The organism is Azospirillum baldaniorum (genome assembly GCF_003119195.2).
GTDB lineage: Bacteria > Pseudomonadota > Alphaproteobacteria > Azospirillales > Azospirillaceae > Azospirillum > Azospirillum baldaniorum.
On sequence record NZ_CP022254.1, the window covers coordinates 1732493 to 1776336 of the forward strand.

39 protein-coding genes and 4 pseudogenes are annotated in these 43844 nt (G+C 65.4%); 12 read left to right on the top strand and 31 right to left on the bottom strand.

Annotated elements, in window-relative coordinates; all coding sequences use genetic code 11:
* The first annotated feature begins 295 nt into the window (after positions 1–295).
* Positions 296–781, top strand: a complete 486-nt coding sequence (locus Sp245p_RS22160) for a DUF1810 domain-containing protein (RefSeq protein ID WP_014198474.1) — start codon at positions 296–298, stop codon at positions 779–781.
* Positions 782–1066: 285 nt separating this feature from the next.
* On the opposite strand, the gene Sp245p_RS22165 is transcribed toward Sp245p_RS22160, so the two are convergent.
* The 5 genes from Sp245p_RS22165 to Sp245p_RS22185 all read right to left on the bottom strand — a co-directional run bounded on the left by Sp245p_RS22165 (position 1067) and on the right by Sp245p_RS22185 (position 4747).
* Positions 1067–1597 carry a VOC family protein gene (locus Sp245p_RS22165; protein ID WP_014198475.1) on the bottom strand — a complete coding sequence of 177 codons (531 nt, stop codon included), beginning with the start codon at positions 1595–1597 and terminating at the stop codon, positions 1067–1069.
* Between the two features lie 101 nt (positions 1598–1698).
* On the bottom strand, positions 1699–2547 hold the full coding sequence (locus Sp245p_RS22170; RefSeq protein ID WP_014198476.1) for an alpha/beta fold hydrolase: 849 nt from the start codon (positions 2545–2547) through the stop codon (positions 1699–1701).
* A gap of 50 nt (positions 2548–2597) precedes the next feature.
* Complete coding sequence (locus Sp245p_RS22175) at positions 2598–3422, bottom strand: oxidoreductase (protein WP_014198477.1); 825 nt, start codon at positions 3420–3422, stop codon at positions 2598–2600.
* Positions 3419–4318, bottom strand: coding sequence for an NAD(P)-dependent oxidoreductase (locus Sp245p_RS22180; protein ID WP_014198478.1), 900 nt, complete (start codon positions 4316–4318; stop codon positions 3419–3421). Before Sp245p_RS22180 ends, Sp245p_RS22175 begins: the two co-directional genes overlap by 4 nt.
* A 129-nt stretch (positions 4319–4447) precedes the next feature.
* Positions 4448–4747: an EthD family reductase gene (locus Sp245p_RS22185; RefSeq protein ID WP_014198479.1), complete on the bottom strand. Its 300-nt coding sequence runs from the start codon at positions 4745–4747 to the stop codon at positions 4448–4450.
* Between the two features lie 266 nt (positions 4748–5013).
* Between Sp245p_RS22185 and Sp245p_RS22190 the strand changes: the two genes are divergently transcribed.
* Complete coding sequence (locus Sp245p_RS22190; protein WP_014198481.1) at positions 5014–5874, top strand: LysR family transcriptional regulator; 861 nt, start codon at positions 5014–5016, stop codon at positions 5872–5874.
* A gap of 169 nt (positions 5875–6043) precedes the next feature.
* Positions 6044–6496 (top strand): aminoglycoside 6'-N-acetyltransferase, encoded by a 453-nt coding sequence (gene aac(6') / locus Sp245p_RS22195; protein WP_014198482.1) that lies wholly within the window; start codon positions 6044–6046, stop codon positions 6494–6496.
* A 1098-nt stretch (positions 6497–7594) separates the two neighbouring features.
* Here aac(6') and Sp245p_RS35490 read toward each other — a convergent pair.
* A complete protein-coding gene (locus Sp245p_RS35490) occupies positions 7595–7840 on the bottom strand; it encodes a hypothetical protein (RefSeq protein ID WP_144019216.1) in 246 nt (81 codons plus the stop codon).
* Between the two features lie 99 nt (positions 7841–7939).
* On the bottom strand, positions 7940–8647 hold the full coding sequence (locus Sp245p_RS22200; protein ID WP_014198486.1) for a Crp/Fnr family transcriptional regulator: 708 nt from the start codon (positions 8645–8647) through the stop codon (positions 7940–7942).
* A 596-nt stretch (positions 8648–9243) separates the two neighbouring features.
* Here Sp245p_RS22200 and Sp245p_RS22205 point away from each other — a divergent pair.
* Complete coding sequence (locus tag Sp245p_RS22205) at positions 9244–9732, top strand: response regulator (RefSeq protein WP_014198488.1); 489 nt, start codon at positions 9244–9246, stop codon at positions 9730–9732.
* A gap of 184 nt (positions 9733–9916) precedes the next feature.
* Here Sp245p_RS22205 and Sp245p_RS22210 read toward each other — a convergent pair whose 3' ends face one another.
* The 5 genes from Sp245p_RS22210 to Sp245p_RS22230 form a co-directional block, all read right to left on the bottom strand.
* Positions 9917–12061 carry a hybrid sensor histidine kinase/response regulator gene (locus tag Sp245p_RS22210; RefSeq protein ID WP_014198489.1) on the bottom strand — a complete coding sequence of 715 codons (2145 nt, stop codon included), beginning with the start codon at positions 12059–12061 and terminating at the stop codon, positions 9917–9919.
* A 252-nt stretch (positions 12062–12313) separates the two neighbouring features.
* Positions 12314–12607 carry a hypothetical protein gene (locus Sp245p_RS22215; protein ID WP_014198491.1) on the bottom strand — a complete coding sequence of 98 codons (294 nt, stop codon included), beginning with the start codon at positions 12605–12607 and terminating at the stop codon, positions 12314–12316.
* 99 nt (positions 12608–12706) lie between these two features.
* Positions 12707–13390: a TlpA family protein disulfide reductase gene (locus Sp245p_RS35495; protein ID WP_144019219.1), complete on the bottom strand. Its 684-nt coding sequence runs from the start codon at positions 13388–13390 to the stop codon at positions 12707–12709.
* A 118-nt stretch (positions 13391–13508) separates the two neighbouring features.
* A complete protein-coding gene (locus Sp245p_RS22225) occupies positions 13509–13982 on the bottom strand; it encodes a lysozyme (RefSeq protein WP_014198493.1) in 474 nt (157 codons plus the stop codon).
* A gap of 76 nt (positions 13983–14058) precedes the next feature.
* Complete coding sequence (locus Sp245p_RS22230; protein WP_041812454.1) at positions 14059–14238, bottom strand: hypothetical protein; 180 nt, start codon at positions 14236–14238, stop codon at positions 14059–14061.
* Position 14239: 1 nt separating this feature from the next.
* On the opposite strand from Sp245p_RS22230, the gene Sp245p_RS35050 reads away from it, so the two are divergent.
* Both Sp245p_RS35050 and Sp245p_RS22235 read left to right on the top strand, forming a co-directional pair.
* Positions 14240–14377 (top strand): hypothetical protein, encoded by a 138-nt coding sequence (locus tag Sp245p_RS35050; protein WP_014198495.1) that lies wholly within the window; start codon positions 14240–14242, stop codon positions 14375–14377.
* Positions 14378–14774: 397 nt separating this feature from the next.
* Positions 14775–15580 (top strand): IS5 family transposase gene (locus tag Sp245p_RS22235; RefSeq protein WP_088123936.1). Its coding sequence is split into 2 segments (ribosomal slippage): positions 14775–15096 and positions 15096–15580, totalling 807 coding nucleotides; the frame shifts between segments, so codons are not numbered across the junction.
* A 514-nt stretch (positions 15581–16094) separates the two neighbouring features.
* Here Sp245p_RS22235 and Sp245p_RS22240 read toward each other — a convergent pair.
* The 13 genes from Sp245p_RS22240 to Sp245p_RS22305 all read right to left on the bottom strand — a co-directional run bounded on the left by Sp245p_RS22240 (position 16095) and on the right by Sp245p_RS22305 (position 33060).
* Positions 16095–17246 carry a potassium channel family protein gene (locus Sp245p_RS22240; protein ID WP_014198500.1) on the bottom strand — a complete coding sequence of 384 codons (1152 nt, stop codon included), beginning with the start codon at positions 17244–17246 and terminating at the stop codon, positions 16095–16097.
* Between the two features lie 35 nt (positions 17247–17281).
* On the bottom strand, positions 17282–18451 hold the full coding sequence (locus tag Sp245p_RS22245) for an L-dopachrome tautomerase-related protein (protein WP_014198501.1): 1170 nt from the start codon (positions 18449–18451) through the stop codon (positions 17282–17284).
* 107 nt (positions 18452–18558) lie between these two features.
* The gene (locus Sp245p_RS22250; protein ID WP_014198502.1) at positions 18559–19158 is read right to left on the bottom strand and encodes a hypothetical protein; all 600 of its coding nucleotides are present in this window, start codon (positions 19156–19158) and stop codon (positions 18559–18561) included.
* Between the two features lie 18 nt (positions 19159–19176).
* Positions 19177–20352 carry a zinc-dependent alcohol dehydrogenase gene (locus Sp245p_RS22255; RefSeq protein WP_014198503.1) on the bottom strand — a complete coding sequence of 392 codons (1176 nt, stop codon included), beginning with the start codon at positions 20350–20352 and terminating at the stop codon, positions 19177–19179.
* A 172-nt stretch (positions 20353–20524) separates the two neighbouring features.
* The gene (locus Sp245p_RS22260) at positions 20525–22762 is read right to left on the bottom strand and encodes a PAS domain S-box protein (protein ID WP_014198504.1); all 2238 of its coding nucleotides are present in this window, start codon (positions 22760–22762) and stop codon (positions 20525–20527) included.
* Positions 22763–24738: 1976 nt separating this feature from the next.
* Entirely contained in the window at positions 24739–25734 is a 996-nt protein-coding gene (locus Sp245p_RS22270) for an MDR family oxidoreductase (protein ID WP_014198507.1), read from the bottom strand.
* 76 nt (positions 25735–25810) lie between these two features.
* Positions 25811–27406 (bottom strand): AMP-binding protein, encoded by a 1596-nt coding sequence (locus Sp245p_RS22275; RefSeq protein ID WP_014198508.1) that lies wholly within the window; start codon positions 27404–27406, stop codon positions 25811–25813.
* Between the two features lie 125 nt (positions 27407–27531).
* Positions 27532–28788: an ABC transporter substrate-binding protein gene (locus tag Sp245p_RS22280; protein WP_014198509.1), complete on the bottom strand. Its 1257-nt coding sequence runs from the start codon at positions 28786–28788 to the stop codon at positions 27532–27534.
* A 54-nt stretch (positions 28789–28842) separates the two neighbouring features.
* The gene (locus Sp245p_RS22285) at positions 28843–29544 is read right to left on the bottom strand and encodes an ABC transporter ATP-binding protein (protein WP_014198510.1); all 702 of its coding nucleotides are present in this window, start codon (positions 29542–29544) and stop codon (positions 28843–28845) included.
* Positions 29531–30253 (bottom strand): ABC transporter ATP-binding protein, encoded by a 723-nt coding sequence (locus Sp245p_RS22290; RefSeq protein ID WP_014198511.1) that lies wholly within the window; start codon positions 30251–30253, stop codon positions 29531–29533. Before Sp245p_RS22290 ends, Sp245p_RS22285 begins: the two co-directional genes overlap by 14 nt.
* Positions 30246–31298, bottom strand: coding sequence for a branched-chain amino acid ABC transporter permease (locus Sp245p_RS22295; protein ID WP_014198512.1), 1053 nt, complete (start codon positions 31296–31298; stop codon positions 30246–30248). The genes Sp245p_RS22290 and Sp245p_RS22295 overlap by 8 nt, the downstream gene beginning before the upstream one ends.
* 3 nt (positions 31299–31301) lie before the next feature.
* A complete protein-coding gene (locus tag Sp245p_RS22300) occupies positions 31302–32186 on the bottom strand; it encodes a branched-chain amino acid ABC transporter permease (protein WP_014198513.1) in 885 nt (294 codons plus the stop codon).
* Positions 32187–32190: 4 nt separating this feature from the next.
* Complete coding sequence (locus Sp245p_RS22305) at positions 32191–33060, bottom strand: MaoC family dehydratase (RefSeq protein ID WP_014198514.1); 870 nt, start codon at positions 33058–33060, stop codon at positions 32191–32193.
* 212 nt (positions 33061–33272) lie between these two features.
* Here Sp245p_RS22305 and Sp245p_RS22310 point away from each other — a divergent pair, with 212 nt between their 5' ends.
* Positions 33273–33920 carry a TetR/AcrR family transcriptional regulator gene (locus tag Sp245p_RS22310; protein ID WP_041812457.1) on the top strand — a complete coding sequence of 216 codons (648 nt, stop codon included), beginning with the start codon at positions 33273–33275 and terminating at the stop codon, positions 33918–33920.
* 75 nt (positions 33921–33995) lie between these two features.
* Here Sp245p_RS22310 and Sp245p_RS22315 read toward each other — a convergent pair whose 3' ends face one another.
* Positions 33996–34925, bottom strand: coding sequence for a LysR family transcriptional regulator (locus Sp245p_RS22315; protein ID WP_014198516.1), 930 nt, complete (start codon positions 34923–34925; stop codon positions 33996–33998).
* A gap of 124 nt (positions 34926–35049) precedes the next feature.
* On the opposite strand from Sp245p_RS22315, the gene Sp245p_RS22320 reads away from it, so the two are divergent.
* Positions 35050–36240: a serine hydrolase domain-containing protein gene (locus Sp245p_RS22320; RefSeq protein WP_014198517.1), complete on the top strand. Its 1191-nt coding sequence runs from the start codon at positions 35050–35052 to the stop codon at positions 36238–36240.
* A 115-nt stretch (positions 36241–36355) separates the two neighbouring features.
* Entirely contained in the window at positions 36356–37567 is a 1212-nt protein-coding gene (locus Sp245p_RS22325) for an MFS transporter (protein ID WP_014198519.1), read from the top strand.
* A gap of 43 nt (positions 37568–37610) precedes the next feature.
* Here the strand turns inward: Sp245p_RS22325 and Sp245p_RS22330 are convergent, their stop codons facing one another.
* From Sp245p_RS22330 to Sp245p_RS22345, 4 genes and pseudogenes are all read right to left on the bottom strand, one after another.
* Positions 37611–39215 (bottom strand): gamma-glutamyltransferase family protein, encoded by a 1605-nt coding sequence (locus Sp245p_RS22330; protein ID WP_014198520.1) that lies wholly within the window; start codon positions 39213–39215, stop codon positions 37611–37613.
* A gap of 55 nt (positions 39216–39270) precedes the next feature.
* Positions 39271–40308: an ABC transporter substrate-binding protein gene (locus Sp245p_RS22335; RefSeq protein WP_014198521.1), complete on the bottom strand. Its 1038-nt coding sequence runs from the start codon at positions 40306–40308 to the stop codon at positions 39271–39273.
* 26 nt (positions 40309–40334) lie between these two features.
* Positions 40335–41107 (bottom strand): annotated as a pseudogene (locus tag Sp245p_RS22340) (ABC transporter permease).
* Between the two features lie 3 nt (positions 41108–41110).
* A pseudogene (locus Sp245p_RS22345) lies at positions 41111–41952 on the bottom strand (ABC transporter ATP-binding protein).
* A gap of 233 nt (positions 41953–42185) precedes the next feature.
* Between Sp245p_RS22345 and Sp245p_RS22350 the strand changes: the two are divergent.
* Together Sp245p_RS22350 and Sp245p_RS36550 are read left to right on the top strand one after the other, a co-directional pair.
* Positions 42186–42722 (top strand): GntR family transcriptional regulator, encoded by a 537-nt coding sequence (locus Sp245p_RS22350; RefSeq protein WP_425458901.1) that lies wholly within the window; start codon positions 42186–42188, stop codon positions 42720–42722.
* On the top strand, positions 42719–42886 hold the full coding sequence (locus Sp245p_RS36550; protein ID WP_425458902.1) for a hypothetical protein: 168 nt from the start codon (positions 42719–42721) through the stop codon (positions 42884–42886). Before Sp245p_RS22350 ends, Sp245p_RS36550 begins: the two co-directional genes overlap by 4 nt.
* Before the next feature lie 46 nt (positions 42887–42932).
* Here the strand turns inward: Sp245p_RS36550 and Sp245p_RS22355 are convergent.
* Positions 42933–43330, bottom strand: a pseudogene (locus Sp245p_RS22355) (nuclear transport factor 2 family protein).
* 79 nt (positions 43331–43409) lie between these two features.
* On the opposite strand from Sp245p_RS22355, the pseudogene Sp245p_RS22360 reads away from it, so the two are divergent.
* Positions 43410–43844, top strand: a pseudogene (locus Sp245p_RS22360) (amidohydrolase family protein); the annotation flags it as partial.

A 43844-nucleotide genomic window follows, 5' to 3' on the forward strand; every position in this document is an offset into this window, starting at 1 on the left:
CGGAGTTGACTGGAGTTTCCGTCATGCACCTCGTCCTGCATGACAAGATGCTGATTCTGATGCGAACGGTGCGCCGGCGCTGCTCAAGCTGTCGCCGGCGGTGATAAGCCACTATCGGGGCAAGCTTTGGGCGCATCTGGCCGGGCGGTCGATGCACGGCGGGTCGGGGCAGACGTGGTGTGCGCTGTACCGGCTCGGCCTGCTGCACACCGATGATAAATTGACTGAGCGCGGCCAGTATGAGGCTGCGGTGCGGGTGTTGTGAAAGGGCGGATCCTCAGTCGGGAGGGCTGGAATGCAACTGGACGATCCCTTCAATCTCCAACGGTTCGTGACCGCACAGGAGTCGGTGTTCGCGACGGTGTTCGACGAATTGCAGGACGGGCGTAAGCGGAGCCATTGGATGTGGTTCATTTTTCCACAACTGCGCGGCCTCGGCCGCTCGGCAACTGCCGATTTCTACGGCATCGCTTCCCTCGACGAGGCGCGCGCCTATCTGGAGCATCCGACGCTCGGCCCACGATTGGAAGCCGCGACGCGGGCCGTTCTGGCGATCCGGGGGCGATCGCTTCATGAGATCTTCGGCTCTCCGGACGACATGAAGTTCCATTCCTGCGTGACCCTGTTCGCCTTGGCTGCGAAGGAGTCCATTCCCCTTTACCGTGAGGCGCTTGCGCTCTGCTTCGATGGCCGAATGGACAAGGCGACGCTGACAGCACTGGAGATTCCCTGGGCGGTCGGACGGCCGCGCCCGCCGTTTGAGGGCGAGCGTAAATCCTGATGTGTCAGGATTTACGCTCGACAGCGTCAGTGGCTCCGCTCGCCGGTATGAGATCGACGGCCGTCGCGATCGACGGCGAGCGCTCCCGCAACGCCCGGACAAAGCGGCGGTTCTCGTCGGTCAACTTGTCGGGATCGCCAGCCAGGAGCCGAACCGCACGCCGGGGCGTCGGAGGTTCGGACTGCTTCGCCGACACCGAATTATCGGAGGTCCCCCTTGGTTCGGCGGGCGCATCCTGTCGCCGGCTAATCCCGCACGACGCTGTATTGTCCGATCGTGCCCTGCTCAGTCCTCGTCCTGCCACCTGCGCAGTTCAGTCTGGTCATGATAGGGCATACGGTCTGGCGTGGTGATGAATTCTATCGTCGTGCCCCAGGGCATGCGGCAGTAGCAGACCTTGTTTCCAGGGCCTTTCTCGGTGGCATAGGGAATAGCGCGCGGCGCGGTGAGGGGGGTGCCTCCAGCCTTCTCGAAGCGCTCGACCGATGCGTCGATGTCGTCGGTGTAGAGAGCGAAGTGCGTGATGCCGAAGTCGCTTGCCCGGATCGGCTGGGCTTGCTCGGGGCCGTGCATTTCGAAGAGTTCGATATCGGGTCCGGTTCCGATCTTGACCATCGCCTGCGCACGCACCACCGTTCCGGGGAAAGCACCGACGGCCCGCTCGAATTCCGGTCCCTGCCGCGGTGGGTCCTGCGGTCCGAAGGATTGGTAGATCACCTGGGCGCCAAAGGCTTCCACTAGGAACGATTTTGCCGCTTCGATGTCGGGCACCGTGATGCCGATATGATTGACGCCGCGAATGAGGGGTGCGGTCATGACAGTCTCCTTGATTTTGTCGATCCATCGCGACCGCTTCGGGCGCAATTCGCCCGCAGCGTCGCGATCCGCCCAGCCCGCGACGGCGCGGGCGCGGAGGTTCAGGTGGCCTCGAGGAAATCGATCAGGGCGGCCGCGACTTCCTTGGGCCGCTCATCCGCGACATAGTGGCTGCACCGCGCGATCGAGCCACCTGTCACATCACTGGCAAACTCTTTGAGCATCGGCACCATCTGCGCACCGAACCGCTGATCCCCACCAAGACCGAGCACCGGTATCCCGAGCGGGTGCTTCTTGTACTCGAGAGCCGCCGCATGATCGGCGGCGAGGGTGCGATACCATTCCATGCCGCCGCGCGTGCGGCCAGGAAGAGCCATCGCCTTCGCGTAGATCTCGATGTCTGCCGGATTGAAGGTGCTGTGATCGTAGAAACGCTCTGCCATGAAGGTCGAAACATAGTCATATTCACGGCCATGGATCAGGCGCTCGGGTAGATCCCGGTTCATATGGAAGCTGAAGTGCCAGAGCCCCGCGGTCGTCGCCTCCCATCCGGTCCAGCCGGGAAGCGGAACGTCGAGGACGGCCAAGTGGGTGACAGCCTCCCGGTGGATGGCGGCCTGCGACAAGGCGACCATTCCGCCGATGTCATGTCCGCACACGGCGTAGCGTTCATGTCCAAGGGCAATCATGACCTCGTGCGCGTCGCGCGCCATCGTTGCCTTGTCATAGCCGTCGAGCGGGCAGTCGGAAAAGCCCGCGCCGCGCAGATCGATGGCCACCACGCTGACATGCTCGGCCAGCAGCGGCATCACATTGTGCCATTCCCACCATGTTTCCGGCCAGCCGTGAAGCAGAAGGATCGGCGGGCCTGAGCCTCCCGTGACAGCGTTGATCTTGATGCCATTCACCGGCACCAGCTGCTGGGTAAACCCCTTCAACGTTGCGATCATGATCGCATTCCAGTCGATGTTGACGTTTAAACAAAGCTCGCGGCCAGCGCTCAGTGCTGATCGAAATCGGTGGCGATCGAGATGTCGCGCCAAGCGTCGATGTCGCTGCGGAACGCAGCCAGCTTCCGCTCGGCGATCGCGTGCGCGATGGGGCCGAGCGGCAGATGAAGCGGGGCGTCATCGGCGTCGACGGCCTGCAGGATCACCGTGATCGCCTTGTCGGGATCGCCCGCCTGATTGCCGTTGTTGGTTTCGCGATAGTGTTTGCGCGAGCTCGCGGCGTATTCCGGCATCTCGTTGGCCGCCATCCTGATCGAACGGCCAAGGAAATCGGTGCGAAACGGCCCAGGCTCGACGATCAGCACGCGGATGCCGAACGGCTCCAGCTCGCCGGCGAGTGCCTCGGAAATCCCTTCCACGGCGAACTTGGCGGCGTTGTAATACCCTCCGCCGCCGCTGCCCGCGATGCCGGCGCCGGACGACATGTTGACGATCGTTCCGCCCGAATGTCGCAGGACGGGCAGGGCGGCTCTGGTGGTTTCGATCAGACCGAAGACGTTCACCTCGAACATCGGCCGGTATTCTTCGGGTGTGCCTTCCTCGATCGCGCCGAACAGTCCGTAGCCGGCATTGTTCACGAGCACGTCAAACCCGCCGAATGTCTCGACCGCCTTTGCGACCGCTGCCTTGGCTGCCGCCGCATCCGTCACGTCCAGTGGCAAGGTGATCATGCGGCCGCCGAAAGGCTCGGCCATGTCTTCGATCGCTTCGACATCGCGGGCCGTCGCGATGACCCGATCGCCGCGTCGTGCCGCGGCGAGCGCGAGGCGCTGTCCGAAGCCGCTTGAGCAGCCGGTGATGAGCCAAGTCTTCATTGTTTCTTCTCCGATTTGGTTTCAGACAACGCCAGGCTGTCGCCGCCGCGAACCGCCATGTCGGCCATGATCGACCAATCCTTGTTCCCGAAGCCCGCCGAGACAGCTTTGCGGAGCCCCTCGCGGACAGCTTCGAGCATTGGGAGCGTGCGTCCGATCTCGTTGCTGGCCTCAGTCGCGAGACGCATGTCCTTGAGCGCGAGCTCGGCTTTGAAGCCCGGCTCGAATGACCGTTCCGTGATTTGCGCGCTGTAGCTCTCATAGGCGCGACCCGAGAACAGGGTGCCGAGGATGAGTTCGAAGAAATCCGCACGGTCGAGTCCGACGCTCTCGGTCAGCACGACACCCTCAGCCATCGCCTCGATGGCCATGGCGATCATCATATTGCAGGCGAGCTTCGCCGTATTCGCCCGAGCGGGGTTCTCCCCCAACTTCCAGACCTTTTTGCTGAGTGAAGCGAGCAGCGGCTCGACCGCGGCAACGGCATCGGCCTTCCCGGCCGCCAGGATGTTGAGCTGGCCACTCGCCGCTGCGTTCGGTCGCCCGAGGACCGGTGCGGACACATAGCCTAGGCCGGCCTCTTCGTGCAGCCGCTCCAGTTCCCGCGCGAAGGCGACCGAGATCGTCGATGTGACGACATGGGTCAGCCCTGGTCGCGCGCTTGCCAGCAGGCCGGCATCGAGGATCACCTCCCGAATGGCAGGGTCGTCGGACAGCATCGTGAAGACAGCGTCAGCCTGGAATGCATCCGCCGCGCGCCTGACCAACGTTACCCCGGGAACACTGTCCTGTGTGACCTTGCTGCGGTTCCAGGCCCGCACGTCATGGCCCGCCTTTACGAGGTTCAGGGCCATTGCCGAGCCCATATTGCCGAGACCGACAAACCCGATCTGCATGTTCTTTCTCCTGTCGTTCGGATGAGGGCTATGCGCATGGACGAGGGCACCGCCGATCGCTGCGACGCGCCGGGGCGCAGACCTGGAGAGATCAGCGGTCCCGGCAATCGACAGGCACCGCTGTGCCGCTCAGAGTGGCTTCACGATGCTGCGCTGCGGTTTGACGGCGGTGACGATGTCGACGTCAGCCATGACCTGGGCGGTCTCCGGCGCATTGAGCGCCGCTTCTATGGCGGCCTCGTCGCGGAAGTTGACGACCCCAACCGCGATCAGCCCGGCACCATCACCTTGCGGGAAGAACCCACCGGCGCTGACCAGCCCATAACGTCCCCAGCTTTCCCGCACGAGCGGGAAGTGCACGTTGATCCAATGGTCGCGGTTGAACGGCGTTTCCTCATCGCCCGCATAGGCCACCAGCGTCGTGATCATCGTCGAGGTCCTCATTTGCGAGTATCGAGGCGGGCCGCCGCGTTCCGCGACCCCTCAGGAAAATCCTCTCTGTTCCGTCCGGACGAGCTTTCCTTGAACCCCACAGCCAGGGTCACGATTCCTTCACCCAAGCGGCGGCCCGCATGGGTCAGGCGGATCCGCAGAAGGACGCATCTCCAGACGATGATGGCAATCTAGGCATTTAGATTTGTTCGATAAGTGACATAACTGTACTACCGGCGTTCAGTTTTGTGTGGGTGGTTGTGATGGAGTGGAGTGATGTCAGAGTCTTTCTCGCGATTGCGCGATCCGGCACGCTCGGTGCCGCCGCACGTTCTCTTCAGACAAGCCACCCGACCGTCGGCCGGCGCCTCCGCGCGCTTGAGCAGGCGATCGGTCACACGCTCTTCCAGCGCACCGCGGACGGTCTTGTTCTGACCGAAGAGGGCCATGGGATCATCGCGCTGGCGGAGCAGATGGAGGAAAGCGCGCTGGCGATGGAGCGCCGGCTTGCGGGGCAGGAGCAGAACCTCAAAGGCAGTCTGCGCATTTCATCCGCGGACTGGTTCGGGGCCTATGTCCTGCCTCCCATCCTGGCGGATTTCTCGAAAGCCTACCCCAATGTCGACGTCGAGATCCTGACCGGCACGCGCCTGTTCAATCTCGCCCAGCGGGAGGCCGACGTCGCTTTCCGTATCGTTCCGTTCGACACCGCTGACGTTGTTCAGCGACGGCTCTTCCGCCTTGAGTATGGCGTTTACATCGCGGAAGAGGCGCAGGAGCCGAAATATGGCGATGGGACCGGTTTCCGGCTGATCACCCACGACACGTCCACCGGCCATTTCCCTGACATCGCGTGGCTCATCGACAGTTTCCCCAACGCGAGACCGGTCCTGCGATCGAACAACCGGAACGTCCAGGGGCGCATGTGCAGGCAAGGCGTCGGCATCGCCGTCCTGCCCCGCGTGGTCGGCAATCAGATCCCGGGTATCCGCAGACTGGACCTGCCGACGCCGCCGCCGGCGCGGGACATCTGGATGGGATATCACCGGGACCTACGGCGTCTTCAGCGTCTTCGTGCGTTCATCTCGACCGTATCGGGCCATCTCGTGAATGCGACCGCATGATGTGCGGCCCGGAGATGATGCAAGGTTGCCCGAAAAACTCCAAGATCGCTGCAGTCGTCTCGGTTCACTTTCGTGTAGTGAACCCCTATAGACATTGTACGCCTTGAAGGCCGTATCATCGCTTCGCAAATCACCCGACTGGCTGATGGGCAGAGGAAGGGAGCGCCGGATGCGCATCGAGCGATGCACGCACGAAACGCTTGATGATTTGGTCGCGTTGCGGTGGGAACTCTGGCCGGAGGCGCCGATCGAGACCCACCGCACCGAAGCCGCCGATGACCTCAGTGTTCCGGATCGAGCGGTCGCTTTCATCGTTCGGGACGAGGGTGGGGTAGCTGTGGGCTTTGCAGAGGCCTCGTTGCGTCGGGACTATGTGAATGGATGCGAGACCTCACCGGTCGCGTTCCTGGAAGGGATCTACGTGCGGGCGGAACAGCGGAAACGCGGCATCGCCCGCCGGCTCATCCAGGCCGTCGAAAGTTGGGGAAAGGAGAAGGGCTGTTCGGAGTTCGCCTCCGACGCGGACATCGGAAATGACGTGTCCCAACGCATGCACGCCGCGCTCGGCTTTGAAGAGACGGAACGCGTCGTCTTTTTTCGCAAGCCACTGTGCCGAAGGTGATGCTTCCGGAAAAGCGGCAGTGCCCGGATGGTCTGAGCCAGGGCCACCAGGATGAACCCGGCGGCCCCGGCGAGGTCGGAGAGGTGGGGGACGATACGAGTTCCTCACTTCCGCAGCAGCTTGTCCTTCGCCGCAGCCCCGGCGCCGGAGCCGACCCAATGGGGATGAGCAGTGGCAGCATGGGGATGCCCCTCCTTCGGGCATGAAAAATGCCGCCTCGGCGGGGGCCGGGCGGCGGAATGGATTCAATCTTGCGACAGCTGGAACGGCGGCACACCGGGTAGGTTAAGTCTCTATGGACACACGCGTTTCCGCGGCCCGGTCTCAGCATCTCCTCCGTCTTCGAGAGGATGCATTCAAGCGGGCGCGGTCGTTACAGGAGCAGAGCCGTGTGTTGGTCGCGCGATCGGTGCAGGTGCGGCTTGAAGCGCAGGAACAATGCGCTCGAAGCATGATCAGCCGGCGCGACGAGATCTGGCGATCGCCGTGATCCAACTTAGTCTGCTGGAATGTCCGCTACCCCCTTTACCAACAATTATAGGAACCGCAACGGTCTGTTGATGTCTACACGACGCCTGCTCGCTGGAGATGACGACAATGGACAGCGCGAAAATTGAGCATCTTAGCCGTCTACATCAAGATCTCATGCACAAGGCACGCAACGCCGTTGAGGAAGCCGGACGACGACGTAACGAGATGCGGGTTTATTCTAAAAATGCATGCGTCCGCAGCAAGTACCTTCGAGGTCAAGCGACGGAAGCTGCTTCCCACGCTGAGGAAGTCAGGATTTGGACACAGGATGTCCAGGCTAGGACGATCGACTCAATTTCAGCTAGCCAAGCTGCGGCCTCTCGTCTCGATCGGCGTTGATTGGACAGTGCTCGTGCAGGGTCGGTTCGTCGTAATGCCGGCGGACCGGTTTCAGGAGCAAGCTCTGGGAAAGGAGAAGCCCGCCACGGAGATCCCGGCGGGCTATGGCGCGTTTGCGCAGGTGTGGCAGGTAAAGTAGGATACAGGCCTTCTGGAAAGCCTTCAGAGTTGATCAGCCCTGTTTGCGGCGGCATTTCAGTCAAGGCCAGGATGCACTGGATGGACGGTTCAGCGCCGACCGGAATGCGATGAGGCCAGGGGCTTTCCTGGGTCCTGCTCAAGCACATCTGTGGTGTGGCGGTCCTTATCGCCGATGGTAATGGACCGATCAAAGCACTTGGCCCAACTTTCGAGCCTGCTTCGATTCCATCGCCGAGCGGCGCGAATGCGTTGGGACTCTTCAACAAGATCACGTGCCCGCGCGATGGCGTCTTGGTTCCGGCGCAGCAGATATTCCAGTTTCGCGTGTTCCATCCATCGCTCCTGCAGAATGATGGTCAGTGACCATCAGGAAATGAGCGACACTGGAGGATGGAGCATTTCCTGTCTGTTCGCTTCCGTACCAGCATTCCGTCAGGGCAACAGGCCTTGGAATTGCCGTTTCACAATGCCGTAGCATTCGCACGAAGCGACCTCCAGCGCGGGCCGGTTCAGGATAGTGATGTCACCGCTCACGTAGTTGATGATGCCGGCCCGCTGCAGAGTGCCTGCGGCCACCGTCACACCCGCCCGGCGCACGCCCAGCATGGTGGACAGGAATTCCTGGGTGAGCGGCAGCCGGTCACCGTCGCAGCGGTCATGCGCCATCAGCAGCCAGCGGGCAAGTCGCTCGTCAATGCGGTGGGCACCGTTGCAGGCGGCTGTCTGGGCGACTTGGGCAAAAAACGCCGCTACGTAGCGGAGCAGCGATTTGCGCAGGGTTGGGCTTCGATCCGTGGCGTCTCGAAAGGCGCTCGTCCCGATGCGCCATCCCTTGCCGGGCATCTGCATCAGGCATTCCTGGGAGACGGCGTCGGTGCCCAGGAGGACGGGGACGCCGATCATGCCGTCCCACCCCATCATGCCGACTTCCAGAGAACCACCCCCCTCGAACAGGGCAAGAAAGGACCCGAGTCCGGAGTCCGGGAAATAGACGTGCTCGATCGGTTCGTCCGGAGCGATGAGCACCTGCTTGAACGGCAGATCGACCGCGTCCAGGTGCGGGCCCAACAGCCCAAAATCCTCGGGGCTCAGAGCCGAAAGCAGTCGATTGCGGACAGCGGATTGCGCGGGCTGTGCCATGTGCGTCCCCATCGGTTTGGCGGGAGCACACGCTACACTCTGTCGCCCGCAGCCAGGATCGTGGCGAGCAACAACACAGAGGTCGGGTGTCCCGCCGGGTCGTCAAGGGGTAGGAGTAGCGTGACCATCGATCAGTCTGCATGGTGCGATCCGTACTGCGCCAGCCTCGCCAACTGTTGGGCGCGCAGGTGAAAACTATGGGACACCCAAGGGAAGGAAGAATGCAATCGCGGCGCCGTGAAGGGGGCATAGGGCGCCGCGATTGCCGGAGTTTCAGGGAGGGTGTCATCGTCCAGGAGCAAGCACGTTCCGTGACGTGCGATCGATCAACACGCTGGCAACGTTTTGGTGCGCTGTTTCACAAGGTATATCGCGTTCGGGTAGTTGTGCGGTTGGCCGCAGGGATGTCCGGCAAGCGCGCGCGATCTGCTGTCACCTTCACCAGTTCGGCGACCGATGGCCGATGCAGGCCTGAACCTGCATCCCCCCGCCCTCCGCCCAGATTTCCTGCACAGCATCAAAGGATGCATCAACAGTCACATTTGGAGAGTGAGTGAATAATTTCGCGCCCGCGGTGTTCAACGACGAAATAACTGATGCGGGAGGTGCGAGTGACGACAAGTGCCCTGAAGCCCATCCTGGTGGTCGAGGACAACCCGCGGGACCTGGAACTGACGCTGGCGGCGCTGAGGAAATGCAAGCTCTCCAACGGTATCATTGTCGCCCGCGATGGTGAGGAGGCGCTACGGATGCTGTCACTTCGCGATCCGGAAACCGGATGGCCAACCCAGCTTCCCGCGGTCGTCCTGCTCGAACTCGATCTCCCGAAGATCGACGGGCTGGAAGTGCTGGAACGGGTGAAGAGCAACCCAGCCATCCGGCACGTTCCCATCGTCATGTTCACGGCGTCATGCGAGGACAACGACATCATACTCAGCTATGAGCTGGGCGCGAACGCGTTCGTTGTTAAGCCCATGGATTCCGAGGCTTTATCGGAGGCAATCCGTAGTTTGAGCGCGTTCTGGGCCAGCCTGAACCAGTCGCCAGCCAGTTGCTTCCAGGGGTTGGCGGCGCCGTTCCGATGAGCGCTTGCCGCCGACCGGAAAGGCATTGCCTCATCGTCCGAGGCGACCGGCGGGCCGGTTTCGGGCTGAGGATCTCGGTCTTGAAGGCTCCGGAAAAGGAAAAGAGGCCGGGCGGCTTGGAGTAAGGAAGGCCGCTCGGTTGTGAGCGTTACGAGCGCCCCCTGAGACCAACTCGACGTGATCCCTACAGCACCGCCGAGATATGTTCGATCAGGGCTGTCGGTGGGATAGGTTTGGACAGGATGCGAATCCCGGGTTCACGGCCGAGATCCTGGAGTGCCGCCTTCTCGGCATAGCCGGTGACGATCAGGATCGGCAGGTCGGGGCGATGGCGGCGGGCAAGACGAGCGAGGTCGGCGCCGGTCATGCCGGGCATGGCGAAGTCAGTGACCAGGATGCTCAGATTGTCGTCCGCCTCCAGCAGGGCCAGAGCCTCCTCCCCGGAACCGACCTCGGTCACCATCATGCCGGCCTCGTCCAGCACTGCGGCGTTGGCCATGCGAACCAGGGCGTCGTCCTCCACCAGCAGCACGTGAGACATCCCGAGCGGCGGTCCGTCCGAGGCGGCAGCGAGGGGAGCGGCAAGGGGAGGAGCAGCGGTGGCGGCGTCCGGAGTGTCGGTCCGGCTGTCGGCAGGGGCAAGAGGCAGATACAGCGTCACCGCGGTACCGAGGCCAAGGTGGCTTTCCAGGCGGATGCCGCCGCCCGATTGGGCGGTCAGACCGTGCACCATGCTCAGCCCCAGCCCGCTGCCCTGGCCGAACGGTTTGGTGGTGAAGAAGGGCTCGAAGGCACGGTCCAGCACATCCGGCGGCATTCCGGTCCCGCTGTCGCGTACCGTCACCGCGACGTAGTCACCCGGCGCCAAGGCGGGCGAGACGCCTATTTCCTTCTCCTCTCCCTCGCTTCTGCCCTTGCTGCCCTCGCCCACTGACAGACTGGCGATGGCGATCGTCAGGGTGCCTCCGCCGGGCATAGCGTCGCGGGCATTGATTGCAAGGTTCAGCAGAGCGATGTCGAACTGGTGGGGATCGACCAGGGCCGGCGGCACGTCGGCTTCCCGGTCGATGCGGATGCGGATGGTGCTGCCCAGAGTGCGTTCCAGCAGCGTAACCATCCCCGCCACCTGGGCGCCGAGGTCGACGGGCGCCGGAGCCAACCGTTGCCGGCGGGCGAAGGCCAGCAGATGCTGGGTCAGGGTAGCACCGCGCTCGACCGCTTGGCTTGCGACCTGCAACGCCCGGCGCCGCTCCGCCTCCACCAGCTCGCCGCTGCGCTCCAGCAGGTGCAGGCTGGAGCGCACCGCCTGCAGCAGGTTGTTGAAGTCGTGAGCCACTCCGCCCGTCAGCTGGCCCAGCGCCTCTATCTTCTGCAGTTGGCGGACATGCTCCTCCGCCACGTTGCGCGCTTCGACCGCCTGCTGCCGCTCTTGGAGCGCGCGGTTGGCGGTTTCATACGCGAGAAACTGGCGCGCCATCGCCCACAGCATCAGGACAAGAGCCACCGCGCTGAGCAGCCCGGCGGCGGCGATGACCAGCGCCTGGTCATTCCAGCGGGCCAGGATTTCCCCCCGTGTCCGGCTTACGCCGACGACCAGCGGGTAGTTGCGCAAGGATAGGAAGGACAGGATGCGGTCCTGACCGTCGACCGACTGTGGCGTCTCATGGATTCCGGCTTCATGGCTTGCGACCAGTTCGGCGACGCCGGGGCTGATGGCGATGGTCCCGACCTTGTCCGGCAACGCCGGGTAGCGCGCCAGCAGCATGCCGTCGCGCCACCACAGGCTGATGCCGCTGCCCGGCGTCACATGCAAGCTGCGGTAGAATCGCTCGAAATAGGACAGGCGGATGGCCCCCACGACCAGACCAGCCAGTCCACCATCGGGATCGTTCACGCGGCGGGCGAAGTAGAGCGTCCATTCCTGGGTGGCAACACTCTTCACCGGTCGGCTGACGTAAACGTGCCCGGGATCGGTGTGCTTGAGCGCCAGGAAATAGTCGCGCTTCGACAGGTCGTGTGGCGGAGCCGGGAACTGGCGGGTGAAGTTGACCAGCGTGCCGTCGGCGGCGATCAAGCTCAAAGCCTCCAGCTGCGGTAGGCTGGATGCCCTGGCTTTCAAGAATTCATGGGTTTCGTGGTCGCCTTCCAGCCGCTTGAAGGCGTCGGCGCTGCGCCGGTTGGCGGCGGGGATCTGTTCGACGACTCCGTTGACGGTCAGTTCGATGCCTTCGATGGCGCGCAGCGTCTGCTCGGCCAGCGAAGCGTTGAGCGTGCGCAGGCCGAGTGTCGCCTCGGCCACCGTCTCGTCATGCAGACGATCCATCATCATCGCGGTGCCGCTGCACAGGGCCGCCAGTACGATTCCACCGAGCGCACCAATGCGTCGGAGCGGACGGCTGGTTCTCAGAAGCCCCCGCAAGACCCTCGCCTCCGGTTCGCTCCCAGCACCGCATCCACTCCCATCGCCAGCCTTGCTCCCTGCGCCGCTTTCCTTGGCATCGCCATGGCAATCTTGTCCCTTCGTGCAGGTGAAGTGGCGTCGCCCACCGGAGGCACGAAGGCTTGCACTGAATTGGCTGGACTATACAGACGGCCGCCCACCGGACAAGCGGCCAGAGGTCATAGTAAACCGTTCCGGGTTTTTCTTCCTGAGTTCATTCGGCTTGGGGCACGCCGCCATGGCGACGCCCTCGGTTTGAGCATAGTCGCGGGCTTCAGCCTCGGCGGCAGGAATGTTGCCGATGTGTTCGTACAGGCGCAGGTGGTTGTCCGCGGTGATCTGATGTATGACATTGAAGCCGGAGCACCGGTGCTCGCGAGGGGTCTGCTCGCCGTTCCGGCGGCGGACCAGCTTCGGGCTGAGGAGTTCGGACAAGGGACTCCGGAAAAGGAAAAGCCCGCCGCGGAGGTCCGGGCGGGCTGGTTCTACGGCGCTGATCGGCGGTGCTGGACTGGTGGCCGAGGCGTCCTTACGTCATGAGCAGGAAGCGTCGAACGACTGCGCAATCTCCAGCGCTGTGGAGGTTGCAGCCACCCCTTTGGCTCCCTTACACGAAAGCAAAGCCTCGACGTAGTCACGGAATTCTGGTTCAGCCTTGCCGACGATCCCATGCCTCGTGAAGTGGCGTTGGTATTGGTACGTGCTGGTCCACAACGCGGCGATAACGCCCCGCGGGTCGACGACGACGGTCAACGGAAGGTCGGTGACAGACTTCGGCGTCGGAAGGTCACGGGGTGCTGGGTCACGGCTGTCAGACACGGCGATGTAGTCTGTGCGCAGACCCTTTCGCCGCTGATAGTCCAGCTCGCGCTGGAATGCCCCTTCCAGGTCGGTCTCGCTGGGACGCGGGGAAACGAGCATTACGACAGGCACATCGGGGTGGGCCTTCATGAAGTTCTCGACCGAAGGCCGCTCTCCGATGCACGGCATGCACCATTCGGCTCCCCGCTTGAAAAGGAACCACTTGCCACGAAACTCCGCCGTTGAGCGACGCACACCGTCCTCGCCGTGGAATGTGAAGATCGGCAGTGCGTTCCCTGGTGCGAAGCCGTAGGCCGGTTCCGCAGCAGCCGGCGCAGTTAGATCTGCAATGGATAGTAGCGCCAGCAGTCCGCAAAAAACGTTTCTGGAAGCTGTTAAGGCTGGAGGCGTTCTCATTCTCATCTCGCACGAGGTAGGCTCAATTTTCTATCACGCGCCGCGCCGATGAGCACTATCGCGTGTCGAGCCACCGGCCTGCTGACATGCCAACCCCAGCGCAACAGCTGACCGACGTTCAGCCCGCCCCGAACAGCGCCTTCTCCGCCGCCCGGCGTTTCTTCAGCCCACCGAGTTGGACCTTCTTGCCGTCGACCGTGGCATAGACCCACTTCGGGAACTCGGCGGCCGCCCCGACATAGTCGCCCTGGTTCAGCAGGCGCAGCAGGGTCGAGGTCTGCAGGGCTCCGGCCCCCAGGTTGAACACGAACGAGACCAGAGCGCCGCTCTGCCGATCAGTGAGTGGGACCTTCGCGAGCCGGTCGACGTCCCGGGCAGCATCGGCCATGTCGGCGCGCCGGAAAACCTCGGCCTGGAGAGAGGTGATGGTCTGGTCCATCTGGGCCCCGGCGATGTGACCGTAGCCGATCGTCGTCACCCCCACCGGGCACAGGTAGGCCTTGAGGGACAGCCCCTCGAAGCGGCCGACGAGGGTCAGGGCGTCGGGGTGGATCTCGCCTGGGATCGCCGCGCCGACGGACGTGGTGGTCATGAGTTACTTCCTCATTGGAATTGTTTTAATGAGCAATGGCGTTTAGGGTCGCGCAATCTGCTATCCACGGCAGGAATTAGCTGAACCTTGGCGGCTCATTGTGGCCGCCATTCTTTTGCCGGCGCGCGTTGGTGAGCAGATAGGCCAGCAGCAGGAGGGCGTCGTCCTTGCTGCCCTCGCAGTCGGCCAGGGCCTGCGTGGCGACCTGCTGGTCGTCACGCTGGCGCGCGGCCATGGCGCAAGCGAAGACGGACAAGATGATGATCCGGTTCCGGCCAGAGGTTCACGCCCTGCTGGCCAAACTGGCCCAGGACGATAGCCGGAGCATGGCCGGCGAGCTGGAATGGCTGATCCGCGAGGAAGCGAAGCGGCACGGCCTGGACAACCTGTCATGAAAGGGCGGAGACTCCTGTTCACAACGGCGCTGGACGCTCCAACGCGCGGGTGTGGTGATGTCTCCCCGTCGCTCATCTTTCACGCGTGCCAGGCATGTCGCACTTGATGCTTCTGTGCCGAACAATGACGTTGCTGCTGCCGCTTGTTCCGGTGGCGGGCTGCACCGTTGCAGTTCAGGGCGAGGAAGCTTTTCGTCGGCAAGCAGAGCGCCGGCTCACGTCGACTCCGACGCCGGTCGAAGAGGTCTACCGCTGCTTCCTCTGCCGCGGCATTAATCCCGGATATCACCAGCTATACCCGGAGCGCGGCGAGGCAGTGTGGTCCTTCACCGCTGGCGGTGCTTCGCCTGAGATTTAGAGTGCGTAACAAAACCGACGTGGAGCGGTTGGGAGGGGTATGGCAGCCCCTCTTGTTTGCGACGCCCTATGGGCGATCATCGAGCCTCTGATCCCGCCGGAGCCGCCCAAGCCGAAAGGCGGCAGGCCACGCCTGGACGACCGCGCGGCGCTGACCGGCATCCTGTTTGTGCTGCGCACAGGCATTCCTTGGGAACTGCTGCCGGTGGAGATGGGGTGCGGCTCGGGCATGACCTGCTGGCGGCGGCTGCACGAGTGGCATCAGGCCGGCGTCTGGGAGCGGTTGCACCGTGTGCTGCTCGACCGGCTTGGCTACGCCAACGCCATCAACTGGGATCGCGCGGCAGTGGACAGCGCCAGCGTCCTGGCAAAAAGGGGGGCGAGGAGACCGGCCCGAACCCGACGGATCGCGGCAAGCCGGGCTCCAAGCGCCACATCCTTGTCGATGCCAACGGCATCCCCCTCGCCCTGAGGATCTCGCCGGCCAACCGGCACGACAGCAAACTCTTGGAGGCGCTGGTCGATGCCGTGCCGGCGATCCGCCAATGTGCGGGCCGGCCACGGCGCCGCCCGGCCAAGCTACACGCCGACAAGGGCTACGACTTCGCCCACTGTCGGCAGGCGCTGCGCCGGCGGGCGATCATCCCGCGCATCGCCCGGCGTGGCATCGAGAGCAGTGAGCGCCTCGGCCGACACCGATGGGTGGTCGAGCGTACGCTCGCCTGGTTCGCTCGCTTCCGTCGCCTCGCCCTACGCTACGAACGGCGCGCCGACATCTTCACAGCCTTCCACAACATCGCCGCCAGCCTCATCTGCTGGCGCTTCGTCCAGAGATGGTTCTGTTAGGCACTCTTACCCGTTGTGAAAGGGCGACTGCGAGGGGCAAGGTCGGCAAGACTGCGGCTTATAGTTATGCACGCCGAATTTCACGATTCAGACTCGTTTATTCTGGTGTCTTGCCAGACCAATTTATGGTTCCAGGGCCGTTTCTGGAGGCCATTTTGTGGTTCCGATGAGGTGCCTTATGGCTCCAAATTTTCTGAATTCATCAATGGAATCAATAAGTGGTGGCACACTATATGGTTCCTCGCAGAGGACCGTTTGTGAAAATCTTCCCCCTTGGATTTTGCGCACTGCTTGGGGTCACTGAACGAAAGTGCGCAAATTGTCCGGAATGTGAGAACGCGGGATGAACGTGAGCTCCGTCGCGCTTCAGCGCCCCTTTCTGCACCTTTTCTCTACAGCACCAAGACGGGTGAGCCAGCCCCTGTCCGCTGCAACTTGAGTCTTTCTCTGACCCAAACCGGACGCCGGTCGGCATGACATGCCGATGCTTGGGACACGAACAGCATCACCACTGCTATTCGGCAACCTGTAAGCGGGACCGGGGATCGTTCAGCCCGTCCTTCGATCCAAAACCGCTCATTGCCGCGTCGATCTCCTCCATGCTGTAAGCCATCGAGGGTGCCAGGTTCGTGATGTGATGGTCCCATTGCATTCGGCAGGAGATGTAGGCCTCGGCACCGGCCTGCCCGTCGGCCGTGATCTGGATCCCCGCCTGCCGAAGCCGCTGCAGGGCAGCGTGGTAGCGTGCTCGCCAGAGGTCTCGGGTCTGCTGGTCCGGCTGGGCCTCCCGGTCCGGTGCCCCATGGGGAAGGAAGGTGTTCTCCAAGGAGGTGAGGAGCATCATGGACGCTTCCCGGAGTTGCGCGACAGCTCCTGCCTCCTTCAGCCAGCGGTGGTTCTGATCATCCAGGGCGCTCTGGATCAGGCTCACCGCGTCCAACGCGACCAGCGTGGAACGGGACACCGAGTGGTGTGGATCACTGAAGCGGAAATAGAACAGCACCGGGTAGAAGTGATGCGCCTCCTTGGTCTGGGTCATCTCGACGCCGAGTTCCGACAGGTTCGTGTAGCCGCCGCTGAACTGCCCCTCAGGCCCGAGACGTGCCAGCAACTCGGCGGCATCGCCTGTGCACCCTGAGAGGAAATGGATGTTCATGGCCAGCACGTTGCGCCGCTGGAGCGCTGTGTAGACCTGCATCAGATAGGTCAGCGTCAGCGACATCACCGACATGCCGATCAGCGAGTTGAACAGGAAAAGCAGCCGTGTGGGGCTCGTGTGCGGGGTGAAGTCACTCGCCCCGACGATGGCCATGCTGGTTCCCCCGGCATACATCGCGGTGACGAAGTCCGTGGGGGTCTCGCCGTTGGTGGCGCGGATGGAGGTGCCGAGTTCCGGGTGCATGATCAACGCGGCCCCGAGCGTCAGCCCGAGAGCCCAGACCCCGACCAGCAGCACGAGGATGACCGGACCACAGAAGGACAGAACGGCTCCTTGTCGAGGGCCAAAAGCCTTTGAGGCTTTGACGAAGGAGGCCCAGATCAGCCGTTCGACCCTGAATCCGATGATGCTGGTGCCGATCCGGGCGTAGAGCACGGTCAGAAAGACATCGAGCAGGATGATCAGGATCAGCAGTATCCCAAGGCCCTGCTCCAGTCGTCCCATCATGGCGGCCTCCTGTCATCCCACCGGCTCCGGCGGGGTCATTGGGACTGCCCGACCGGGCCGGTCGCCTCCGCGCCCGGTCCAGGTTCGATGCGCCACAGTTGCGTATCGAGGCGCGGACCGTTCTCGGGCTTGAACCAGCTCATGTCCTGAATGCGGGAGCTGGTGACGTAGATGCTTCCGTCGGGTCCCTCCGAGAACGTATCGGGCCAGCGCAGCCGTTTGTCCTGTACGAGGGTGGTGGTGCTATCCCCATCACGGACCTTCACGGCATCCTGCTCGATCGCGCTCAGATAAAGCCGTCCGCGCCCGTCGATCCAAAGACCGTCCGTCGGCTCGGTCTCGGCGGCACGCTCCACACGGGCTCCGAGATCCTTCTCGGACAAACGTGGGTTTTCCAAGGCGTCCGTCGGGATGCGATAGAGGGTCCGGCCGGTCAGCGCTTTCCAGTAGAGCGTGCGCCCATCGGGAGAGAGCGCGATGCTGTCAGCGGCAAATTCGACCCCGCGCCCGTCGGGCCGGCGCAACTCCTGCCCATCGGTCTTCACCACCACATCCTTTTCCGGCTGGGTGCTCGGGTGGCCGTGAAGGACGCGTCGAGCCTTGCCGTCCTGGAGATCCACAACGACGAGAGCGCCCTTGGCCCCGGCATCGGTCAGGTAGGCATGCCGCCCATCCGACGAAAACCGGACATCGTTCAGGTAGCTGCCCTGAGGCGCGACCGTCTCGTCGAAGTGGATCACCTGCGCAACCTTGTTCGTCTTCAGGTCGATCCTGACGAGCTTGGGCCCGCCCTGCACGACGGGTGCCGTGGCTGGCGCGGCCGGATCCACGACCCAGAGATTGCCGTGCGCATCGGCCACGACGCTCTGGACGCACACGAAGTGATCGCCGGCTGACATCTGGTTCTTCCTGGCGTTGCGCCAGGAATTCCACGCGTCGTCCGGGTAAGGCTTGATGTGGCCGTCGCGCGTCACCTCGGCGACCGAGATCGGTGCATCCTCCGTCCAACGGGGAAAGTTGACGAAGATGCGCCCATCCTTCGAAACGGTCACCCCGGTCACCTGATGCTCAAAGCTGGTGACCTGTTGCAGGTGCGCCGTGCCCTGAGATGGTGCGGCACTCTGCTGCGCCATGCTCGGCTGTGCCATGGATGTGGTGGCCAGGAGGGTCCCGAAAAGCAGGGTCACCGTTGCGAGCCGTTGCATGTTCATTTCCATTGCGTAGCCGTGATCGTGTGGCCGTGATCATGGGGGATGCGACGGCCACCTCAAGAGCGTGAACTCCGCTCGAACGCAGCCGTGTCGTTGATGGTTCAGTGCGGCCGCGCCTTCTCCTGCGGAGCACGATTGGACACCGCCGCGAGGGCCGGTGCGGCCCGCATGTCCGGAGGCACCTTGAAATCCCTGGCGGCGCCTCGCGCCGCCTGGACACCCTGCGGGAAGCCGGTCCGATCCCTGTAGGAGCGTGGCCGGCCACGGGGGCGGCTGTGGCGGGCCGTGGTCCCCTGCGCGCCGATGATGTCGAGCAGCGTCACCCCCAGCACCACCGCAAGAGCAATCCCGACATTGTCGCGCTTCGGGTTGTCATGCCGCATGGCCGTCATCAGGGTGGCGATGTCGAGCCCGTCTCCGGCCACCCGGCTCCACAGCCCGAGATGCTTGTCGGGCGAGAGCGAGACGATGCCGTGCCCGAGTTCGCGAACGCCGTAGGCCCGCACAAGGGCTTCCTTGCCCTCCATGCCAAGCGCCCGGGTGATGCGCTTCGCCGCAAACAGCTCGGTCAAGCCGAGCCCGATGCTGTACCAGCCGAGCGCTCTGGCCATGCGGTCGGAGGCACCCAGCGAACTGGGCCCGGAGTGAAGGACTTTCGGGTCGCCCTTGGACCGGGCAATGTTCGAGATGGTGTAAGTCACGTCTTCTCTCCCCGGTCTTTAGGGTTTCAGGACGACCTTGACGCAGCTGTCCTGCTTGTCGCGGAACACCTTGTACATCTCGGGTCCCTCATCGAGGCTCACGGTGTGGGTGACGACGAACGATGGATCGATCTGCCCCTCCTCGATGCGGCGCAGGAGGTCGTCGGTCCAACGGTTGACGTGCGTCTGGCCCGTCCGGATGGTCAGTCCCTTGTTCATCAGCTGGCCCATCGGGATCTTGTCGACCAGCCCGCCATAGACGCCCGGGATCGAGATAACCCCGGCCGGGCGGCAGACGTAGATCATCTCGCGAAGGACGTGCGGCCGGTCGCTTTCGGCGCCGAGCATCTGCTTGGCGCGGTCGTAGACCGTGTCCGGCATGGACGGCGAGACATGGGCTTCCATGCCGATGGCGTCGATGCACTTCTCCGGGCCCAAACCACCGGTGAGTTCGTTCAGGCGCTCGACCACGCTCTCTTCGTCGAAGTTGATGGTGATGGCGCCACCGGCTTCCGCCATTTCCAGGCGCTCCGGCAGATGATCGATGGCGATCACCTGCTTGGCGCCGAGGAGGACGGCGCTGCGGATCGCCATCTGACCGACGGGACCGCAGCCCCAGATCGCAACGGTGTCGGTCGGTTGGATGTCGCACTGGACGGCGGCCTGCCAGCCGGTCGGGAAGATGTCTCCGAGGAAGAGAACCTTCTCGTCCGGGATCCCATCCGGCACCTTGATGTGCGTCGCATCGGCGAAGGGGACGCGGAGATATTCGGCCTGTCCGCCCGGATAGCCGCCGGTGAGATGCGTGTAGCCGAACAGGCCCGCGGTCGGGTGGCCGAAGACCTTGTCGGCGAGATACTTCTTGCGGTTGGTGGCCTCGCACACCGAGAAATTGCCGCGTTTGCACTGGTCGCACTCGCCGCAGATGATCGTGAACGGAACCACCACCCGGTCGCCGACCTTGAGCTTGTGCTTGGCCTCCGGCCCGACCTCGACGACCTCCCCCATCATCTCATGCCCCATGATGTCGCCGGGCAGCATCGCCGGGATGAAGTTGTGGAACAGGTGCAGGTCCGAGCCGCAAATGGCGCAGCTTGTCACCTTGACGATGGCGTCGCGCGGCTGCTCGAGTTCGGGGTCAGTGACGGTGTCGCACCGGATGTCTTCCTTGCCATGCCAAACCAAGGCTCGCATACTTTCCTCCTTCATCCTGCCAAGATGCAGAGGCCTGCGCTTCCGGAAGTGCTTCGGACCGAAGAGCCTGTCTCTGCGGGGGTGGTCTGTCGGATTGAAAGCCTCAAAACCTGAGCGAGCCTCACCGCGTTCCTAGGGATGGTTCCTCAGGGAACCTCCGCGCCAGGGGCGTCTAACCTCCATCACCTGACCGCCGCGGCGCCTGCACACCCGCCGATGCGGCAATCCGCACCGCGTCCGGTACGGTCTTGGCGCCAAGCCGCTGCATGACATGCGCCCGATGGGTCTCCACCGTGCGCGGGCTGATGCCGATGTCCCGTCCGATCTGCTTGTTCGTCTGGCCAGCGAGGATGCCGGCCAACACCTCCCGTTCCCGCTCCGACATCTCGGCCATGCGAGCCCGGGCCCAGCCGGCCTCGTGGTCGGCCTCCTCAGTCTGACGAATGTCGGCCGCCGCTGATGCGACGGCGGCGAGCAGGGTGTCGGTACGATAAGGCAACGGCAGGAAATCCACCGCGCCGGCCTTCATCACGTGCACTCCGAAGGTTACATCGCCTCCGGCATCACCCAGAACGATCACCGGCAGGCCGATCCGCCGAGCCTTGAGTTCTCTCGGGACGGCAAGGCCGCCCGCGTCAGGGTGCTGGATGTCGAGCACGACGCAGCCCGACACCAGGGCGGGTGCCGACTCCAGAAAGGCTTTGCCGGAAGGGAAGGCTCTGACGTCATAGCCGGCCTCCCGGAGCACGCGGGAGAGGATCTCGCGCGAGGTCGCGTCTGCGTCGACGATGTACACGAAGCGCCCTTCATGGCGCGTGATGTCCTGGGCGATGCCGCCGGTGCGCCGGACCCGGCCCTGTTCGTCCCGGATGGGGAAGAAGGTGTTGCGGATCCAACGCAACGCTCCGTCGGTTCGGGTGATGCGGAATTCCTCCACGGAGACCACACCGAGCGCGGTCCTGCCGAAAGCCTCGACGACGCGGGCGCGGTCATCGGGATGAACGACAGCGATCCACCGGCTCATGTCCTGCCGGAATGCGTTTTGCGCTGTCCCGAAGACCGTCTCGAAGACCGGATTGAGATATTCAAGCGTCCGGTCCCCCGCGTTGGCGATCCAGAACGCGTTCGTGGAATGCGCCGCGAACTCGCGGAAGCGCTCCTCGGCCCGCTTCTCACGGTCGATGTCCTGCACCACGAAGACCGCCCCCAGCCTCTCGCGGGCGGCGTTGAGGAAGGGCGCAGCGCTCACGCGCGTCCACGCCTCCCGCCCATCCGGCAGGGTGAAGATGAAGTCGATCCCGGGAACGACCGTTTCGCCCCGCAACGCCCGCGCGCCTGGATAGTCCGAGGGGCTGAGAGGCTGGCCCTCGGGAGTGTAGGCCCGCCAATGCCCGGCTTGTTTCGGGCTTCTGGAGGGGATGTTGGCGAGGGTGTATTGCTGAAGCATCTGGTTGCCCAGCGTGATGTTCCCCTCCCGGTCGGCGAGCCCCACACCGACCGGCAGCTGGTCCAGGATCGCCAAGAGCCGGGCCTCGCTCTCACGCAACGCCGCCTCGGCCCGCTTGCGCTCCGTTATCTCAAGCGCAGCCCCGGTGAAGCACACCGGCCGGCCATTTTCGAAGGTGGTCCGGCCATGGGTGGAGACCCAGCGCTCGACCCCGTCCTCAATCCCGATGACGCGATAGTCGATGTGGTAGACACCGTCGCCCGTGGGATCCACACAATGGGCCAGCGCGGCTTCGACCCGGGCCCGGTCCTCAGGATGAATGCCGAACATCCAGACATCCAGGGAGACCGGTGTATCCGGGGACAGGCCCCACATGGCCCTCAGGCGAGCATCCCAGTCCAGCGCACCGGTTGCCGGATCCCACGTGTAGGGTGAGACATCGACGAGATCGATGGCGGCCTGGAGCCGCGCCTCGCTCTGGCGCAGTGCCGCCTCGGCGTGGACACGCTGTGTGGTCTCATGGACCGTGCACAGGACACCGCCAACCCCGCCCGTCTCATCACGAATGGGGCTGTAGGCGAACGAGAACCACGTCGCCTCGGGATGGCCGCGGCGCACGAGCGTCAGCGGCAGGTCCTCGAAATAGCTGGCTTCGCCGTGCATGGCCCGCTCGGTGATCGGACCGATGGTGTCCCACACCTCCGACCAGACCTCGGGGAACGGCCGCCCGAGGCCGTTCGGTTTGTCACTCATGATCGGAATGTAGGCATCGTTGTAGAAGCTCGTCAGTTCCGGCCCCCAGGCCAAGTAGGTGGGGAAGGCGGAGTTCAGCATGATGCTCAAGGCGGTGCGGAGCGACTGTGGCCAAGTCTCTGCCGGCCCGAGGGGCGTGGCCGTCCAGTCGTGGGTTCGCACGCATTGGCCCATGATGCCGCCGCCGGGAAAGCCGTCCGCCGCGCTCACGTCATGTCCTCCGTGGAGGCGTCCGGGCGTCGCAAGGAACTGTCCGCTCATGCATTTTCCCGGTTGGTTCGTGGTGATAGGGTGTCGCTCCACACCGGGCAGACGGGGGCGCGGCGCCGATCACGAAGCCGCGATTGGTCGTCGGATCGTTGATTCCATAGGGGATCGCCTGACCGATGGCATCCTGCGGGCACTCTTGCGCCAGAAGGCCTTCGGCCGTCCGGCACCAAGCACGGCCGGTGTTTTTTGTCGTTGATGATCAACTTACATTTTTTACATCATCACTGATGATGGGCCCGCCGGCGGCTTGGAAGTGCGCATCACGTTCGCGAGGCGAATGCCGGGCTTCCGTGCGTCGAGCGTTGCCCTTCGGCAGGAAGCCGAACCGGCGCACCAGACACGCCATCGTCGGTCGGCTCGCCGGGTATCCGGCCACGGCGAAGGCAGCGCTCAGGTGCTGCAGGCAACGGCGCTTGGCCTCCGCGCGCCGGCCAGCGGGGTTGCCGGCCCGGCAGCGCGGAGAGCCACGCGCATGGACAACGGAGGACATCGGCAACTCCCGTCACCGCCGACGGAACAAGCCATCAATCCCTCCAACCCGCGGTTTGGCCAAATGGTTCCTTGGCGTGCCCCAGCCCGCGGTTTTCTTAGACCTCGACATGATCGCGGCATCCTGGGCCGTTCGGCCGATCACGGCTGATCCATGCCTTGCGTCCTTCCCACCGGAGCGCGCTTCCTCGCTCACCTCGTCGGCGACCGCTTTGGGGCCGAGGGTGATGGCCCCACATGATGGCTCCACATAAGGCACCATCAGGCCGAAACGGTGGCGATGCGCACCGTCCCCATAGGGTGGGTTGGGCCCGTCCTGGCGCCCTCGGGGTGGCGGTCGCGCTCGCCGGCTACGTTGGACGGTCAAATGGTGGAAAAGCGCCGGATGGCGAATGGGGATGATCGACGATCAGCGCATAACTGCGGGTGCCGGCGAGGGCATCTCACCATTCCAGCGGTGGCGAGATGGTATCGCCATCCGCCGTGTGCCTCGACGGGATCGTCTGCCCCTTCGGGAAGGCCGGGGCTGTATCAAGCGAATGCCATGCTACCGGTCCCTCGTGTTCTCGCCGCGTGATGCGTCTCGTTCCTGCGGCTGATCCGGAACCTCGCTGCGGACAGCCTGCCGTTGCTGGAGGTCGGAGGGGGGCTTCACCTCGGCGGAGGCACCCGGTGCCTCACGCAGCCATTCTCGCTTCACGCAAACGCCCATTGCTATCTCCCAAACGTGCCTGTTGACGGAGATCCTCCGGCCCACCGCGGGTGGTGAGCCGGAGGTCAGCGGTCGAGCTTTCCGCCGCTGGAAGGGTCTTCAGCGGCGGTGTGCAGACTATGCTTCGACGATGATCGTCACCCTCGACGGCGCGGCAGGAGGCTTGAGGAACGTCGGGATCGACGCCATCGGCCAAGGGCGCCCGCTGCACACAAGCTCCCCTACATTCACACCACGAAGTGTCGTGCCGGATCGCGGTCGACCATTCGGCGTGTGCCTAAGGAGGATCCCTTACCAAAAGGCCTTAACGATGCCACACGACAAGCGCGTCCAGGATGGCGCCGGCGTGTTTCACTTTCGGCGGGGTGGGATGCAAACTTCCAATCGCACGCTCCCGTCGCACATGCCCTCAAGAGGACGGAGTCGGAAAGCGCACTCGCCCAGCGCTCGTCTCTCTCCTCCGTGGCGTTGCCCAGGGCGCGCGCACGGCGCCGCTGCTGGCTGCTGGCGGATCGTTGATCAGCGCCGTCGCCGGGCATTCAGGTGCGCGAGCGGTTGTCGCTCATGCGGTTCCTCAAGGCGCTGGTGACGGCGGGAGGAGACGAGGGGCCGATAAGGGTATTAAGAGTGAAAGATGTTTTTGATCTGATTCTCTGGCCGGTGGCGGCGGCCACCCGGAGCGGAAGGGCGGCCGCCACGACAAGGTGCTGCCTCCTCAGCCGCGAACGTCGATGACGACGCGGCCGCGGATCTGACCGGCCAGGATTCGGCTTGCCAGTTCGGGCAGCGCGTCGAAAGGCTGCACCTCGTACATCGTCTTCAGCGCGTTCCGGTCCAGGTCGCGGGCCAGCCGTGTCCAGGCGGCGTCGCGGCGGTCCTGCGGGGCCATGACGGAATCGACGCCCAGCAGCGCGACGTTGCGCAGGATGTGCGGCAGGACCGTTCCCGGAAGATCGGAGGAGCCGGCCAAACCGCAAGCGGCGATGGCACCGCCCCAGACCGTCTGCGACAGCGCGTTGACCAGCGTCTGCCCGCCCACGGAGTCGACGCCGCCGGCCCAGCGCTCCTTCTGCAAGGGGGCGCCCTTCTCCTGGAGGGCGGTGCGGTCGATGAATCCGCTGGCACCGAGGCCGCGCAGATAATCGTGTGTCTCCGGCCGGCCGGTGGAGGCGACCACCGGATAGCCGCGCTTGGCGAGCAGCGCCACCGCGACCGAACCGACACCGCCGGCGGCACCGGTGACCAGGACCTCCTTGCCGCCCGGCTGGACCGCGCCCCACCGCTCCAGCGCGTCCACGCACAGCGCGGCGGTGTAGCCGGCGGTGCCGATGCCCATCGCCTCTTCCAGCGAGAAGGCGTCCGGCAACCGGACCAGCCACTCGGGCTTCAGACGCTGGAAACGGGTGTAGCCGCCCCACTGGGTTTCCGACAGGCCCCAGCCGTTGGCCACCACCCTGTCGCCGGGTTTCCAGGCCGGGGAGCGGGATTCAACCACGGTGCCAGCGAGGTCGATGCCGGCGACCATCGGCAGCTTGCGGGCGATGCGCCCCTTGCCGCTGACCGCGAGCCCATCCTTGTAGTTGACGGTGGAGTAGGCGACCTCGACCAGCACGTCGTTGTCCGGCAGGTCGGCGAGGGTGAGTTGCTTGAAGCCACCCTTGGGCTTGCCGTCCACGTCTTCGATCACAAAGGCATTGAAAGTTTCGGCCATGGTTCGGTCCCTAGTTTTGCAGCGACGGGAATCGTTGCGGGAATTGTTGAACGCCGGAGGCGCTGCGCGCGGCGCGTCAGCCGCCCGCGGAGAACGCCAGCTGCGCCTGCTCCTTCAGCTTGCCGCGCTGGATTTTCTCTCCGTTGGGGCTCATCGCCGTCGGGAACTGGTCCACCACGACGAAACGCGCCGGAATCTTGAAATCGGCAAGCGCCGTGCCGACACGGTCGCGCAGGGCGGCCTCGTCGAGGTTGGCGCCCTCGCGCAGGCGCAGGAAGGCGACAGGCTTGTTGCCGCGCTCGGTTGCCGCCTCGACGACCACGGCGGTCTCCACGTTGGCGTCGCGCTGCAGCACCGCCTCGATCTCCGCCGGATCGACCAGGAAGCCGCCGAGGCGGAGGACGTCGCCGCTGCGGCCCTTGAAGATGAAGCTGCCATCCACCCGCATCGTCGCCAGATCGCCGGTGATGAAGAAGCCGTCCTCGGTGAAGGCGTCGCGGGTCGCTTCGGGATTGCCGAAATACGCGCAGAACAGCGTGTCCGACGCGATCTCCAGGCTGCCGATCCCGCCCGGCGGCAGGACGTGCCCGGTGGCGGTGTCACGCACCCGGACCCGCGCCTTGGGATTGACCGGATGGCCGCCGGACAGCTTGCGCAGTCCGATCGGGGCGTTCGGCGCCTGCCGCGAGAAGAACGAGAAGATCTCGCTCATCCCGAAGCCGTTGGTCATCGGCACGCCGCGCCGCTCCGCTTCTTCCGGGAACAGGGCCAGGGTCGGGTTGAAGGAGGCGATCAGGCAGTCCCGCAGGGACGGAAACGGCTTGTCCTCCGGGCAGACGTCGAGCAGCCGTTTGAAGAGGTCGTCCGGTCCGTTCAGGTGGGTGATCGACCGTGACCGGATCAGGTCGCGGGCTTCCTCCGGCTCGAACAGGCTCATCAGCGTGACGGACGCAGCGCCGGCGAGGGTGGCGGCGAACTGCGAGAAGCCGAACACGCCGCAGAACGGGATGGCTTGCAGCAGATGGGCGTCGGCGGCGTCATAGCCGAAGGCGGCCGCCACCTGCGCGGCGTGGTGGGCGACGGCGCCCTGGCGGTGCAGGGCGAATTTGGGAAGGCCGGTGGTGCCCGACGTCGGAAAGATGATGCAGGGAAGCTCCGGTGCGGCGGCGCTTTCGCCGGCCGCCTCGGCCAGCAGGTCGCGGTGATGGACAACCCGCACACCCGGCAGCGGGAAGCCGGACCGCCCGTCGTCTTCGCACAGGACGGCCAGACGCAGCGACGCCATCGTGGCCGGGTCGAGTTCGCCCAGCATGGTCAGGAAGGGGATGTTCTTGAAGCCGGGCCAGACGACGATGGCCGACGCGCCGGTGCGGCTGACGATGGATTCGACCTCGGCCCGGCGGAAGCGCGTGTTCACCGAGACGGCGATGGCCCCGATGTGCAGGCAGGCGAAGAACAGGTCGAGATACGGGATGCCGTTGGGCAGCCAGAAGGCGACCCGGTCGCCCGGACCCACGCCGAGCCCCCGGAGCGCCGACGCGCAGCGCAGGCTGCGGTCCAGCAGATCCCCGTAAGACAGGGAATGCTCGTTCCATCGGACGCGCGCGCCGGGCGCCGTCGCGGCGGCGTGGCGCAACTGGTCGATGGGGGTGACGGTGAAGGGGGGAGCCATGTGCGTCATCACGGTCCTGTCGGCATCCGATGAGCGGTTGGAAAGAAGGGGTGGGGAAGGAGGGCGTCCCCTCCGTCCCAGGAAAGGAGAAGGGAACGCCCCGTCGGGCCGACAGCCCGGCGCCGTTACCGGTCGCTCCACTTGGGCAGGGGAACCTTGCGCATCTCGGCGTTGGCGGCGCTCTGCGGCCATACGACCTGCAGCTTGCCGTCCTGCCACTGCATGACCGAGATCAGCGCCCGGCTGTTCTGGCCGGCTTCCTTCTCGCCGATCTGGTTCAGCTTCACCCCGGCCCCGGTCAGCAGGCTGCCGTCCGGCAGGTCGGTGGCGTAGGCGGCCTTGCGCAGCGCCGCCAGATCGGTCGAGCCCGCGCGCGGGATGACGTCCGTGAACAGGGTCCAGAAGCCGCCGAAGGCGATCAGGCCCAGCGGGCCCGGATCGCGCTTCTCCTTGGCGCGGAAGCCTTCGATGAACTCCGCGTACAGCTTCTGCGTCGCCTCCGGCAGGTTGGAGACGTTCGGCGAGGCCGGAGCGTCCACGTCGAAGATGCCGTCGGCGCTGGCGCCCGTCGCGGCGAGGAAGTCGGGCAGGGCGTAGCCGGTGCCGATGCCGATCATGGCCGGAATGTGGAGGTCCAGTTCGCGGACCTGGCGCCAGAACAGGGCGGCGTCGTTCAGGTACGAGGTCGCGATGACCGCGTCGGGCTTGGCCGCCTTCAGGCTGAGCACCAGGGACGACAGATCGTTCACCGTGCGGCTGTAGCGCTCATTGGCGACCAGCTGCATGCCGAGGGCCTTCGTCTGGTTCGCAGCCGCGTCGCCGACCGACTGGCCGAACTCCGAATCCTCGGAGATCACGGCGATCCGCAGATCCTTCGGGTCCTTGCCCAGCTTGCCGGCGATGTCCTTGGCGAAGTCCGCCGCCGTCTGGCCCATCATCGACGCGTTGAAGGTCAGGCGGATGGTGTTCTTGTACTTGCGCTGGGTGATCTTGTCGGCGACGGCGATGGTCTCCCAATACAGGGCGCCCTCGCGCTCCGCCACCTCGCTGGCGGCCAGGGCCAGCGAACTGGCGTAGCTGCCGGCGATCACCGGCACCTTCTCGCGCACGATCAGCCGGGTCGCCTCGGCGTTGGCGGCGGTCGGGGCCGGCGCATCGGCGACGGCGTAGGTCACCGGACGGCCGAGCACGCCACCGCGCTTGTTGATCATGTCGCGGGCGACTTCGGCGGCCTGATAGGCCTCGTTGCCGATCAGCGCCATCGGGCCGGACAGCGGGAACAGGACGCCGATCTTCAGCGGATCGGCGGCCTGGGACGGAACTGCGGCCCCGGCCGCCGCCGCGGCGATGGCTGCCGCGGCGAGGATGGATTTCAAGCTCATGATGTTTTTCCTCCCATTGTGTTTTGTATCGTCGCGCCGTTGCCAACCCGCGGATCAGCCGCCGAGATAGGCTTCCTTCAGGCGCGGGTCGGTCAGCAGGTCGGCCGCCGGGCCGGACAGGACGATGTGGCCGTTCTCCAGCACATAGCCCCGGTCCGACATGGCGAGCGAATGCTTCACATTCTGTTCGACCAGCAGAATGGTGATGCCGGTTTCCTTGATGCTGCGGACCAGCTTGAAGACGACGTCGACCATGATCGGCGCCAAGCCCAGCGTCGGTTCGTCGAACATGATGGCGCGCGGCTTCGCCATCAGCGCGCGGCCGATGGCGCACATTTGCTGCTCACCGCCGCTCATCGACCCGGCGAGCTGGCCCGAGCGCTCCCGCAGCCGGGGCATCAGGTCGAAGACCTTCTCAAGACTTTCCGCACGGTGGGCGCGGGCGTGCGGAGCGAAGGCGCCGAGTTCCAGATTCTCCCGCACCGTCATGAAGGGGAACAGCCGCCGGCCCTCCGGCACCTGGACCAGTCCGTGCCGGGCGATCGCGTGCGGCGGCAGGGTGCCGATGTCCTGGTCGAAGAAGGACACCCGTCCGTACCGTTCGACCGTGCCGGAAATGGCGTTCAGCAGCGTGGTCTTTCCCGCCGCGTTGGCGCCGACGACCGAGACCACCTCGCCTTCCAGGACGTCGAGATCGATTCCATGGAGCGTCTGGATCTCGCCATAGAAGGCATCGAGCTTTCTAACCGTGAGCACCGAAGTCCTCCCCCAGATAGGCTTGGATCACCGCCTTGTCGTTCAGCACGTCGACCGGCAGCCCCTCGGCCAGCTTGCTGCCGTGGTTCATGACCACGATCCGGTCGCTGACCGCCGTGATGACGCGCATCAGATGTTCGATGATCAGGATGCTGATGCCGTGCGCGCGGATGGCCTCGATCAGCACGATGGCCTTCTCCACCTCCGACGGATTGAGGCCCGCCATGACCTCGTCCAGCAGCAGCACCTTTGGGCGGGTCGCCAGCGCGCGGGAGATTTCCAGGCGCTTGCGGCCGGGCAGCGGCAGGCTCGCGGCCGGCATGTCGCGGCGGTCGGCCAGCCCGGTCAGGACCAGCGCCTCCTCGGCGATGCGGCGGGCCTCGGCGATGTTGTGCGTCTGGTTGATCGCGCCGACCACCACGTTGTCGAGCACCGACAGCCCGCCGAACGGCTTCACGATCTGATAGGTGCGGGCCAGCCCGGCGCGGCAGACCTGGTGCGCCTTCAGGCCGGTGATGCTCCTGCCCTCCAGCAGGACCTGCCCCTCCGTCGGCGGAAAGGCCCCGGCGATGCAGTTGAACAGCGTCGTCTTGCCGGCCCCGTTGGGACCGATCAGGCCGAGGATCTCGCCCTTGCCGATGCTGAGATGGACATCGTTGACGGCGCGGAGGCCGCCGAACTGCTTGCTGATACCCCGGACTTCAAGCATGGCGGCTCTCCTCGCGGACCGGACGGCGACGGGTGGACCCGCCGAACGCCCCGCGCAGGCGCCGGGCGGTGGCGCGCGGTGCGCGGATGGCGCTCATCAGGCCCTGCGGCAGGACGATGACCATCACGATGAGGAGCGCGCCGTAGACGAGCAGGTACAGGCCCTGAAGGCTGCCGGCGAACTCCGCGCGGAGATACTCGCTGAGCGGAACGATGAGCACCGCGCCCAGGACGGGGCCGAGCGGCGTGCCCATGCCGCCGATGATGGCGATCAGCGCGATCTCCACCGAGAAGCCGATGCTGAGCACGGTGGACGGCTCGATCAGCAGGATGTAGTTGGCGTAGAGCGTGCCGGCGATGGCGCTGAGGAAGGCCGACAGACCGATGGAGAACAGCTTGGCCCGCACGGTGTCGACGCCCAGCGCCTCGGCCGCCTCCTCGTTCTCGCGCATGGCCGCCAGGGCGTAGCCGATCCAGGAGCGCTCCAGCACATAGGTGATCAGAAGCACGATCAGAAGCGCCGCCATCATGATGTAGACGTACCAGAGCCGGTCGGAAAACATCATGTTGGCAAAGCTCGGGTCGAACGGCAGGGACAGCCCTTCCGCCCCGCCGGTGAAGGAGCGCCAGTTGACGATGGCGATGCGCAGCACCTCGGCGAAGGCGATGGAGGCCAGCGCGAAGAACGGCCCCTGAAGGCGCAGGGTCAGCGCGCCGATCAGCGTCGCGAAGGCCACGGCCGCCCCCGCCCCGACGAACATGCCGATCCAGGGCGACAGGCCGAAATGCATGTAGAGCAGCGTCGATCCGTAGGCGCCAAGCCCGAAGAACGCGGCGTGGCCCAGCGAGAATTGCCCGGCATAGCCGCCGGCGATGTTCCAGGCGGCGGCGGCCAGCGCCCAGAACAGAACCTTCCAGACGAAGTGCAGCGTGTAGGAATCGGCGGCGATCAACGGCAGCGCCACCAGGACCGCGACCATCGCCAGGGACAGCAGCAGGCCCTTGCGGGTCGGCCGGTAGGGAGCCAGGAGGGACGTCAGCGTCATGGATCAGGCCCCCAGCTTTTCGGAGCCGCGCTGACCGAACAGCCCGGCGGGGCGGAGCAGAAGCACCGCCAGGAAGACGAGAAAGTAAGCCATCTGGCGCATCTCGGAACCGATGAAGAAACCGCTCAGCGTCTCGATCAGGCCGATCGCCAGGCCGCCGATCAGGGCGCCCGCGATGCTGCCCAGACCGCCGAGCACGACCACCACGAAGGCGATCAGCACGAGGTTGATGCCGACCGTCGGATAGACCGGGAACATCGGCGCCAGCAGGGCGCCGGTCAGCCCGGCGCAGGCGGTGCCGAGACCGAAGGTGAACAGGTCGATCCCCTTCACGTCGATGCTCATCAGCGACGCCGACCGCCGGTCCTGCGCGACCGCGCGCATCGCCTTGCCGGTGTAGGAGGTTTTCAGGAACAGATAGATGACGGCGACCACCGCCATCGCGACCGCGAAGGCGATCAGCAGCGGCGCCGGCAGGGCGATGTCGCCGATCCGCAGCACCTTGCCGGCGAACACCGACGCGGTGGTGCGGAAATCGCCGCCGAAGATCATCAGCGTGACGTTCTGCAGGACCAGCCCCAGCCCGACGGTGGCGAAGATCTGCGCCACCTGCGGCGCGCCCTGGATCGGTCGGATGATCGCCCAGGACAGGAACAGGCCGAACAGGAACATCAGCGGCGTCACGATCAGCAGGACGAGGTAGGAGTCCAGACCGCTCCAGCTGTTCAGCACATAGGTCAGGTACATGCCGACCATGACGAAGTCGCCATGGGCGAAGTTCTTGATGCGGGAGACGCCGAAGATCAGCGTCAGACCGATCGAAATCAGCGCGTAAATGCCGCCGAGCAGGAGGCCGGACACCACGAGTTGGACGATGATGGCCGACATGGCGTCATCCCCCTGCCGGAGTCTGTGATGACGCCGGGTCGTAGGACAGCGACCTCACCCGCATGTCCGCCGTGACCTTGCCTTCGTCGTTGCGGCTCTGCGCCATCTCCAGGGCACCGTCGGAGGAGCGGCGGACCCACAGGCTGGCGTGGGAGTCCCAGAAGACCGGGCGCAGGTAACGCACCTCGACGTCGAAGGCGGTCGGCGGGCGCTCATCCGCCAGAACGGACAACAGCCAGACCGCCGTCATGATTCCCTGGGCCAGCGGGGCGCGGAAGCCGTGGCTGCGCGCGAATTCCTCGTCGAAGTGGATGTCGTTGCCGACGTCCTGGGAGAAGACACGGACCTTGTCGGGCGTCACCTGCTTCTCGCGCAGCAGGGTCCAGCCATCGGCCGGGAACTCCGCCCGTCGGGGCATTCGCGGCGCGTCGCCGGACGCCTGCGTCGTCCGTCCCGGCGGATCGGCGAGGAGGCCGGTCAGTTCGGTCTCGATGCAGACGCGGCCTTCGCCGTCGGTCAGGTGGTAGAGTTCGGTGACGCTGTGGCCCTTTCTCACCCGGTGCAGGTCGCGGACCCAGCCGGTCACGGTCAGCGGTTCCCCGACCCTGGACGGCCGGAGCTGGCGATAGACCTGCGAAAAGAACACGTAGCCGTCGATGTCGAGGCCGCTGGCGACCATCGAGTCGAAGCAGTCCAACCCGAACAGGCCGGCTTCGTACCGGTCGCCGTAAAGGGCGGGATCGACGTCGGCTGCGGTCAGGCGTTCCGTCTGGTAGGCCGCGGAATGGGCGACGCTGCGCGACGGGTATTTGAATCCCGGCGGCGCCCAGCGCGCACGCTCGGCACGCGGCGACCTGTTCGTCGCGTTGTCCATGCTTTCCCCCCAATCCCGATTCATGATTGTTGGGTCAATAATCAGATTCGCGGATCGACGTGTCAACTCCTAAGACGGCTTTTCAACCTGAAAGTCAAATCGATGCCCCGGGGGTTGATCGGGGCTTGATCGGAACGCCTGGTTGTGTTCCAAGGGAAGGGCGCTGGTGGGGCGGGTCACGGTACATCGCAAAGGCTGAGGCAACGGACGACATGGCACGCTGGAACAAATCTGTCCTCAACCCTGAGCAGCAAAGAAACCTCAAGCTTGAGGTTCTTTATAAAGTTGCCGCCGCGGCCTTCCGTCGAAACGGCTATCACGGAACATCTTTGGTCGATATTGCCGATATCCTCGGAGTATCCAAGGCCACGCTCTATTATTACGTCAAGAACAAGCAGGATCTGCTTTTTCAATGCCATCTTGCTGCAGCCGACCAAGCGCTGGAGACCATCTGCACCGACCCGTCACTGAACGGTCTTGAGCGGTTGCGGCGCAGCCTCGTCGCTTACGTCATCTCGATCATCGGCGAGGACAGCTTCAGCGTCGTCATCCTGGAGGAGCGGTCGCTCAGCGACGAACAGTTGCGGGTGGTGATCGAGAAGCGCGATGCCTTCGAGCGCCGTTTGCAGGACGTCGTGCGCGCCGGGGTGACGGATGGCAGCATCCTGCGCTGCGATCCGAAATTCGCCGTCTTCTCCGTCCTGGGGGCCGCAAACTGGGTGACGAAATGGCATCGGCCCGAGGGGGCCTGGACCATCGACGAGATCGCGCAGGCGTCGGCGGCTCTCCTGTGCCGCGGGCTGGCGGCCGAGCCGGTGCCCGGCTACCCGAGCAATCGGCTGTACGGAGACCAACCCTAACGCTTTGAGCGGAATCGACCGTCGGCCGACGGTGGTCGAGGCCCCGCACGAGGTCGCTTCGGGAACGCCGAGCCCTCAGCTCCGGGGCTGGTCTTCGGGCCTGGGCGCCTTGCTCCTCGTCGTCGGGAACACCCTGGCGCAGAGGAAGTCCACCAGCGCCCGAACCTTCGGCGAGGGGTGCTTGCTTGCCGGCCACAGCACGTGGAAGAGGCCGGTGCGTTCCACATGATCGGTCAGGATCGGCACCAACCGTCCATCGGCCAAGGGCTCGCGGATGGCGAAGTCCGGCAGGAAGGCGATTCCCAGCCCTTGCAGCGCGAAGCACACGCGAGTCTCGATGTTGTTGCAGATCATCGAGGTGGGCAGTTGCAGTTCAGGCTCGCCGGGGGTTTGCCGCAGCGCCCAGACCTCCAGCTTGCCGCTGTTGGGAAAGCGGTAGTGCAGGCAGGTTTGCTGCAGCAGATCGGCGGGGGTTCGCGGTACGCCCCGCCGCGCCAGGTAATCCGGCGAGGCGACCAGATGCATCTGGAAGCTGCCAAGCCGACGTGCCGACAGCCGTGAGTCGGCCGGCTCGCCCGTGCGCACCACGGCGTCGAAGCCCTCCTCGATGACATCCACCATGCGGTCGGTGAAATCCAGGTCCAGTTCTATCGCGGGATAGGCGCGCATGAACTCGCCGAGCACCGGCAGCATCAGCGAGCTGACCAGCGGCAGGCTCACCCGCAGGCGACCGCGCGGCGCGGCCGTGAGCTGCGACAACTCCAGTTCCGCGGCTTCGATCTCGGCCAGGATGCGACGGCTGCGCTCCAGGAACAGCGTGCCCTCGGCCGTCAACGTGACGCTGCGCGTGCTGCGATGGAACAGCCGCACGCCCAGCTTTTCTTCCAGCCGCGCCACGCTCTTGCCCACAGCCGAAGCCGACACGCCCAGCAGCCGGCCGGCGGCGACGAAGCTGCGGGTCTCGGCGACCTGCACGAACACCATGAAGCCGTTCAGGCTGTCCATGATCGGCATCCCCTGGGTGATTGCGGACTGTTTGTTCCGCACAACAAGGAAATGTAGCCTACTTTTTCTTTAATCGAGAGATTTCTATCGTCGGGGCATTGCCGATCGCATCGAGGCACCAGCCATGACGAACTCACCATTTCCTCTGCATCACGCTGCTCCGTCCACCCATCTGTCCACCCGCATCCAGGCCGTCGTCCAGCAGGCCGTGGACGACCGGAGACTGGTCGGTGCCGTTGTTCTGGTCGCACGTGACGGCGAACTGATCCACCAGCAGGCCGCTGGACTGGCCGACCGCGAAAGCGCGCGGCCGCTGACCGTCGGGACGGTGTTCCGGCTGGCTTCGGTGAGCAAGCCCGTCGTCGCCACCGCCGCGCTGGTCCTGGTGGCGCAGGGGCGGCTCGACCTGGACACCGGCATCGACACCTGGTTGCCCGAGTTCCGTCCCGCGCTGGCCGATGGCCGCCCGGCGCGCATCACGGTGCGACAGTTGCTCAGCCACACGGCCGGTCTCGGTTACCGCTTCCTCGAGACGGACGCAAACGGCCCTTACGCTCTGGCAGGCGTGTCGGATGGCATGGATGCGTCCAGCATCACTCTTGAGGAAAATCTGCGTCGGCTCGCCAGCGTGCCGCTGCTGTACGAGCCGGGCACGGCTTGGGGCTATTCACTGGCAACCGATGTGCTGGGCGCGCTGATCGCGCGAGTCGACGGCACGCCGCTGGACGAGGCCGTGAGGCGGCTGGTGACCGGCCCGCTTGGCATGACCGAAACCGGTTTCGCCGCCCGCGATCCCCGGCGTGTGGCCACCGCCTATGTGAGCGATGCGCCGCAGCCGCACCGGCTGGCCGAGGGCGAGACGGTTTCGCCCTTCGAGGGCGCCGTCGGCATTGCCTACAGCCCGGCCCGCATCTTCGACACGTCGGCTTTCCCGTCGGGTGGCGCCGGCATGGCGGGCACCGCCGGGGACTTTCTGCGCCTGCTGGAAACCTTGCGCCAGGGGGGCGGCGCGCTGCTGCCCGGTGACCTGATCGGGGAAATGGGGCGAGACCAGACCGGCGGGATGGACCTGCCCAATGCCCCGGGCTTCGGCTTCGGCTTGGGCTTTTCGGTGCTGCGCGACCCTCGGCTTGCCGCATCGCCGGAATCGCCGGGCACTTGGCGGTGGGGCGGCGCCTACGGCCATGCCTGGTTCGTGGATCGGGCGCGGGGGCTGAGCGTCGTCGCCTTCACCAACACGCTGTACGAAGGCATGTCCGGCCGCTTCGTCACGGATCTGCGCGACGCTGTCTACGGCGCGCTGGAGGATCGGTGATGACGGCGACACCCGCAAGAATGGCTGCCATCGTGTTTCGCGGCGGCATCACCGGCAAGGAGATCGTCGCGCGGTCCGTCGAGGACGCGGAACGCCGCATGCCGGGGGCTGGACGATGAGGGCCGCCGGCACCGACCGCCTGCCGCTCGCGTCCCTGCTGGCGCTGGCGATGGCGGCTTTCATCACCATCCTGACCGAAGCGCTGCCAGCCGGACTGCTGTCGCAGATGGCGCAGGGTCTGGCGGTGTCCGAGGCCTGGGTCGGCCAGACGGTCACGATCTACGCCATCGGGTCTCTGTTGGCGGCGATACCGCTGACTGTGGCCACGCAGGGCCTGCGCCGTCGCCCGTTGCTGTTGACCGCCATCGCGGGCTTCGTCGTCGCCAACACCGTCACGACGCTTTCCGGCAGCTACGCGCTGACGATGGTGGCGCGCTTCCTGGCGGGGGTGTCGGCCGGGCTGCTGTGGGCGCTGCTGGCCGGGTATGCCGCGCGCATGGTGCCCGAGCGGCAGAAGGGGCGCGCCATCGCCATCGCGATGGTCGGCACACCACTGGCGCTGTCGCTGGGCGTGCCGGCCGGCACCTTCCTCGGCAGCCTGCTGGGGTGGCGGACGTGCTTCGGCCTCATGAGCGCCTTGGCGCTGCTGCTCATGGTGTGGGTGCGCGTGACGGTGCCGGATTTTGCCGGGCAGAGGACGGGCGAGCGGCTTTCGCTGGGGCGTGTCTTCACCCTGGCCGGTGTGCGTCCGGTGCTGTTCGCGGTGCTGGCGTTCGTTCTGGCGCACAACATCCTCTACACCTACATCGCACCGTTCCTGGCGGCGGCGGGCATGGCCGAGCGCACGGATCTGGTGCTGCTGGTGTTCGGCGTCGCCTCGCTGCTGGGCATCTGGATCATCGGCGTGCTGATCGACCGCCATCTGCGCGCGCTCACGCTCGTCAGCACGGCCGTGTTCGCCCTGTCCGCGCTGGCGCTCGGGATGGCGGGTGAGGTGCCGGCCGTGGTGTTCGTGGCGGTGGCCGCCTGGGGCTCGGCCTTCGGCGGTGCGGCGACGTTGTTTCAGACGGCGCTGGCAAAGACGGCGGGAGACGCCGCGGACGTCGCGCAGTCCATGCTGGTCACCACCTGGAACACGGCGATCGCCGGCGGCGGCATCGTTGGGGGCGTGTTGCTCGGACGGCTGGGCGTCGGTGCGTTCGCGCCAACCCTGCTGGTGTTGCTGGCGGCGACGCTGGTGGTGGTGCGGGCGGCTCGGCAGCATGGCTTTCCCGCCCCGGCCGGTGCGGTTGGAAATCCGGTGCGGTTCGATTCCGGACGGTGCTGACTGTCCGGAGGGGGCGCCCCGGGCCGATCCCGTCCACCGACGCTCAACCCGGCCCGGACGGTGAAATGACCGCGGCGTTGCAGGACGAAGGATCTCGGGCTCGAATCGCGTTGCCTTCGCCACGCGGATCGTGGGCGCCGGATACGGTGCCTGCATCGGCGAGGCGGATGGCCCCGGCTTGGCCGAAGATCGGCGACAGGGCGGGAAGGGGCGCCACCTCATGCCCCAGGGCGGCAAGGTTTCCGATCGCGGCCTCGCCCAGGGACGCCTCGATCTTGAGGCTGTCACGGCTGTCGGAGAAGGTCCTTCCCAGAAGGAAGCGGGGCTGGGCAAGCGCCTCCTCAGGCGTCATGCCGTAGTCGATCAAACCGGTGAGCAGCACGGCAAGGGTCTGCGGCTGGCCGTCCGCACCCTGGGTGCCGTAGAGAAGATGAGGCTTCCCATTTTTGAGGGCGATGCCGGGGTTCAGGGTGTAGAAGGGCCGCTTGCCGGGTTTGATCGCGTTGCGGTCGCCGGGAACGGTTGAGAACGCCGCGCCGCGATTCTGCCAGAGGACGCCGGTATCGCCGACCAGGACACCGCTGCCCCAGTCGAAATAGGTGCTCTGCAGAACACTCGCGCAGCGTCCCTGCTCGTCGGTTGCGGCGAAGAAAACCGTGTCGCCATGGCGGTAGGGATGCGGCCAGGGCAGGGCGCGTGCCGGTTCGATGGCCGAGGCTTTGCCGGCCAGACGCCGCGGGTCGAGAAAGTCCCAGGGCAGCAGCTCGGAACCGTCGGGATCGGCGATGAGCGGCCGGTCCAGGAAGGCCTGCTTCACCGCCTCGACCAGCAGGTGATAGCGGAGCGGGCTTGTGGGGGGCAGGGCCGCCAGATCGAAGTGGGAGAGAACGCCCATGATCGCCAGCGTGGAAAGTCCCTGCGTCGGCGCAGGCGGGGCCAGCAGGGTCAGCCCGCGATAGTCCAAGCCGACGGGGGCCTCCTCCCGCGTCCGGGTCGCCGCCAGATCCGCGGCGCCGAGGGGGGAGCCCGCGGCGGCCAGTCCCTCGGCCAGTTGCCGTCCGAGCCGCCCGTCATAGAAGGACCGGCAGCCATCCTCGGCCAGCAGGGAAAGGCTGCGGGCGAGAGCGGGCTGCTTGAAGAACTCGCCGGGGACGACGCTGAAATGATCCGCGAAGCCCTCCCAGTGCGGGATCTCGTCGCGCCGGAAATCGAACCAGAACTGTTGCGAGCGGGTGGGGACATAGCCGTCCCGGGCCTGGGCAACGGCGGGGGCGAGGAGGTCGGCGAAGGGTTCGCTGCCGCCCCATTGTTCGGCGCTGTAGGCGAGCGCTCGCCCCCAGCTGTCGACCGCGCAGGCCGGGGTGACGGTCGAGGCGGGGCCGCGCAGGGGGATCGCAGCCTGATAGGCGGGAAGCCGGCCCGCCGCCTGTCCGATGCCGAGGAAACAGCGTTGCCGCCCCTGCCGGTCCGCCACCAGCCAGATGGCATCGCCGCCGATCCCGCAGAAATGCGGCATGACGACGGACAGGCTGGCGGCGATGGCGACCGCCGCTTCGATGGCGGTGCCGCCCCTCGCCAGAATGGCGGCCCCGGCCTCGGATGCCAGGGGGTGCGGGCTGGTGACCATTCCCGGCCGGGCGACGTTCATCTCTTTCCCCATGCGCAAAGCCCGGCCGCAGTTCCGGCCGGGCTTCGTCCTGCGATCAGTCGGCCTTGTAGGCGAGCTTGCGGTCGGCCGCCGGCGGCAGGAACTGGCGGGTGAAGACCTGCTCCGGCTTGGGCGTGGCGGTCAGCTGGTAGCCTTCGACCATGATGCCGATCGAGCGGGCGAGGCGCGCGTCGTCCACGTCGCCAAGGCCGATCCGGTCGACTTCGGGCGACAGGATGAGTTGCTCGTAGGAGAACTTCATGCGGGCGCGTTCAAGCTCTTCCTTGGCCAGATTGTCGTAGGCAAGGACCGCCTTCAGCCCGGCCTCGGCGTCCGCGCCGATCTCCACAGCTGCCTTGTTGACCGCGCGGACGAGGCCGGCCACGGCGTCCGGGTTCTCCTTGATCAGCTTCTGGGAGACCATCATGCCGTTGGAATAGAGGTCGAGACCGAATTCGCCGAACAGCAGCCAGTTGTAGTCCTTGGCGGGGTCCTGGCGGTTGTTGATCAGGTTGAACCAGCTGGTGATGTTGAAGACCAGGGCGCCGTCGATGTCGCCCTTGATCAGCATCGGCTCCTGCAGGTTCGGCCCCATGTTCTCGATGGCGACCTTGGTCATGTCGACCTTGTTGAGCGTGCCGAGCACGGTGACGAGGCGGGTGGTCGGGGTGCCCTGGGCGCCGCCCAGCTTCTTGCCGACGAGATCGGCGGGCTTGGTGATGTTGGTCGCCTTCTTGGAGACGATCGCGAAGGGCGGCTTGTTCCAGAGCTGATAGACCATGATCGGCACCTCGCCGGGGCGGGTCGCCGCGTTCTGGATGATCGCGTTGATGTCGCCGAAGCCGGCGTCATAAGCCCCCGACATGATGCGGGTCACGGAGGCCGCCGACCCTTCGCCCTGGTCGATGGTGACGTTCAGCCCTTCGGCCTTGAAGTAGCCCTTCTGCTGCGCCAGCAGGAAGGGAGCGTCGGAGCCCTGGGTCTTCCAGCCGAGCGTGAACTTGATGTTGGTTTCGGCCAACGCCGGCGCGCTCAGGCCCGGCCCACTCAGACAAAGGCCGAGCGCAAGCGTCGAGAGAAGCTTTTTCAACATGGGAGGCTCCGTTTCGGGATGAAGGGTCAGGCGGAAGCAAAGCCCTGGCGACGGGTGGCCCAGCCGGTGACGCGCGCCTCGACCAGCGAGAAGGCGACGTAGAGCAGGATGCCCAGCGCGGCGAGCAGGAAGAGGCCGGCGAAGACCAGCGGCACGTCGAAGTTCGAGGAGGCCGTCATCATCACGTTGCCGATGCCCTTGTTGGAGGCGACGGTTTCGGACAGCACGCTGCCGACGAAGGCGAAGGTGACGGCGATCTTCAGCGAGGCGAAGAAGAAAGGCATGGTGCGGGGCAGCCCGACGTTCCAGAGGATGTCGAGCTTGCTGGCGCCGAGCGACTTGAGGACGTCCTCCAGCTCCGGCTCGGTGGTGGCGAGGCCGGTCGCGATGTTGACGACGATCGGGAAGAAGCACATCGCGAGCGCGGTGAGGATGGCCGGTGTCGCACCCGATCCGAACCACAGCACGAAGATCGGCACCACCGCGACCTTGGGGATCGAGGAGAAGCCGATCAGCAGGGGATAGACCGTGTCGTAGGCGGTGCGGGAGACGCCGACGGCCGCCCCGATGACCACCCCGACGGTAACGCCCAGGATGAAGCCGATCATCGTGGTCCAGAGGGTCTGCAGCACATGGGCCAGAGGATGCCGAGGCGGGAAACCAGCGTCGCGAAGACCTGGGTCGGGCGGGGGAGGACCAGATCGGAGACCTGAAGGGCGAGGCAGAGGAACTCCCAGGTTGCGAAGAAGCCGAGGATGAGGATGGCGGCCCAGAGGCGGCGGCGCAGTTCGTAGCTCATGGCTCAGGCTCCGCGGATGGCGGTGTCGGTGCGCGCGTCGATGATGAGGTCGCGCAGGCGCTGGTTGAGGGCGACGAAATCCGCATCGAAGGTCATCTGGATCGTGCGCGGGCGGGGGAAGTCGACGGCGCTGTCATTGATGATGCGGCCGGGGCGGGCGCTCATCACGCAGACGCGCGAGGCGAGGAACCCCGCCTCCTTCAGGTCGTGGGTGATGAGCAGGACGGTGGGTTTGCGCTTCAGCCACAGGGATTGCATCGTCCCCCACAGCTCCTCGCGCGTGAACTGGTCGAGCGCGCCGAACGGCTCGTCGAGCAGCAGCAGGCTCGGTTCATGGATGAGGGCGCGGCAGAGGTTCGCGCGCTGCAGCATCCCGCCGACAGCTGCCAGGGATAATGGCCGGCGAATTTGTCGAGCCCGACATCGGCCAGCAGGGCATGCACGCGGTCGCGGTATTCCGTCTTGCGCTTGGCGCGATAGTCGGAGCGGAAGGGCCGCACGATCTTCAGCGGCAGCATGACGTTCCGCTCGATGGTCAGCCAGGGCAGCATGGTCGGATTCTGGAAGGCCATGCCGATGCGCAGGGCCTTGGCCGCCACCTCGCGCCCGCCGACGAGGACGGCCCCCCGGGTCGGCTGCAGCAGGCCGGCGGTCAGCCGCAGGATCGTCGACTTCCCGCAGCCCGACGGGCCGACCAGGGCGACGAATTCGCCATCGGCGATCCGAAGGTTCGTCTCCTGCAGGGCTGCGAACGACTTGCCCGGCGCGCCGAACGAAACGGCGGCCTGGGAAAGCTCGACGGCGATGGCGGAACGGCCTTGCTGGATGGCTTGGGATGGGGACATGCGGCGCACCTCGTGACGGACTAATCAACTGTATGCAACAGGTGCGCCAAACGTCCTGGCGGGCCGCGCTCCACATCAGACATGACCAGCTTTTGGCGAGGAAAAGTGTGTACAATCATTGCATGCATTTGATTTGTGCAGGGTGAGGAGGCTGTTGCATTCAAATGCGGCACTTGGCGAGTTGAATTCCCGCCTGACCTCCCTTATGCAGAGTGGGTCAGGAGAGGGCGGTGATGGCCGAGGAAAAGCGTTCGAGGAAAACCGGGGGCGACCGTGTCGCGGTGATCTGCACGGCCTTGCGGCGCGCGATCATCGAACGGGCGCTCTCGCCGGGGGACCGGCTGCCGGAGGATTCGCTGGGTGAACGCTTCGGCGTCAGCCGGACCATCGCCCGCAGCGCGCTCGGGCAGTTGGCGGCGGAAGGCCTTGTCGATCTGCGCCGGAACCGCATCGCCGTGGTCGCCGTGCCATCCTTCGAGGACGCACGGGACATCTTCGACATCCGGGTCGATCTCGAGCGTCAGGTCGTCCGGCATCTGGCCGGCAAGCTGACCGAGGCCCAGGTGAAGCAGCTGAGGGCCATCGTCGACGCCGAACATCAGGCCCGGCATGGCACCGAGGGGATTTCATCCGTCTGGCGACGGAATTCCATGTCGGCTGGCGAAATGACCGGCAAGCCCGTTCTGATCCGCTATGTGACGGAGATCTGCTACCGCGCGGACTGTCGCTTGCGGTTTTCAGCCGGCCCCATTCGTCCGAATGCGCGGTGAATGAGCATCTGGAACTGATCGAGGCGATCCGGACCGGCCCCGCGGACAAGGCCTGCGCCCTCATGGACGAGCATTTGGAGGCCGTGGCCGCCCGCGCGCTTCTGCAAAGCTCGGGCGCCAAGAGCCGCGACCTTATGGACATCCTGGCGCCCTACACCGAATAAGGGCGCCAGATATCCCGGTCAGCGCATTCAGGTCAGGGCATTCCGGTCAGCGGGCGCAAGGAAGGTCGAGAATCCACTCGGCGCTGTCGTTCCAGACATCGGTTTCGACGATTAGCCCGTCCCGCACCACGAAACGGTCGACGTAGCGGTTGTTGTCGAAGGGCGTGCCGTCCGGCCAGGCCCCGTACAGGTAGCCGAGGCTGTAGACGATGGTTTCCGTCTCGCCCGGCACCACGTCGTAGCGCTCGATCCGCTTCTTCACCCACTTGTAGCGGGCGGCGTTGAAGCCGGTCGGCCCGCTCGGGTATCGAAAACGCGGTGCCCGGTGAAGCGGCAGATGAAACCCGGGCCACATGCTTCGCCGCGCGCACGGGATCGGGGGGCCATGGACGCATCCAGATAATCCTTCACGGCCTGCAGATCGCGTTCGGTCATCTCGCTCATTGGGAACTCCACAAGTGTGCTCGGTCTGGCATCAAAAGTGCATACTGCTTATGCATGCAAATGTCACGCCGGATCTGAGATGACGCAGAACCAGATTTTCGACCTTCTCCTGCGCAACGCCCGCCTGAGGGAGGGCAAGGACTGCAGGATATCGCGGTCAGGCAGGGACGGATCGCCGCCATCAGCCCAGCCTTGGCCGGTACCGCCGTCGTCGAGGCCGTCGTCGAGGAGGATGCCGGGGCGTCTCGTCCTGCCGGGGCTGGTCGATACGCACATCCATCTCGACAAGTCCTGCCTGCTCTGTCGGTGCAGAGATGCCGGCGGCGGACTCAAGGGGGCAATCGCCGCGGTGTCCCGCCTGAAAAGGGATTTCACGATCGAGGATGTCTATGAGCGCGGCGCCCGCACCCTGGAGCGCGCGATCACGCAAGGCACCATGCATATGCGGACCCATGTGGAACTCGATCCGCTGGTCGGCCTGCGCAGTTTCGAGGCCATGAAGCGGCTCAAGCGG

Excerpts from the sequence above, each read along its gene's own strand:
- Sp245p_RS22160 (WP_014198474.1), top strand. The coding sequence starts at position 296 with ATGCAACTGGACGATCCCTTCAATCTCCAACGGTTCGTGACCGCACAG.
- Sp245p_RS22165 (WP_014198475.1), bottom strand. The coding sequence starts at position 1,597 with ATGACCGCACCCCTCATTCGCGGCGTCAATCATATCGGCATCACGGTG.
- Sp245p_RS22170 (WP_014198476.1), bottom strand. The coding sequence starts at position 2,547 with ATGATCGCAACGTTGAAGGGGTTTACCCAGCAGCTGGTGCCGGTGAAT.
- Sp245p_RS22175 (WP_014198477.1), bottom strand. The coding sequence starts at position 3,422 with ATGAAGACTTGGCTCATCACCGGCTGCTCAAGCGGCTTCGGACAGCGC.
- Sp245p_RS22180 (WP_014198478.1), bottom strand. The coding sequence starts at position 4,318 with ATGCAGATCGGGTTTGTCGGTCTCGGCAATATGGGCTCGGCAATGGCC.
- Sp245p_RS22185 (WP_014198479.1), bottom strand. The coding sequence starts at position 4,747 with ATGATCACGACGCTGGTGGCCTATGCGGGCGATGAGGAAACGCCGTTC.
- Sp245p_RS22190 (WP_014198481.1), top strand. The coding sequence starts at position 5,014 with ATGGAGTGGAGTGATGTCAGAGTCTTTCTCGCGATTGCGCGATCCGGC.
- Sp245p_RS35490 (WP_144019216.1), bottom strand. The coding sequence starts at position 7,840 with ATGGAACACGCGAAACTGGAATATCTGCTGCGCCGGAACCAAGACGCC.
- Sp245p_RS22200 (WP_014198486.1), bottom strand. The coding sequence starts at position 8,647 with ATGGCACAGCCCGCGCAATCCGCTGTCCGCAATCGACTGCTTTCGGCT.
- Sp245p_RS22205 (WP_014198488.1), top strand. The coding sequence starts at position 9,244 with ATGCGGGAGGTGCGAGTGACGACAAGTGCCCTGAAGCCCATCCTGGTG.
- Sp245p_RS22210 (WP_014198489.1), bottom strand. The coding sequence starts at position 12,061 with ATGATGATGGATCGTCTGCATGACGAGACGGTGGCCGAGGCGACACTC.
- Sp245p_RS35495 (WP_144019219.1), bottom strand. The coding sequence starts at position 13,390 with ATGAGAACGCCTCCAGCCTTAACAGCTTCCAGAAACGTTTTTTGCGGA.
- Sp245p_RS22225 (WP_014198493.1), bottom strand. The coding sequence starts at position 13,982 with ATGACCACCACGTCCGTCGGCGCGGCGATCCCAGGCGAGATCCACCCC.
- Sp245p_RS35050 (WP_014198495.1), top strand. The coding sequence starts at position 14,240 with ATGATGATCCGGTTCCGGCCAGAGGTTCACGCCCTGCTGGCCAAACTG.
- Sp245p_RS22240 (WP_014198500.1), bottom strand. The coding sequence starts at position 17,246 with ATGATGGGACGACTGGAGCAGGGCCTTGGGATACTGCTGATCCTGATC.
- Sp245p_RS22245 (WP_014198501.1), bottom strand. The coding sequence starts at position 18,451 with ATGCAACGGCTCGCAACGGTGACCCTGCTTTTCGGGACCCTCCTGGCC.
- Sp245p_RS22255 (WP_014198503.1), bottom strand. The coding sequence starts at position 20,352 with ATGCGAGCCTTGGTTTGGCATGGCAAGGAAGACATCCGGTGCGACACC.
- Sp245p_RS22270 (WP_014198507.1), bottom strand. The coding sequence starts at position 25,734 with ATGGCCGAAACTTTCAATGCCTTTGTGATCGAAGACGTGGACGGCAAG.
- Sp245p_RS22275 (WP_014198508.1), bottom strand. The coding sequence starts at position 27,406 with ATGGCTCCCCCCTTCACCGTCACCCCCATCGACCAGTTGCGCCACGCC.
- Sp245p_RS22280 (WP_014198509.1), bottom strand. The coding sequence starts at position 28,788 with ATGAGCTTGAAATCCATCCTCGCCGCGGCAGCCATCGCCGCGGCGGCG.
- Sp245p_RS22290 (WP_014198511.1), bottom strand. The coding sequence starts at position 30,253 with ATGCTTGAAGTCCGGGGTATCAGCAAGCAGTTCGGCGGCCTCCGCGCC.
- Sp245p_RS22295 (WP_014198512.1), bottom strand. The coding sequence starts at position 31,298 with ATGACGCTGACGTCCCTCCTGGCTCCCTACCGGCCGACCCGCAAGGGC.
- Sp245p_RS22300 (WP_014198513.1), bottom strand. The coding sequence starts at position 32,186 with ATGTCGGCCATCATCGTCCAACTCGTGGTGTCCGGCCTCCTGCTCGGC.
- Sp245p_RS22305 (WP_014198514.1), bottom strand. The coding sequence starts at position 33,060 with ATGGACAACGCGACGAACAGGTCGCCGCGTGCCGAGCGTGCGCGCTGG.
- Sp245p_RS22310 (WP_041812457.1), top strand. The coding sequence starts at position 33,273 with ATGGCACGCTGGAACAAATCTGTCCTCAACCCTGAGCAGCAAAGAAAC.
- Sp245p_RS22315 (WP_014198516.1), bottom strand. The coding sequence starts at position 34,925 with ATGGACAGCCTGAACGGCTTCATGGTGTTCGTGCAGGTCGCCGAGACC.
- Sp245p_RS22320 (WP_014198517.1), top strand. The coding sequence starts at position 35,050 with ATGACGAACTCACCATTTCCTCTGCATCACGCTGCTCCGTCCACCCAT.
- Sp245p_RS22325 (WP_014198519.1), top strand. The coding sequence starts at position 36,356 with ATGAGGGCCGCCGGCACCGACCGCCTGCCGCTCGCGTCCCTGCTGGCG.
- Sp245p_RS22330 (WP_014198520.1), bottom strand. The coding sequence starts at position 39,215 with ATGAACGTCGCCCGGCCGGGAATGGTCACCAGCCCGCACCCCCTGGCA.
- Sp245p_RS22335 (WP_014198521.1), bottom strand. The coding sequence starts at position 40,308 with ATGTTGAAAAAGCTTCTCTCGACGCTTGCGCTCGGCCTTTGTCTGAGT.
- Sp245p_RS22350 (WP_425458901.1), top strand. The coding sequence starts at position 42,186 with ATGGCCGAGGAAAAGCGTTCGAGGAAAACCGGGGGCGACCGTGTCGCG.